Genomic DNA, 41,355 nt, shown 5'->3' with positions numbered 1-41,355 from the left:
TCTTGTGCGGAATGGTCAACCAGTTGAGCCAGTGAGGCTGCAGCGAGGTGAGTCCGCCGAGGTGTGCTGGACAAGTGAGGTGAGACAGGCACAGGACTGAGCACGAAGCTGGGCGGCGGTTTCAGCATCTGCTTAGGTTACTGCACCGCCGCACGACGACCCTGCTCCCGCCGTGCAGCCGTAACAATGATTGCCGGTGGTGATCTTCCGGTGATGGAGACGTGTCGGATCAAAGTCCCGGATATGCGCAGGGGCATTCGGTTGCACCGGAAGTTCCAGCATCTGGTTGAAATCGCAATCGTAGAGTGTGCCGTCCCAGCCGACCGAGAGGGTATAACGACACATCACGCCGTGGACAGCAGCGGGGTTGTAGGCATTCGTCAGTCGCTCCATGTACCCCTGGTAGTTACCGCTATCCAGTAAGAATTCCAGAAACCTGCTTACCGGCATGTTCGTGATCGTATAGAGGCGATTGAATTCCACACCATGTTTTGTGCGCAGCTCTTTCCGGAATTGGGCCTCAATCGACTCCTGTTTGGGAGGGAGGAACGCGCCGACAGGGTTGTGCACGAGATTCAACAGCAACCCGCTTCCCTCGCGTCCGTAGCCGAGTTGGTTCAGCAGGCGAAGCGCCTCCATGGACTTGTCGAAAATGCCCTCACCTCGCTGCGCGTCGGTCTGGGCGGCACGGTAATAGGGAAGAGAGGCCACGACCTCCACCCGGTGCGCCGCGAGAAAGGTGGCCAGGTCTGCCTGGGAAGGCAACAGGAGCACCGAGAGGTTGCATCGGTCCATCACATGTCGGTTCATCGCACGAGCCTGCTCAACCAGCCAGCGGAAATTGGGATTGAGTTCAGGCGCTCCACCGGTGATGTCGACGGTTGGAATGTCAGTCTGTGCTAAGGCGGCGATGCATTGCTCGGCGGTCTCTCTGGTCATGCGTTCGGTGCGGTCAGGCCCCGCGTCCACATGGCAGTGGCGACAGGTTTGGTTGCAGAGCTTGCCCACATTGACTTGGAAGACTGTGATGCCGGTGGCCTGCAGCGGGGAGAGGCCACTCTGTCGGAGCTGTTCATCAAATGGCAGGCACGTCCCGATCTCTGCGAGCACTTTCAATTGTTCGGCAGAGGAGGCAAGCGGTTTGTGTTGGCCCACAAGCGTCAGTGCCATCGCGGACTCTTGCAAGTAGTGTAAGGCGCGCTCATGGCCGGCGTTCTGGCCTCACTGCTTATGCTGCACGGTGAGCAACGTTGAGGTCGGGAATCGCAATTCGCAGCATCCAAAGTCCAGCACCTGTTCGCCGCGACTCTTCAGCGCGCGTTGGACGGTCGGGTCCACTCGATAACAGACCTGTTTGCCATGTCGGTGCCCCTCCACCAAGCCGGCATCCCGAAGAATCCTGAGGTGATGGGAGACATGTGGCTGCGAGCAACGGAGGATGTCCGTGAGGTCGCTCACACATTTTTCGCCCAACAACAATGATTCCAGGATGCGCAGACGCGTTTCATCGCCCATGGCCTTTAAGACTGCGGCACATTGACGCGGGGTCGTGAGGTTGGCGATGGGATGGCGTGGCATCAGCAACAATTCCCTTCAGGCGAACAACTGACCGCCTCGCCCTCGACCTCCCGCGAGCTTCGGTGGTAGATCGTAAAGTGGGGGTGATAGGCGTTCTGCGTCAGCACGTGAAGCGTTTTTGAGCAAATTTCCAACGGCACGCCGCGGTAATACTGATGGTGGTCGTCGTCTTCGGCACCGATGATCGGCCCCGTGAGAATGGCGTAAGCGCCCTGCCAGACGCAGGGCTTCTCTTCGGGTAGGATTGCGCACCAGCGAGGATCGGCCGCATCGAGGGTGATTGGAGCCGGCCCGATGAGAAAGAGTGAACGCAACGGCGCGCTCCGCAGAAGCTGCGCGCATTGCGCATCGACTGGTTGCGGGACCCCGCGTGTATATCGTTGGCCCAGTTCGTCTGTCACGGCGGAGAACGGTCCGCACAGGGTGGCATAGAGCGGAGCCTCTTTCCCCGCCGCGTCCGGCAGCTTGTACCCCGTCAGGGTCACGGAGAGAAAATGCACGCCGTCAATCGATTGCCAGGTGGCGGACTTGATCTGGTGCACGGCGCGAAAGCCGGCATCCACCATTCCGCCGATGTAGTCCTGGACTTGGAGCGCTCCAGAAAGGCAATCGCCCCACTTGGCGGCATCGTGTACCAGGTATTGCGGCACCACTTGATCCGAGACGATGTCCGAGATCGTGAAGCGGCCACCGGGTTTTAAGACACGGTACATCTCGCGGAAGACTTTGCGTTTGTCAGGGGCCAGATTGATCACGCAGTTGGAAATGATCAGGTCCACGCTGGCGTCTTCAACCGGCATGGCATCGGCCATGCCCTTGCGGAATTCGGTGTTCGGCCGGGGGTAGCCGAGATTTGCGGCAACGACGGGGGCGTGGCGGCGGGCAATTTCCAGCATGGTGTCGGTCATATCGATGCCGATGACCCGGCCGGCAGACCCCACGCGGCGCGCCGCTTCGAAGCAATCGATGCCGCCGCCAGATCCGATGTCCAACACCGTTTCACCGGACTGCACCGTGTCCAGTCCTGCTGGTGTGCCGCAACCGTAGGAAATGTTCAGGACAGCATCCGGAATGAACGAGCGCAGATCGTCGAAGTTGTATCCCGTCGGGCAGCACATCTGCTCGCCTGTCGAGGCGGCGCGCGCATAACGCTCGCTGACTTTTTGGGCAATGTCGTCGGTGGCCATGGGTTTCCTCTGAGTGTCGAGCAACTATAGAGATGTCTCTATCTATCAACCATTCGCGTCCGAGGTCAATCAGGTTGGTTACTCGCTGTGGCGGGTGTCTATCTGTAGGAATTGCGGGAGAGCGTATGGCCACGAGATCGCATTGAGATGGGACGCGGCGCGGTGATCCCCCTGGTGCAGGGGCAGCCGAGCGGCCGCCCCTGCGTCTACGCGGGACCTGCAACGGCTACTGCATCGAGGCCATCGGCTTTTCGACGATATCGCCCTTCATCGGCCCCAGCGCGCCCAGCAACTCGTTTTTCTCCTTCTCCGGCACTTTGAACTTGTTCAGTGTGGCGACCAGGTCGCCGACCAGCGCGTCGAAGTCGCTGCTGCTGACGCCCATGCCCGCATGGGTGCTCTTCATGTCGCGGCCGGTGTAGGTGCAGGGGCCGCCGGAGGCCTGACAGATCTGATCGACCAGCATGGATTTCAGCCGCGGAATATTGGCATTGGCAAACTTCCCGTTGATGCGGGTGTCGCCTGCCACGCGTCCGACAAAATCATCGACTACCGCGGTGATGGCGGTTTTGCCGCCCAAGCGGTCGTACAGGGATCTTTCCGCAGCGGTCGTACCGGCGGGCGACGAGCCCATGGTGTTACACGCCGAGACCGTCAGTGCAAGACCGAGAACCATGGCGAGTGATGCAATGCGGTGAGACATGATGTGTCCTCCTGGTTAAGATGCTGTATGGCGGGCCGCCGTGTCGGCCTCTCTGTGTGTGATTACGAAGGCTGAACGTAATTGGATCTACGGCACATGAAAAAGTGCCGTTGCGCCACGCTGATCCCGGTGCTACAGTTTCGCCTGATTCGGGCACAGATCGGACATCCGAGAGAACGGGTGCCCTCGTAGCACTTTACGAGGACACCCATGTGTGACACCCAGACCGTGGCCAACGCACCATCGATTCACGAGCAGGAATGGGCGGGACTCCTCGCCCGTATTGCCGTTGGAGACCAGTCCGCACTGGCGGAGCTGTATGATGTCAGCAGCGCGAAGGTCTTCGGCCTGGCGATGAAGATACTCGGGGATCATGCGGCCGCCGAGGAGACGACCCTGGATGTCTATACACAGGTGTGGCGCCGGATCTCGACCTATAACGCGGTGCGGGGCACGCCGGGGAGTTGGCTCATGACGCTCGCGAAGAATCGGGCCATCGACCGATTTCGGAGCAGCTATCTTGAGCGGGGCCGGCACGTGCCGCTCGAACAAGCGGCCGAGTTGCCCGGACATGAGGACACGCCGGAGCAATATAGTGCGGGGCTCGAACGCCAACGCTTCGTGCAGGAGGCCCTGGCGAGCCTTTCCGTCGAACAACGCCAGGCAATCGCGCTGGCGTACTATTGGGGCTTGAGTCAGAGCGAAATTGCCGATCAGCTCAAGTTGCCGTTGGGGACGGTGAAGACGCGAGTGAGGCTGGGGTTAATCAAATTACGCGAAGTCCTCGCACCGCATGGGGAGGGGTTGTTGTCATGACCGATCCTCGCCGCGATCAGGAATTGGCCGAACTGGCGGCACTGTATGCACTAGAGGCCCTTGGCGACGACGCGCAGCGGGAGTTCACGCGTTCGTTGGAGACCGCCTCCGCTTCGACACGGGAAGACGTGGCGGCGTTTCAAGGCGTGGTGCAGGATCTGGCGTTCAGCGGCCCGGCCATCGCACCACCGGCTTCTCTCAAAGCGCGGCTCATGGCAAGAATCGCGCAGGAACCGCAGGAGGCCGCCGAGGCAACAGGCTTCACCTTCGTCCGCAGCAAGGGGGTGGCTTGGCAGGAATTGGCACCGGGTCTGTCGATGAAAGTGTTATTTCACGATGCGGCGGCGGCGCGTACGACCATGTTGTTGAAATTGGCTCCCGGTGGCACACTGATCGGGCATCGCCACCCGCAGGTGGAAGAGTTCTATGTGCTGGAGGGAAGCTGTGTCTGCGCCGGTGAGTTTCTGCAGGCCGGGGATTACCATCGTGCGGAGGCAGGCACGGTTCATCCCGTTACCTCAAGCGAACAGGGTTGCCTGGCCCTGGTCATGACCTCGTCAAAGAACGAACCGATCAGGTAACCGATCGAATCGCTACGGTTTCCTACCCGGGTGCCTGAAGAACACCAGCCAGTAGAGGGCCACGTTCACGAACAGCACGACCATGCCCAGCAGGAACTGAATCTCGCGGGTCAGTGTCGCGGGATAGAGTAGCGCTGGAAGGTAGCGGCTGATGAAGTCGGCTTCGTCGGCCGATTCACCCGCCAGGGCGCGTAAACGGTTTTCAAGCGGTGTCAGCGGACAGATCCAACCCATGAATTCAACCAGGGCACCCCAGGCTACTGCCGGCAGGTGGATCCACACCATCCCTTGCCATTTCACCAACAGCAGCCCACCACCGATCACGAAGAGGACAAAGCCCAGGTGCAGCAGCAGGACCAGGTCGACGCCGATTCGATACCACATTGCCGGTAGTCTGCAGCAACAACGGGATCAAGGCAATGAGCAGATGGCGGAGCTGGTTCCTATCCGACTCCTAATCAAGTCTGCGCAGATGAGTGGTGGCTCAACGGTGGAACCGGGAAGGGGAGTGACAATTGCGAGGTCGGGAGGGTCACTGCGGCATTGGCCCAAGCCAGGAGATGGTCGGCGTCCTCCAGAATGTCGATCGGGACTTCGTAATAGTGCGTGAGGGTTTGTTTGGCGTTGGGGCGGAACGGCCGCATGCCTCGTGAGAGATAGAGCGGCTGAGTGAAGCCGTTCGTGCGAAAGTAGAGTCGGCCCTTGTGAATGATGCCGAAGAAGCGGTCGCGCTGGTAGAGGCCGTGGCCGCCGAACATGGCTTTGCCGACGAGGTCCGGCAGCTCACCGAGTTGATCCAGCACGAAGTCTTTGAAGCTGTCTTGTCGCATCGATCACAGGGGAAGCGGTTGGCGATGCCTGCCTGCGAGCGGCCGTCATTCGGTACGCAAGGGCACCGCACTGTGCACCGGCAGAGGAGGAATTGCAATGGGTTTGGTTGGGGGCGTCACCCACGGGATTCGTCGACTAGGGGGGTTGCTAGTGTCCTCGTCGCGCCGAGCGCGTTACAAGGGGAGAATGTGCAACTCACCTCATGTGGAGGACCGTATGCGTACGTTCATGACAGCATGTGTCGTCGGGTTCTGCCTGTTCGCTAGCCTGGGATTGTCTGCCGAAGCCGGAGAGACCAAGGCCAAGATGGAAAAGGCCAAGGGCGAAGTAAAGGGCGAGATCGAGGAGATGAAGGGCGAAACCAAGGCCATGCAGGAGGAGTTGAAGGGCAACGAGATGAAGGCGGAACTCGAACGCGCCAAAGGCAAGGTGAAGGGGGCCGGAGAACGCGCGAAGGGAAAATTCAAAGAAATGAAGGAAAAGGCCAAAGAGTGATCGAGTGAGCGAGACGTCGTGCCCGCCGGCCCTGCACGGGCGGCGGGCTGCCGACTGGTACCATTCGTGCTGTCCTACCGGGGTTTCCGCGCGCTGACGATCCGCACCGCGATAGGTAAGGCCACGCCCTGTGCGGCACGATAAGTGTTCACCGTCTTGATGATGCCCCGTTCCGCCTCCGCCTGCTGCGCGGGCGTCAGTTGTGCGAACAGATTTTGTATCGGCGCGGCGATGTCCATCAGGCCGCGAAAGAATTCTTCTGCCGACTCATACGCCACCTCAGCGGTAAATTCCTCATCGTCCAAGGGGGTGAGCCCTGCCTGCTTCAGCATGCCGGCCAGGTCGCCGGGTTTCGCCAGGCGAAAGATCCCTGGTGCTTCCGGGTCGGGCGGGGGCAGCGGCGTGATGGATTTGATCACGTCCATGGGAATACGAATGAACGGGTTGTTGTCCGGCGATGACCAGACGGCGGCCGCCACATACCCGCCAGGTTTCAACACGCGGGCGATTTCCTTCGCGGCTTTGGGAATGTCCGGCAGAAACATCAGGCAAAATCGGCTGATCACCGCATCGATCGATCCGGTCTCGAACGGCAACGAGGTGACGTCTCCCGTACGAAAGCTGACGTGCTGCAGGCCAAGCGTCTTGGCCTTTCGTGCCGCCACGGCCAGCATGGATTCCGCCAAGTCAATGCCGACGACCGTGCCCTCCGTCCCGACCACCTCGCCGGCGAGCAGCGCCGGGTACCCCGTTCCCGATCCAAGGTCCAGCACTCGAAGGCCAGGACGCACCCGTGCATCTGCAACCAGGCGGTGGTTGATGAACGCCATGGTGCGATTGAAAAATTGATCCCATTTATCCCAACCCGGCGCGACGCGGTTCCAATCCTGGCGCTGCGCTTCGATGACGGCTTCCGGTGTTTGTCCTGGCATGTGTCGGCCTCTCTCTTGCACGCGCTGCCGCGATCGTTATTTCATGCGCTCAAAGGAAAAGACCTTCGGGACGTCTTTTCCTGCCTTGCTGAGGGTCCAGGTCTGCGTGAAATGATCGTGATCTTTCAAGTCGATCACGAGCTGGTGCATGTGCACATCGGTGGGGTTGGTGAGATTCGTGGCGTCGACAAACATGAACGTGAAGGTCTTCTCCCCCTCCTTCACGCCGTTGGTGCGCATTCTCGGCTGGTTGTTCAGCGAGCAGTAATGCGTCAGCATCAGCTGGTCCCCGTCGCTGTAGTACATGGTAGTCATCGGGGGACTGTCGGGTGGGGTGAGGGTTTCGGTGAGGCTGGTTCCGCCGGAGCTGAGCGCATAGGCGACTTTATGGGGCTTGCCGTCGGTGTCGATGCCTTTCCACTCTCCCACGAGAACCTTGAGGGACGAGAGGCTGCTGTCAGGAATATCGGCGGCTTGGGCGGAGATCGGTAGAAGAAGCAGGATGAAACCACAAAGCGTGTGACCAATTCCACGCGGCATGAAAACCCTCCATCAAGCAAGAAGATGACGAAGAATGTCAGTCAAACATGTCTCCAAGGTCTAGATCAAGACTTTTCCCGCGACTGTCGCAGGACGACACAGATTTCGTGGTGGAGTGAATCAGAAATGCACGTATTCTTTGCTAGCGCGTATCGCGGAACCACAACGGTCTCACCTCCTCACGTCATCGACAGACAGGACCATCCGGCCAGATTCTAGTACGACAAACACACAAGGCCGCTGTGTGAGCGTTGGCGCCTTGGCAGAATCGAGACGATCATGCCCGATGACTGAGCAGCCCGATCACGTTGTGGCCCGATTCTCCCGGATCCTCCGTCATGCCATCGTGCGCGGGCGGCGGAGGCCAGAAAAACGGAGGCGTTCGAGAAGGAGTTGATTGCAGTCGGTGGAGATCGCAGCCCGGCTCCGGACGAACTGCAACCGACCATCTGTGCCTGCCTCGAACGGCTGCCTCCCGCGTTACGGCTTGCCTATGCCGATCTCTTGCGGCGGATTGATCTCGCGGGGCAATCTCCGGAGCAGGTGGCGCAGGCGCTACAGATCACGCAGAACAATCTCACCGTGCGCGTACACCGGGCGCGGCAGGCGTTACAGACGAGCTTGGAACAGACCTGAGGCCTTTGCACCAAGTGCACCAAGCATGGATGGATGGGTGCACTGCACCTGCGAGCAGAAGGCCGAGCACGGGCGATCGTGACGCTCGGTTGGCCCCATTTCCTGGTTTGCAGCCTAGCCGGTGCGAAAAAAGTATTGGCTTGGGACCCCACTGTACTAATTGAGTCCCGCCTCCGTCTGTAGTGGTGACGGCGTGGGGAACTGCTATTGGGGTGGCGATGGCTTCAGGTATCCTGTCCATGGGCACCATGGAGTTGGTGGATCATGCGATCATGTTGGTCGTGCCGGGCGCGATGGAGGCCGGCTTGTCTGACCCGCTGTTCTGGGCAGTGTGACCCTGTTGCTGATCGCTCGTGGGCGTGGGCACGCATTGGTGCGCGGACATCATTGCCACTGAGACGGTTCGGTTGCATGCGTCGATCCGTTGCTGCGAGATGCTTGGCTGCCGATGAGAGGGCAGGCGGGCGGGGATGTGGATCAAGGTGAGTGAGGACCGATTGAGCATGGCGACTGGGATATATGGGCGAGTGCTGGCGTTCGTGGCCACGGCCGCGGTCGTCTTCACGCTGGCAGGGTGTAGCCAGTTCGAACCGCGCGACAAGCGGTTCTACTATCGGGCGTTCTGGAATTTTGCTCTGCGGGAGGATTTGGCCGAACTCGACAGTGAATTCAACGGCGTCGATTTCGGGCATGCCAATCTGTACGAGAATCTTCTGCTGACCGGCGGCACGAACGTTCCGGCCATCGAGCAGACCGCTCGTCGGCAAACGCTGGCCTTTATTGCGACCAGGCCTCGGTTGAATCCGAACGAAGAGGCGATTGCGCCGACCTACATGAAACTGGCCTGGCGTGCGCAAAACACCTTCGACGAAGCCCATGCCCTGCATCGGGCGACCTACGACATCGTCGTGTCGGACGAACCGGACAAAGACCGCGCCATCCGGGAGGTGCTGGCTTACTATCGGGGCAGTGCCTATGCCATCACCTCGAAGCGGCTGGACCATCGCCGCTTGGATCAGTTTCCCTATTCCAAGGCGTTCCGTCACCGCTTTCCGTTGTTCAACGCCACGATCTGGTCGTATCACTACTTGCAGATTGCTGTATACGATCCGCTACAGGCCGCGACGGACTTGGCAGGCAAGACACAGGCGGTGCGCCCGATCTTGGCAAATTATCGAGGCTACCTCGATCAGCCGCCGGTGCACTGGACCTTCATGCCGCTGACGGCCGAGTACAGCCCGGCTTTTGCCGCGCGGTATCCGGAGGTGGCGAACATCTTCGACAATCTGCATATGCTGCACGACAACATCAGTGACATCCTGACAAGCGCGTTGCTGCCGACGTGGGAAGCCAAGCGGGAGGAAATCTATCGCCTGGTCGATCGCTATTACCTGGCCAGTGCGGATGAGACCAACCCGATGATCATCAAGACCGAACAGGAGCATCACCATTGAAACGTGCGGGTCTGTACAGCGCCGGTGCGCTGTCCCTGGTTCTTTTGCTGTGGTCGCCGGTGCCCTCGTGGGCCTTGGACCATGACAATCTGGATCCCAACCGCCCCATCGGAATGGAAGATGCGTATGCTATTCCCAAAGGAGAGATCGGGCTGGAAGGTGGAGTGCGGTTCAACGACCGGCGTGAGGGCCGCACCAGTGTCACGTTTCAACCGCAAATTATTTATGGCGCCTTCGCCAATACACAGATCGAAATTCAGGGTGACATCTTTACAGACCCGCATTCGTTGGTCGGTGCCAACAAGTCGGGTGATCTCCACTTGGGCCTGCTCTATAACTTCAACACGGAAACATTGACCCTGCCTGCCATGGCTGTGCGCGTGGAAGTCGATCTGCCGACCGGTGTGAATTCAAAGGGGGTGGATACGCAGCTGACCGGAATTCTGACCCGTTCCTTCGGGCGCCTCCGGATGCATCTCAACGCGGGCTATACGGTGCTTGGTTCGCCGCAAGGGCAAGAACGGCCCGGTGCCTATCGCGCCGTGGCGGCCGTGAGTTATCCGCTGGGGTATCCGAACAGCTTCCGCGATACGCTCATCGCCAGCATCTACACCAGGCAGTCGGATGTGCGCGAACAGCGGAACCACACCGGTGTGGAAATTGGCATCCGGCATCAACTGACCTCGCGCCTCGTCGTGGACGGCGGCCTCGGTACCGAATTCCTTGGGCCCTCAGACCGGGCGGTGTTGCTGGGTACGATGGGGCTCTCCGTCGGGTTTTAGCGAAGGGGTACACCGGGCTTGAGGGGTGCCTCACAACCCGGAATTGGAAACCAGCCGATCCCCACGGAAAGCCCTCTTTCATACGACGTCCTTGACGTATTTTGTTCTACGGTCGGATAATGCGCCCGTCTCGAGGAGGCGGGCATGGGACCAGCCGGTCGGCGCGTAGGAAGTTTTGTGGCGCTTTGTTCTGTGCTCTGGGTAGCCGCTTGCGGAGAGCCATCCGTCGACGCCTACTGCGAAGCCAACGGCAAAGGCAATCAGCAAACCCTCCAACTGCTCACCGATGTTCTCGAGCGAAAGCGCAACCAGACCGGCCTCTACCTCGCGCGTGCCCGCTGTCATTATTTTCTCGGGTCCTATGCGCACGCGCTGCAGGACGCGTCGGAAGTGATCCGCCGCGTACCGAACAAGGCCGACGCCTACCTGCTCCGTGCAAAGGCCGGCAAGATGCTAGGCCAGGTTCCGCAGGCGCTGGACGACTACTCGACCTCGATTCGCCTACGCCCGACAGCGGAGGCCTACTATGGACGAGGCTTGACCTATGTGCGGGAGTATCAAGGCAAAGACCGTGAGGCCGCTGAGGACTTCACCGCTGCCATCCGTCTCGATGCCAATCATGTCGGCGCCTATAAGTCTCGCGCGGAGATCTATAGCCGCCATGAACAGTTCCAGGCCGCGCTGGACGATTCAGAGAAGGTTCTGAAGCTCGATCCTGCCACGCCGAACGCCTTCTGCAACGTCGGGTTTGCCCACTATGCGCTGGGCCACGACGCCGAAGGCCGGAAGTTTCTCACCACCTGCTATCAGAAGGATCCTGACCCGCAAACGCGTGGCTACTATGAAACCGAGGTGCGCAAGGTGCTGGCGGCGCGCCAGCCACGCCGCAATTCCGGCGGCGGGTACGCGACGGACGGGCGGGAGAGCACTGCCCATGATCGTGAGATGGAACGGCAGCAACACGTCTATGAGAGCCTGCGCAACTCAGGGTTCACCGACCGGGCGGAAGCCTGCCGGATGGACGGATCGAAGTGTTAGGCGGGGCGTGGTGGCCTGACGGGTCACTCCTTGGAGCGGGTACGAGAAAGTGGATGGAGCATTAGATTTCGCGCGCGCCCTCGGAAGGGCCTCGTTGGACGCGCGCAGTTGGGAACGGAATCACGCCATCCCTTGAGGAGAGTGAGATAAGTGGAAGGAGCAATAGATTTTGACTCGCGGCTTGGGAAAGTCCTCGTTGGACTTCCGTAGTTGGGACGAAGTTAAACCTCCTCTTGGCGTAGAGTAAGGGATTGCAGGGTAGTCGGTTTTCAATTTCGATCATGCACAAATATCACGTTACTGCGGTTGCGAACTCTGCTCTAGGTTAAGGTGAGCGAATTGTAGAGCGGCGCAAAATATGACATGCCATTGGTGATCAACTAAGTGTTTGGTTGATTTCTTTTGCTTGTTCACGTAATTGACACGCCGATATTGCCTGTGCCCATCAAGCGAGGCATTTTTATCGGTCGAGGGCTGATGCGATGAGCAAACGTTCTATTCAAAGAATTTCAGTCATTGTACCAATGAATCCTTTTGCGCCTGCAGATTTACAAGAGACTCGTCACTGCCTTACAGCATTAAATGTTGAGAAGCTAATGCAATGGTGGCCGGGAAAGCCACATACCCCAAGACATGATGCTGATAAGGTTCGTTCAATTCAGCGTTCGCTGGATTGGAAGCGGGTTGCAAAGATAGCTGCTTATTTGCTTCAGAAAGAGATTGTTGATGCTCCGAAGCTCATTGATAAGTATTTTCGAAACATTTACGAGCCTAAAAAACTAGAGCCGGGAAGAGAATGGCCTCCGAAGGTGCAAAGGGTCGTTGGCTTTCAGAATAGTGAGTACCCTACTTTTTCAAACGTTCTGCTGCATGTAAATGGTGCATTGGTTAAGCCGCTCGAGGACAAGCAGGAAGCCGCAACGTTAACATTTGATGAGGAAGACAAAGCGCTTAGTTTTTCTGTAATAGACGGTCAGCATAGAATTAACGGTGCTTTCCTTGCGCTGAGGATCCTTCAAGAAGAAAACAGAAAAGCAGTGTGGGATATTCCAGCTGAAATTTTTCTTGACCTTGACCCGCCAAATGAAGCACCGAGGCGCCAGGCTCAAATTTTTATTGATGTTAATTTCAATCAGAAGAAGGTTGACAAATCCTTGGTCGCCGATCTCTTTCCTACTGCCAGAGGCAGTCGCGCCCCTCTTGACGATAAGGAGCGAGCGCAGGATCTCGGGAGAAGGCTAATGCTTGAAACAGGCCCGCTCGTGGGAATGATTCAGATACCTGGGATCAAGTATGGCGTTCCGGATGTAGTAGCGCTTGCGACTCTCAATTCTGCTATCGAAGAAGTAATTCCAATCATGAGGGAATGCGGTATTGACAATCTAGATCAACAGACAGAATTCTTGGCGCAGTGCTTAGATGCCTGGCTAGAAGCGACGGGACGAAAACAGGAAGTGAGCGAAGGGGAATCGCTTGACCCTGACAACGTGGCATATCAGGGGCGAGTCCTTGTTTCATTTCTTACCTTGCTTCCGGTTTGTATATCAAAGTTGAAGCGTAACGAATTTCAACTGATTTCAGATAGGAGCCATGAGACTCTTATTAGGTTCCTGCACGACCTAATGAGGCGTGGAGGACTTCTGGAGCGGGAGAAGTTCTTGCCCAAACCTAAATTTAAAGAAAAGGGATTTCTTGGTAGCGGTGGCGTTTCAAGATTTCGCGATCTTTTGTGGGCGGCAGCAACTTCTACAGAGAGTGTTGCTAGACTGAAGGCAGAGGCGTTAGCCGATCGGGCAGCGTTTGGACGTGAGAAATTTCGGAGTAAAGTGCAAGATGAGTTTTCATATTAATGCAAATCTCAGAGAGCATATTTGTTACACTTTTGAACCGTTAAAAACCCAAGCAGCAGCTAAGTCGTTTCCGCCTCCCGACAGTCTATCAAAGTCTGTTGAGAAATGGTTTAGGAAAAGATGTGGCGATCCAGTGGATCTCGAGCCGGAAAACTTTAAGTTGTTTGCAACGGCTGCTGTGGATATGTGGCTGCGGGCCGTTCATAGTTTTCTCATTTCTGCGTCCCTTACCAAGGCTAGTCCAATTTGGTCTTCTGTGGGTGCCTACTATGCGAGTCATTACTGCGTGCGCGCGTTTGCTCATTTGCTTGGCCACTTTCAGAGCTTCAGAGTGAAAAAGATAGCCTGTCTTGAGTTTGATGGGAAGAGGGGCAAATGTTCATTTCGGGCGAAGCAGGGTGGCGACCGTGAGCATCAATTTTATTGGAAATTAATTAAGGAAGTTCCAAGCTTTTCTGCGGATCCATTGTTCACGAATAACCTTGAGGAGTCTGATTCTGTTATCTCAGAGATTAAACATCGAGATGCGGCCAATTATTGCGATCATCTATCCTCTTTTATTCCCAAGTTTTCTCCGCTGAGCGAAGCAATCCTCAAGGATAGAATTGCATTTATCTCGAGTATGCATTTTGATTCGCCTCCATCTCCGCAAAAGGGAAAGTTTCCGGACGTAGAGGCGATACAAATACTGGCCTACCACAGAATCGTGAGATTTCGAAACTTTGTCAATGAAGCTCTTGGAGACTCTAATCGTTTTTGGAAAGTTCATCGCAATCCTGCATGGACGGCTGGCTTCACCAATTTTCAGCTGATCGAACAAGGTGGGATTGGCTCGATCTCCTCTCGATCATGAAATATATGGGTTCAAAGCGGTGGATGCTCAATAATGGACTGGGCACCATCTTGGCTAAGAATACTAGAAATGCAAAGCGGTTCGTAGATCTCTTTGCAGGATCCGGGGCGGTCTCATCTCATGTAGCTAAGACGCAGAGAATCCCCGTTTGTGCCTTCGATATCCAGGAATTTAGCTCTGTGCTCACGGGCGCGGTCATTCATCGCAATAGACCGGTCCTAGGCAATTTGATATGGGGGCCCTGGCAGAAGCGTGCAGAAAGTATTTTCAACGGTAAATCCTGGAAATGGCCAGATAAAATAACCTGGCATACGGTGAGAGAATGCAGAGATTGGAGCGATGCTCAAAATGACCTACCAGTGACCAAAGCTTATGGTGGGCACTATTTCAGTCCCCAACAGTCCATTTGGATTGATGCCTTTAGGCAGACTCTGCCATCTACTGAACCAAATAGAACCGTTGCGCTTGCAGCCCTGATCGAGGCGAGTGGGTGGTGTGTCGCCGCACCAGGGCATACTGCGCAGCCTTTCAGGCCGACTAGAACTGCTAAAAAGTTTCTTCAAGAAGCTTGGGCTAAGGACATTGTTGAGCGGATCCGTAGTTGTTTATGGTCGCTCGCCATACGTCATGCAAAAATGCCGGGGCAAGCAAGTGTGGGGGATGCAAACGAAGCTGCAACTCGTCTGAGAGTGGGTGATTTAGTTTTTATTGATCCCCCCTATTCAGGAGTCCAGTATAGCCGTTTTTACCATGTGCTTGAGACAATAGCGCGAGGCGGTTGCGGAGAAGTGTCGGGGGTAGGACGCTATCCTTCTATTGCAGATCGTCCCACATCCAAATACAGTCGAGTAAGCGAATCACGGGAGGCTCTTAAAAGTCTATTGGAAACCGTGGCTTTGAGTGGCGCCGTTGCGATTCTTACTTTTCCGGATCACATTTGTTCGAATGGACTGTCTGGGGAGATTATTCGCGTCATCGCAAAGGAACGTTTCAAAGTAAATGAAAAAATAGTTGAAAGTAAATTCAGCACTCTTGGCGGCACCGATAGGTTCTCAAAAACAGGGATTAAACGAGCACCTCGCCAAAATGCAAATGAGCTTATTTTGCTTCTGAAACCCAAATAGATAATTGCTACCAGCATCCCCAATTGACAGTGCCTCGCAGGGATAGGTACTCTGAAATAAAACGGGAGGATCCGTGATGGCACTTCTTCTCGCATTGTATGTGTTCTTTTCCGTAGTCATTCCCGCATCAGCCGCTGACAGCACCCAGGCTACCGCCACGGTGGTGATCAAGGCCGACGTCCTGTATTGGGAAGAGGGCGAACTGATCGTCAAGGAATTCTCCGGTCACGAAGAACGCCTGAAGGTCACGCCTGAAACCAAAATCGAGGGCGTGGTGGCCGGACGATTAAAGACCGGCGACAAGATCGTGGCGCAGATTACCGATGACCGTAGGGCGATCTCCATCAAGGTGCAGATCCCTGAGTGACGGTCAGGCCTCCCTCTCCAGAAAATCCGTTCAGCAACGCCTCAACGAGGTCCACGGCGCGAAGCACAATGAGCGCCGCGTTTGTGGACGCCGGCGAGACAGTGAGCCTCTGCGTGAAGCGAGAACGCTGCTGGGAGGCGTTAGCAGTAGCCGCTAGTCGAGAATTGAGAAGGCGCCGATAAAATACGGCCCCTTCGCAGCCTGAGCCCCACGTATCCGCACTTCGACCACGTCCTGTACCCAACCGCCGACCAGCCAGGGATTAGGGCCGAGGTTCGACCAGTACCACCAGCTGCCGTTTGATTTCTTGAACCAGAATTGAATCGGTTCCGTACCGGTCACTCGGATGATCGGCATGTCGAAGACGCGCGGCTGGTGCGTCACCCGGTCTTCCATCCAGATTTTGATCCAATGATCGTTGCCATGCGTGCCGAGTGTGCGGGGTTCATGAATCCAATCGGCGGCTACGCAGTGGTCGCCTACCGTTCGTCCAAATCCCGCGCCAGGACCATCGCCCGGATCGACGAAACAAGGCGTGAGCAGGCTCGGACTATCAAACGTCAGGTGGATATGCCCGTAGGTCATGTCTTCGACGTTGATGTAATTGCCGAAGCAGCGATGGCGATAGGTCCAGCAGGCCTGGTGGGTGGCATTACATGGTTGCAACTCGCCTGAATTGTCGATGCCTGTGGGATAGCCGAAGTTGCCTCTTGCCTGCCCATAGATATAGGTCAGGGCAAAGGTATTGTCGAAATCGACGACGCAGTCCCCGAGCCAGTTGTGCGCTTCGGCCGGCTCGGCTGTGAGGAGTGTTCCGCCGATTATGACGGCAAGGCTGAGTGTCAGCATCGCGACGATGTGTAGTGGCCTCATGGCGACGTCCTTTCTCTATGGGATTCAAGACAACCGAATCTCATGAGCGTGTGGCATGTGTAGCGTCACTTGGTCATTGTGCCCGGAGTCTCCAGCGCTCGTAACCGTTGAAAGGCTTGATCCCGCTCGGCTTCCGGCAGAAGCAGCGCCGCATGGTGATACTGATCCACCAAACGCTGCTTCTGCCGGAAGTTTGTGGCTTGGGAAATCTGTGTGAGAAGCCTGTTCAAGTCGACCCGCTCGGGCGGCGTCGATTGGTGCCGCGACGATTCTGCCAGCATGGCACGCACCTCCTCGTCGCTTGCCTGTCGTGGGCCTTGTACGGTTTGTCCCGCTTCCCCAAGCGGACCTCCCGGGACGAACTGATGAGGTGGAGGAGGGATACAGCCGGAGAGGACCATGAAAACGATAACGACCAGCTGCGGGATGAGGACGGCGATGTGTGGTCTATCAGAAACGCGATTCATTGTGACCTCCTGCGCATTGTCTTTCGAATTCCTTGTCACGCGCCGGGCTCAGTCGCCTATTCTCCTGGTGAGGCGACCTGCGTTTCGAGTCACTCTTGTTAAGAAAGGGGGAAGGCAACCTTTGGGCCATGCCGTGTCTGGGTGCGAATCGTGCGCAACTACAATTGCTTGAAGAGGATCAGCTCGACGAGTCATGCGGAGCGAGGCAGGGGCGCGGGTATCGCATACGATACAGAGTCGTATCCCATCCGATACCATTACGTAGCCTGCGTTTGTCTCACGAGCACAGGCCGGCGTTGATTCGTCGTGGATTCGATCATCAGATTGACTGCACGGGCATCAATCTAACGATACGATGGTGGCATGACGACGATGCCACCAGGCTTTGTTGGACGTCGCTTTCTGTCGGGATGGGGGCTGACTGATGTGGCGGAGAGACGTGCTCTGTTGCGCGGAGCGTCTGGCTCCGGTGCATGAAGTGAAACCGGATTGAGCGCGACCGCTGATTTAAGATCGCTTCCGCAATCGGACCGGATGGCGCCGGTGAAACCAGTCGCGAATGAGCGTCCCGATTACCAGAACGGGAACGGCCAGCAGCCAGACATACCAACTTGCCCAGAGCGCGGGGTCGTGCATGATGAGTTCTCCTGCGTGATACCTCCCCTACGTAGCAAGCCTCATACCGTCGTTCAGTGTTCCGCTACGACGGACGGTTTCCTGCTAAACGCCTCTCCAGTCGCAACGATTACCTGTTCTTGAGAAATTTGGCCGCTGAGCGTCACGCGCCCGGCAATTTTTGCCGTCGCAAAAAACTCACAGAGCGTGACGCTGTTCCCACAGCTGAGGTGTGAGCAGGTGATCGGCACTGTTGTGGCGCGGTCGTCTAGAGTGGATTCACCGGTCTGTCAGGTCAGCAGCAGGCTCACCAGCTTCGGCAGCCAGGGCAGCAGCGCGACGCCGCAACAAATGGAGAGTGCGACGATCGAGGTGACCAGATTTTCGTCCAGCCCCGTGTCTGCGGCGAAGATCACCGCGGTGACGGCCGACGGCATCGACGCGATCAGAATGACGATCGCCCGTTCCGTGTCCGTGAGGTGTAACACCGTGGTCGCGCCCACTCCTAAGAGCGAGCCGCCAAGCATCCGCATCGTCACGCCGAGCAGCGCCAGGGGCCAGGTGCGGCGGAGAGCGGTCAAGCTGATCGACAGGCCCAGGACCAGGCTCGCCAGTGGCGTCGTGGTCAAGTGCACAGATGTCAGAATCTCGCGCAGCCAAGACGGAAGATGCCACTCCGCCAGCGAACAGAGGAGACTGACACCCAGTGCCCACAGGGGTGGCGAGGAAATAAATCGCATGAACGCCGATCGAGCGGTCCCGCTCTTGGCCCCGTGCCAGACGGCGATGGCATAGAGGACGGTGAGTGTCAGAGTGGTTTGACCAAGGTCGAACAGGATCGCGTGCGCCAGTCCGCTCTCACCGAACGTGGCGAGCACGACCGGATAGGCAAAGTACACTGAATTAATGCAACCGGTACCCAGGAGGAATCCGCCTTGCGCTGCGCGAGGCAGGTGGAGCAGGCGGGCCAACGGCCATGTGCACAGCAGCATGGCAAGTGTGATCAGGCAGGCGGAGACCGGCAGTTTCCATGCGCTTGGCGTGAAGGCAACATGGTCGAGGGACACGACGATGGTTGCCGGAAGGCTGATCGAAAAGACCAGGGAGGCGAGCCGTTCCGCATGGGGTTTGCCCAGCAGCCCGAAGGAACGGAGGACCGCACCGAGCACAAAGATGGCGATGAAGGCTTGGAGCGTGGCGGGCATCGGCGGCAGGGTAACAGAAAAGCCGTCGCAAGAGGAGGCGCAACCGACGAAGTTAACGCACGTCTTTCTGTATGCGCCGGCGCGGTCGGCCTGGTACGATGGCGCACGTCATGATCCAGGCTCAGCCCTCACCTCAGCCGCGACAGGCGGCGATTGCCTTCATTCTCGTCACGGTCGTCCTCGACATGTTGTCGTTCGGGATCATCATTCCCGTCCTGCCGAAGTTGGTGGAGGAGTTTTTAGGAGGCGACACGCCGATGGCGGCCGAAATTTACGGCCTCATGGGAACGGCGTGGGCGCTGATGCAGTTCGTCTGTTCGCCGATCCAAGGTTCGTTGTCCGATCGATTTGGTCGCCGCCCGGTCGTGCTGCTGTCGAATGTGGGATTGGGCCTCGATTTTATCCTTATGGCGTTGGCGCCCAGTGTGTCGTGGTTGTTTGCCGGGCGGGTGATCTCCGGTATCGCGTCGTCGAGTTTCAGTACAGCGGGTGCGTACATCGCCGATGTGACGCCTCCGGACAAACGGGCTTCGGCGTTCGGCTTGATGGGGGCCTCATTCGGACTCGGTTTTGTCTTGGGACCGGCCGTAGGCGGTATCTTGGGCGCTGTCGATCCACGTTGGCCGTTTTGGGGCGCGGCAGCGACCAGTCTGCTCAATGCTTGCTATGGGTTTTTCGTGTTGCCGGAATCGCTGCCGGTCGAGAAACGGGCTCCCTTTCAGTGGCGACGGGCCAATCCGGTCGGTGCCTTGATCCTCCTGCGTTCCCACCATGAACTCTTTGGGCTGGCCACGGCGAATTTTCTGATGAATCTGGCGCATGCCGTGCTGCCCAGCGTGGCCGTGCTGTATCTGGGCTACCGGTATGGGTGGGGGCCGTCGGCAGTCGGATTCACGCTGGCCGGAGTCGGTGTCTGCGCCATGATCGTCCAGGGGACGTTGGTGCGGCCCATCACAGCGCGTCTCGGAGAACGCCGAACGTTGCTCTTGGGACTGTTGGCCGGAGCGACCGGATTTTCGATTTACGGGCTTGCCTCCACGCCGCTCCTCTATTGCTTCGGTATCCCCGTGATGGCGTTCTGGGGGCTCGCGGCTCCCTCGGCGCAAGTGTTTATGACCCGCCGGGTGGGACCGTCCGAGCAGGGGCAGTTACAGGGCGCCATCGCCAGCCTCACCGGAATCGCCGGGTTGCTCGGGCCGACGTTGTTCACGCAGACGTTTGCGGCCTTCATCGGTCCGCAAGCCGACTGGCATCTGCCTGGTGCACCCTATTTGCTTTCGACGCTGTTGTTGGTGGTCGCGGCCGGCACCGCGTGGCGTGCGACCAGACCCACCTGAGCCGAGCGGAAGGCCGATCTACCGCACCCCGTGGACGAACAGCTCCCGGTTTCGATAGATGGCGAGTGCATGCGCATCGGCTTGCTCCGCCTCGTTCTGCTGCCCCAACTGCCGGTGCAGATCGGCAAGGAGCGACCAGGCGTCGGCTTCGCCGGCGGAATCGTGGATGGATTGCGCAATCACCAAGGCACGTTTCGCCAGCGCGAGGCGATCGTTGAGGGTGCCCGTGCCTTCGTCGAGCCTGGCCAGCCGGAGTTTGAGCATGCCTTCGAACGGCAGGTGATGTTCTGCCTCGGCCAAGGCCAGGGCCTCGAGGTAATGCGTCCGCGCGTCGCTCATGTGGCCCAGGAGCCAATGGGCATCGCCGAGGGCGACTGTGGCCGTGAATTGCTGCTCGGCATGCCGCCGGTTGCGGGCCTCCTCCGCTGCCTGTTGCAGTGCCGAGAGCCCAGCTGTGGTTTCGCCGTCCACGACCTGTAACAATCCCAATTGCACCATCGTGTCGTTCCATCCCCGGGCGTTTCTCACGCGGGTGAACAGCGCCGCCGCCTGGGTGAGGGCATCCCGCGAGGCGTCGCGTTGCCCCAGTTGCGCCGCCACACGTCCCGTGGCCAGCAGCGCTTCGGCATGGGCCGATCGATCGGAGGTTTGGGTGAACAACGGCACGGCCTCCTGCAACGAAGCGTAGGCCTCCTGGAGTTTGCCCTGACGCTCCAGTACCCGTGCGATTTTCATCAAAGCCGTGGCGATGCCCTGAGGTTGTTTTTTCTCCCGGAATTTCGCCAGCGCCAGCTGATAATAGGTCAAGGTCTCGGGAAAGTGTTCCTGTTGGTCGTGAATCTCGCCGATGCGAAGCAACTCATGGCCAGAAAGCTGGTTGGGCGAGGCGGTCGGCGTGCCCTGTGTCGGGGGTGACGCCCATGCCGGGGGAAGGGATGGCAGAAGCAGGATGAGCAGCAACCAGCAACCGATCATTGTGATGTTCCGTATCGAGGAAAAGGTTCCGCGAATGACGCGGACACTGTCGGGGCTAACCTCGCACTCACGTTGTGTCAACGTCAAGTGAGTCGAGGCGGTCCTGGCCGCGCGGCTTGCCTCGACTGGTCTGGAGGGGTAAGATCGTAGATCCCACCATATCGAGAGGAGGTGTTATGTCTACGACACGAGCCACTCTCACCCCCGTTCCCCTGTCCCTGGATCATCGCATCGAGCGCGTACGGGCGCAGTTGGCTGAACTGGCCACCTATCGTGGCAAGGGGAGTCCGACGCGGAGTCTGCAGGAGTTCGATCAGGAAACCGAGGCCCTGATTGCCGAGCAACTCGGCGACGGATCGGAGCTTCTCGAAGCCTATGCGTACGCCGAGTTTGGGGAGGCCGGCGGCTTGGTGAATATGACCGACGAAGCCCATGAAAATGCCGATTTCGACAGCATCCATCACCATCTTGTGCAGCGGGGTCGCGTCTTGGAAAGTTGCATTGCCGAGCTCGAAGCGCAGCGCGGTCTTGAGGCGAGGTCATTCCAGACGAGCGGGGAGGCGCGCATTCGCTGAGTGGCGGCTGACGAGTCCTCGCACGGCCTCGGCGGAAGGCGTGGTGTCCTGCATGAGCTGAGTGCGCCGGCGAGGCTGCCTGTGGCGCCGGGCGCCCGGTTCGTCTTGTCCGAACAGCGGGTCTTCCAGGCCGGAGGAGGTGGCACATGGGTCCAACCAAGGCAGTGGTAAAACAGCAGGCGCTCTATCACGCCGTGAGCGGCAAACTGATCCACAGCGGATTCCCGAGCTATCGAGCGTTGGCAGACTATGTGAAGCAGCACTACATCGTACTGCCGGTGCATGACAACGCCGGGAAGCCCTGGCAGCTCGACGGCCAACCGATCTATTGTCTGCACGGCGTGCAATATGAGACCGTCGACGATCGGCGGGTGCACCTGACTCGTTGTCCGGATTGCGGCGGTATGGGGGTCAGGGCCAAGGAGCTCACCGTCGAGTCCGATTGTATCCGTTGCGCCGCCTGTGGGCATGAGTTTGATGCGCGCCTGGAGATGATGGAAACCTGACCGCGCAAAGACATTCTCAGTAAGAACCGGTTATACTCAGCCGTCTCTCCGGCAGGCCGTAGTTGTGCCGGAGGGACAGTCACGTATGAACCGGAAGGGGATCTGAGATATGGCAACAGCACCAGTGATTCGGCGAAAGACGCGCACTCCCCAAGTGAAGAAGAAGACGCCGGTGCGTCGGGCGAAGGCCGAGCAAGCTCTCGAGCCGTCCGGCGCGGTGATCGTGCTGTCGGGAGCCACGCCGCTTCGTCGACAGAAAGCGGCGGAGGTCTTGGCCGAAGAACTGCAACTCCATCTGGCCAGCGTGGATCTTGCCGCGGTCGTCAGCCAGCATGTTCGTGAAACGGAAAAGAACGTAAATCGCGTGTTTGATATGGCCAACCGCCACGGGTCGATTCTCTTCTTCGACGAGGCGGACGCCTTGTTCGGCAACGGTCGTCGAGTTCAGGGTACGCAGGATCGATTTGCCAATAGTGACGTGTCGTATTTGTTGCAGAGCATCGAACGGCATCAAGGGCTCGTCATCCTCGCAACGAACGGCAAGAGCCGTATCGAGGAAGCGTTCTCGGAAGAGAAACCGGTGATCGTTCTGGGCGGAGCTGCGAAGAAAAACCCGTCGAAGGCGAAGGCCATACCAGCGGCGAAACCCAAGAAGAACAGCGTGCGCAAGAAATAGGGAGTGTGCAGCTCGTGGAGCTCGTCTGATTAGGGACGAGCGGCCAGCAACGCCATCTTTGCCGTTCGATCCAGGGATTTGATCGCGGCCTCACGCTGTAAAGCCGCTCCCTTGCTGTCCAGCGATTCGGTATACCGCACCGTAAACGGCCCCCGGCGTTTCGTGTATTTTGCCCCCTTCCCGCTTGCATGCGTCCGCATGCGCCGCTCCAAATTGTTCGTGATGCCGGTGTAGAGACTGCCGTCGGCACACTCCAAGATATACACGATCCAGTTCATGCGTCGTGAAGGCGAGAGGTTTCGTGTGTTGCGCTCGGTGACACGGGGAGCCCCGAGGCTGACGCGATGATAACCGAATGGGCGACGAGACGCGACTACTTGACGGTGGTGTGGAAGAGATCCAGCCCCAGGCCGGAGAACAGGGCTAGAAGAATGAGGGCGGTGGCGAGCGCCGCAGCGACAGCCGCGAGCATAAACTTTCGGTCATTACGCACCGAGTCGTGGAATCGATAGGTGCTGGATTTGCGGATACGGTGTGTCGTCATGATCGGTTCAACTATCGTTGGCGGTATCCCAGCGGACGACCGGTTCGAGTTGGCTCGAACGAGCGCAGTCACTATGCACTGATCGGCGGGTTGCGCGGAATAGGGGTTTCCCTGAAAAGGGGAGAAATTGTTCCGCGTCTGTTTTGAGGTATGGGACCCGGTCGCCTGGTTGACAGGCTTGCGTTCACAGCCGTAGCGTGGGGCGTATGTCCGATTCTGTACACATTGATCGGGAGCTCTCTGCGGCCAGGCTCGCCTGGGAGCAAGGGCAGGATGGCAAGGCGCGGGTCTGTGCGAGGCGGGCGGTGGCGGCGGCCGATCGAGCGTGGTTGTCTGCAGTCGGTGACCCGTTGTGGCATGGCGATGCGCTGGCGCATCTGCGCCGGATTCAGCAGCAGCAGGCGTTTCCGAATCAAGTCAGACAGGCGGCTGAACGATTGACCACGGCGGTGACCCGCCGTCATGACGCGCCGTTTACCAGCGATCCGGTCAGCGATGCCGCTCTCATCATCGCGCACCTGACCGTCGACCTCCCGGGCGCGCTTCTTCCCTGAGTCCGGCCACGGGCGTCGTCTATTCCCTCACATAGTGCACGCGTACGGTGTGGATCAGTCCTTCGCCGTTCACCGTCATCATTTCAGCGGCCAGCAGCCCCTGTACGCTGCGATAGAAGAGGACCAGGCTACCCACTCCTGTCAGGACGCGGATGAGATCGAAGCGTAGGTCCGGGTAGGCATTGAGCCCTTTTTGAAAATAGGTTCGCAAGGCTTCGTGCCCCCGGATGGTTCCGGACGCATCGGCGGATAGCGTCGATACAAATGGGCTGGTAAACTCGACGTCCTGGGCATAATGACGGAGAATGGCATGCACGTCATGTCGGTTCCAGGCGGTGATCCAGTCGTGAGCCAGACGTTGGGCGAGTTGTTCGTTCATCAGGGCGACCCTTTCATGGGCGATCGGCACGTCATCAACGGTAGCCTAGGGGAAGGGAGGCTCGTTGAGCAAGGATTGTCTCATCAACAACGTTGCATGATTCCGTTCGGTCCAATATTCTCGTTTCTCCAGGACCCGACCGTATGCCCTCATTAATGCAGGCATCGTCTCAGGGCAGCCTGACGCCGATCGCGACCTTCAAGTTGTTGAAGGGGGTGTTGCTCCTCCTCGCGGGAGCCGGGTTTTTGCGATGGGTGGATCCCGAGATCGAAACGGCCCTCTCTCCGTTGCTGGACACCCTGCACTTGAGTCTCCACACCCGTCTGCTGCATGCGGCCACGCTCCACGTGCAGGCGCTGCAACCCCACAGCCTTCTGATGATGGGACTGATCAGTCTGACCTATGCGACCTTACTATTCGTCGAAGGGTTCGGCCTGTGGATCGAGGCGTCGTGGGCTGCCTACCTGACCGTCTTTTCCATGAGTGTCCTGCTGCCAAGTGAACTGCACGCAGTGGCTCACGAGGTGTCTGTGACCGGACTGGTGATCGTGGCGGCAAATGTGGCGATCGTGGGATATCTCCTGTATCGGCTTGGAATGCAGACCTTGCGATAGGCGACTCGACAGGGCGCCGCGCAATTGCATCACCGTTGCCGAGAGTGCGTGAACCTAGCGGCTCGATGCTCGAAGCGTGGCGAGGTAGGCGACAAGGTCTCGAATGTCCTCGTCGCGCAGCAGCGCTTTGGGATACATGGCTGTCCCGGGGTGCCCGCGCTTGATGGAGAGAAACCGGTCTTCATCGTTCTGTGATGTGAGGCTGGCCGGATCCCGGAGATTGGCGGGCGGGGCAGGCAGCGTATCCAGCCGATGGGCGAGATCCTTCGAGATCGGTGGCCGTCGAGTGAGCTGCCCGTCAATGCCGTGGCAAATGGCGCATCCGCCGAGCTCATGGTACAGCTGCCGCCCTCGTTTTGCATCACCTCGCAGGGAGGCGTCAGTCTCAGGTGGTGTGATCGATGGGGGCGCGGTGCCGCGCAGCGAGGCGAGATAGGAAAGGAGTGCCAGGATGTCCTCATCCGAGAGGGTCTCCGGTGAGAGTGGATACATCGCTGTGCGAAGATGCCCGTGTCGAATGATCTCGAATCGTTGTGTGTCGGTGGTTAATGTCAGGGCCTTCGGCTGTCTCAGGTCCGGAGGGGTCGGACTGAGCCGCTCAATATTCTCCCGGGTGTGCGGGCTGAGCTGAGGGGGCAACTGGTGTTTCCGGCCGTCGATCCCATGACAGGTTGAACAAAGGCCCGTGCCGTTAAAGATGATCCGGCCCTGTTCCGCAGCTGTCGGCCGGTCGACCGTTTGAGGCTGGGCTGGAGCGCCTGCCCAGAGGCATGATCCGGCAAGAATGACGGACGCGAGCCACAGACCAGCGGTAACGGCCGCGCCACGGGTCTGTAGGGGATGCGAGGATATGCGGGAGGAAGGCCGCATGGTTGTGCTTCCGGTCTGGGCCTCTTCGATCAGATGTTTCATCATAGACGATTGGGAAGGCACGATGCCATGCTCGTGTCAGACGATGGGCGGTGGGCCGCAATTGGTCGTGGGGGCTGGCACTTCCGGCTGTATGCCCGGTAGAATACCGGCTCACAGAGGGGTATATGATCCATACGGCGATGAACATGGTCGACCATAGCCACTGCCTCGCGCTCTCCGGTTGTTTTCGCGGCAAACTTTGCGAGCAACTGATGAATCGGCCCGGCCAGCGGGTGCCGAAGGGCAGTCGGATCTACGGCCTCGGCGATGCGGCGCAGAGTGTCTTCTTTCTCCGCCAGGGGTTCGTCAAACTCACATCCCTCACCGAGGATGGGCGTGAATTGATTTTGCGTCTGCACCAGGCCGGAGAGGTGTTCGGCGATCTCTGCCATTGCACCGGTGAACGCCGGGAGCAGGCCGTGGCGATGGAAGAGAGCGAGATCGTGGAGCTGAGTTTCGATGAGTTTATCGCCCATTTGCAGAACAATCGTCCGGCATTTCTCCTCTTTCTCTCCAATGTGGCGCAGCAGTTGTCCGCGGCCTACGATCAGATCCAGACCCTCTCCTTCAATAGCGCGATGGAACGGCTGGTGCGGACGTTGAGTCGGCTGGCCGATGAATTCGGCGAACCAGACGGCGAATGGATTCGTCTGACCCATTATTTTCGCCAGGATGATCTGGCGCAGATGATCGGCGCCCGCCGCGAGGTGGTGTCGACCCTCCTGAACCAGTTGCGCGAGCAAGGGCTCATCACCTATGCGCGGAAAGACGGGCTATTGCTTCGTCGCGCAGGCCTCGATCAGTTTCTGGGCTCTGCCGAAAAGTCCTCGGCCACGCTCCATCGATCCAATCTCTGACGGCGAACCGCACCAACCTCAGGTTACAAACTTGTACAACGGGCCTCAACCAGGGCTCTTCTCACCGCATGCCCTGACTGGTCTGGCGACGCCCTCCCACGGTTCTCCTCCCCCACTGTTACCGCGCTAACTTACAGCTTCGCTCCCGTTGCGTATCTTTGCCCATCGTTGCACCTGCCGGCCTTGGCCGAAGCCGGCGGCTCCCTTCATGGTTGCCGAAGGAAGGCAACGCCGGAGTCCGGCTGTGTGCTCAACGGAAGGGCGTGTCTGTCTAATCAAAAGGAGATGTCTTATGCGTCACGTGATTCGTGCCTGCTCTGTGGTTGTGCTGATGATGCTGTCCCCGATGGCCTGTGCGCATAGCGCCGACTCACCGGCAGCAACCGGGGAACAGAAGATGACCGCCAACCCCATCAAAGTGGCGGAGACGAAGGCCGTGCTTCGCGATCTCTGGCTGGGCCACATTCTGTCGATTCGGAACGTGGCGGTGGCGACGATGGATCAGAACGCCGCGGCGCGAAGTGCAGCCGAAGCGGGAGTGGTGGCCAACGCCGAGCAGATCGCCCGGTCGATCGAGCCGTTCTACGGGAAGCCGGCTGCGGATAAACTCTTCAGCCTGCTGGCCGGGCACTACGAAGGCATCCGGGAACATCTGGACGCGACCGTGGCAGGGTCGACGAGCCAGCAGGACGCGGCGGTCAAGGCGCTCACTGCGAACGCGGCTGAGATCTCGTCATTCCTCAGCGGAGCCAATCCCAATCTGCCGAAGGACACGGTGATGGGGTTGTTGATGGCTCATGCCGCCCACCATCTCACGCAGTTTCAGCAATTGAAGGAGGCCGACTATGCGCGGGAAGCAGAGACCTGGAAGGGGATGAAGCAGCACATCTACCTGGTGGCCGATGCCCTCACGCAGGCGCTGGCAGCCCAGTTCCCGGCTCAGTTCTGAGCTATACCGGAGGGGGCGGCCGTCATGCCGCCTCCTCCCTGCACGCGCAAGGCACGCAGTGGCTCATTCTGCGACAGCGCCATGGCCGTGGCTTTTCCGGGATCCGATCATGCACTTGTGCTTGAAAAGCGAATCGGCGCTTTACTACAGTGCGCACTCCGAAAGTTGAACATCACCAGAGGAGGAGTTATGCGCAGGTTTCGTGAATGGGGCACGTGGGTAGGAGCATCGGTAGTGGCGATCGTGTTGAGTGCGATCCCTATCGGATCTCAGGCCGCCGATTGGGTGCATGAGGGTATGGCTGACGAAGGCAAGATGACGTTCGGGTTCCGGGTGGGCCCGAGTTTTGTGACGCAGAGTTCCGGGCTGTCCACGACTGGTCCGGCGCTCAACTTTCAGGGCATGTACGGGATCAATACATGGTTCCGCTTCGGGATGATGCTCGAGTGGGAAAACCATAGCGTTGATTCACCCCGAAACGGATCGCTCAATACGATCACCCTGTTGCCGGTGAATCTCGAATATCGTCCGGGACATTTCGGCTCGCTGATTCCGTATGTCACCAGCGGTATCGGCGTGAACATCAACACCAAAGATCAGGCGGATTCGTTTGCCTGGCGGTTCGGCGCCGGTCTCGACTATCCCATGACCAATCTGTTTCAGGGCGCGCCGAAAGGCCTCATGCTGAACATGGAAGCCGCCTGGAAGCGCAACTCCGCCGACGGTGACGGTTCCACGATGGGCCTCCTCTTCGGGGTGCGCCACACCTTCTAGCCCCGACCTCGCACGGTTCAGTAAGTCCTCGAACGGACAAACGCCATACCCGGGCGGTCAGCGACGGCTCAGCCGTTGCTGGCTGCCTAGGAATCTGTCCGAGTCTGCCATTCTGCTGCGGCACACGTTCTGCCGTCACGACTGCGCTCATGTGAGGGGTGCGTGAAAGGCGCCGGACGAGGATGTCCTGTTTGGCGTGTAGGGGGCAGTGTAGTGAGCCACGGCTGGAGTCTTCTCGCGATCAGCCGCCGGCGGGCTTGTGCCGAAGATATTCGCGAAGGAGATCCCGCCAGGTGATGATCCCTTCGAGAAGCCCTGTCGTTGTGATGACGGGGAGGCAGGACACGCGATGCTCAAGCAGCAGTCGGGCTGCGGCTTCCACGGTCGTGTCGGCTGTGGCCGTGATCAGTTTTCGGCTCATGATTTGGTGGACGCGTTTATTAAGCGTCGCCCGGTCACGATCGGTTTCGGACAATGTCCCGATGTGTGGGCTTACGGCCTTGAGCAGGTCCCGATCTGAAATAATGCCGAGCAATTCCCGACCCTGTACGACCAGCAGGTGATGGAAATGATGTTCATTGAAGAGCTCTCGGGCTCGATCGAGGGAGTCGTCCAGGGCGACGGTGACGGCTCGTGTCGACATGATGGCACGAATCGTCGGTTCCTCGGCGATGTCGGCGAGGATTGCCGGGAGAGGCCTTTGAGGGGATGTGTCGGTGTCTGGGGGGGACATGGACGGACCTCGTGGACGGTCGCGGAACGCGTGTTGCGCTCTGCGTTCTCGCTCTGGTCCCCTTATCGGCGGCCGGGAAACCATTCTTGAGGAACAGTGGAACGGCCTGCGCAGGGGCTGGACGGTCGAATCAAATAGCCGATCATGAATGACCAGTGGGCGGTGCGCCCCACCTCGACTTCTCGCTTCTTGAACCGACTTTTGCCGCCCTCCTGTTTCATTCGGCTGCAATGTGTTATAAGCTGTCTGTTTCTCTAGCCGGATACCCCTGCCCAATTGCGGGTGTGTCATCGAATTAATCCAGACCTTGCCGGATCGTACGATCGTCAGACCGTCAATTCCGAAGGCATGCACAGGAGGGACTGAAGCAGGATGAGCAAGAAGGAAATCGATGCGGCACGGCGACTGATGAGCCTGATGTTCAAAGCGCATCCCTGGCACGGGGTGTCGATGGGGGACCAGTCCCCGGATTTGGTGACGGCCTATATCGAGATCGTGCCCAGTGATACGGTGAAGTATGAGGTGGATAAGGCCACCGGCTTCCTCAAGGTCGACCGTCCTCAGCGGTTCTCGAATTTTTGCCCCGTGTATTACGGGCTCATCCCTCAGACCTATTGCGGTGAGCGGGTGGCGAAGTTGTTCGGTGCGCGCGCCGGTCGGCCGGACATGATCGGCGACGGCGATCCTCTCGATATCTGTGTGCTCACTGAGAAGGCGATCCCGCACAGCGATATTCTGCTCACGGCCCGGCCGATCGGGGGGTTCAGCATGGCGGACGGCGGGGAAGCGGACGACAAGATCATCGCGGTGATGCGGGATGATGCCGTCTATGGTACGTTGACTGATCTCAAAGAATGCCCCATGACGCTGCTCGACCGGTTGCAGCACTATTTCCTGACCTACAAGCAGGCGCCGGGCTCCACTCAGCATAACAAGGTGGAGATTACGAGCATGTATGGCCGCGACGAAGCCATCAACGTCATCCACGCCAGCCACGACGACTACAAAGAGAAGTTCCCCGAGTTGGAATTTATGTGGCCCCCCAGCATGAATAGCTAGGACGACCAAGAAAGGTTTAGCCCCTCCTCATGAAACACACCACCACGACGCCATCGCCGACGGAACCGGCCGCCAAGGGATTCTCACCCGGTTTTGCCGCGCTTGGATTAGAAGCCTCGCTGTTAACCACCCTTGAGGCGCTGGGCTACGAAGAGCCGACCCCGATTCAACGTGAAGCCATTCCTCCGTTGCTGGAGGGGCGAGATCTGTTGGGGCAAGCCGCCACCGGTACTGGCAAAACGGCGGCGTTTGCCTTGCCGCTCCTGCAGCGCATTGCCCATGGGCCGCGGCAACGTCCTACGGCGTTGGTGTTGGTGCCTACGCGGGAGCTGGCCGTACAGGTCAGCGAGGCAGTACAGCGATACGGCAAGGAGTTGCGCATCGGTGTCCTGGCGATCTACGGCGGTCAGGCGATGGGCCCCCAGCTCCAGGCGCTCAGGCGAGGGGTGGAAGTGATCGTGGCGACGCCGGGTCGGGCGTTGGATCATCTTCGCCGCAAGACCTTAAAGTTGGCCGACTTGCAGGTGGTGGTGTTGGATGAGGCCGACGAAATGCTCGACATGGGCTTCGCCGACGACCTCGACGCCATTCTTGAGGAAACCCCGGCGACCAAGCAAACCGCATTATTCTCGGCGACGATGCCGCCGCGCATTGCGTCTATCGCGCGCCGGCACTTGAAGAATCCCATCGACGTCACGATTGCCCGCGAGCCGGTGAAAGCCGGTGCCGCGCCGCGTGTACAGCAGACCGCCTATGTGGTGACCCGCCCGTATAAGGTTGCGGCGCTGGCCCGCGTGCTGGATATCGGCACCCCCAAGTCGACCCTCGTGTTTTGCCGGACCCGTTTGGAGGTCGATGAGGTGACGGCGGCGTTGAACGGTCGCGGGTATCGGGCTGAGGCGATTCACGGCGGGATGAGCCAGGTACAGCGCGATCGCGTCATGCAGGCATTTCGCTCCGGACAAACCGAACTCCTCGTTGCCACCGATGTGGCCGCGCGGGGATTGGATATTCCGTCGGTGTCTCATGTGATCAATTACGATCTGCCTTCGTCGCTGGAAGTGTACGTGCATCGGATCGGCCGGACCGGCCGCGCCGGTCGCGAAGGGACGGCAATCACGATCATCGAGCCGCGCGAGCAGCGGTTGTTGCGTGCGGTTGAGCAACATACCAAGGCGAGAATCACGCTTGCGCCGGTCCCGTCGCTAGGGGATTTGCTGGCGAAACGGTTGGAACGAACCAAGGCGTCGATTGAGGCAACATTGGAGGCGGGCGGACTCGAAGATTTTCGTCGCGTCGTCGATGCCCTGGCTGCCTCGGCTGATCCTGCGGATGTTGCCGCAGCGGCGATCAAGCTGGTGTACGGTTCGCATGGTGGTGATCAAGCCGACGAGGAAATTCCGGCAGTGCCGGTCAGAGCGCCCGAGCCGTACCGGGCCTCACGCCCTTCCTACGGATCATCGGCTCCCCAGTCGGGAGACCGCGGGCGCGCGCCGCGAGGCGGGCCAGGACGAGGCGGACGAGCTGCCGGCACCGTGCGGGTCTACGTCGGGGCCGGGCGGGCGGCAGGAATCCGACCCGGTGATCTTGTCGGGGCGATCGCGAATGAAGCCGGGGTGCCGTCGCGCCTAATCGGGGCTATCGAAGTGGAGGAGCGATTCTCCCTGGTCGATGTGCCGGAGGAAGCCGCCCGCCAAATCATCGAGGCCTTGGGGCGGGCGCGGATCAAGGGACAGAAAGTGCCGGTCAGAGTCTTCAGGGACTGAGACGGGCAGAGGCATCGACGGGTTGCAGCAAGAGGGTTCGGCGTCGGCGTGTGACGAAGGCACTGAATCCGTTGGCGTACCCTTCGGCAAGAGTTGCGCACGAAGGCTCGCGTGCCGCGAGTCGGGGTTCAGCTCTTCGAATCCGCCGAGGCTCATGCTCTCTGCCGGCTGGGTGGAGATGGTAGTCTCCCCTCGGTCAGATCGGTCTTGGCCCTTGTTGCCCGGCAGGTTTTGCGCTACCATTCCGCACAGATATGATGTGTCTCTCCCATGCCGGTGCCGGCTGCCTCCTCACCGTGAGGCTCTGTCGGTAGCGTGTGCGCCACACCTCATCTTCATCGTCATGATAGGTTGATCGTCCCCGTGGAACCCCCCGGTTGCGGACCGCTGTTGATGAGAACTCAACGACGTGCGCAGGGGTTGGAATGGGAGGCGGGACGGAACTGGAACGACGCAACGACTTGCGTCACGCAAGGAGACGGACGAGCCCGGTATTGAGATGGCGGTGACCCTCGCCCCCTGGAACGCAGTACTTCGTGATTGGCAGACTCGGGCCGTGGCCGATGTGTTGGCGAACCCGCGCGAAGACTATCTCGTGACCGCCACACCGGCGGCGGGGAAAACCCGCTTTGCGCTTCGGATTGCCCATCATTATCTGGCCGCCCGTGCCGCCGGTCGTGTCGTGGTGGTGTGCCCGACGAACCACCTGCGGACGCAGTGGGCCTCAGCCGCCGGACAGGTCGGCATTCAACTCGATCCGGCCTTGTCGAACGACCAGGCGTTCGAAGCACGGGACTATCACGGCGCAGTGGTGACCTATCAACAGGTCTGTTTGGCGCCGGAGGTCTTTCGCCGCGCCTGCCGCAGTCGCAAGACTCTGGTCATCCTGGACGAGTTACACCATGCCGGAGACGGGAAGGATTGGGGCAAGGCCCTGCGGGAATCATTCGCGGAGGCCGTCTTTCGCCTCGCCTTGTCCGGCACGCCCTTTCGGTCCGATAACAATCCCATTCCGTATGTGCGCTACGAACAGGGTGAGAGTCAGGCCGACTTCACCTATGGCTATTCCCACTCCATCCGTGACGGGGTATGTCGGCCGATTCTTTTCCCGAGTTACGAAGGGGAATTGACCTGGTTGTCCGACGGACGGGAACATCGGGCCACATTCGAGGACGGGTTGACGTTCGAGCGCCAGCGGGAGCGCCTCAAGACCGCCTTGCTCCAGGAGACCTGGCTGGGGCCGGTGTTGAGCGATGCCCATGCCGAATTGCAGCGTCTGCGGAAGCAGGAGCAGGCGGATGCGGGCGGCCTGATCGTGACCATGAATCAGGACCATGCGCGGCAGGTGGCCGAGCTGGTGTATCGGCTCACGGGCCAGCGCGCGCTGGTCGCCGTCTCCGACGATCCCTCTGCCTCGAAAACGATCGAAACGTTTGCCCATCACAAAACGCAGCAATGGCTGGTGGCCGTGAACATGGTGAGTGAAGGGGTCGATATTCCGCGTTTGCGCGTCGGCGTCTACGCCACCAATGTCTTGACCGAGATGTACTTTCGCCAGGTCGTCGGGCGTTTTGTGCGGATGCAGGAGAAGGTCCCGAAACCTCAGCGGGCCTGGCTCTATCTGCCCAAAGATGCCACGCTGGTCCACTATGCGAAGCGCATCAAGGTTGAGCGCGATCATGTGCTCGAAGACATCATGCCGTCCGTGCAGCGGACGCTCTTCGGGACTGCCGCGACCTCATTGAAAGAATATATTCCGCTCAACGGCGTGGCCCGGCTCGATGCCTTGATCGGGGCTGAGGAGGGAGAGCCGCCCGGTGAGGGCAAGGCGCAATCGGAACCGGCGGTGGCGCTACACGACCAGAAGAACAGCTTGCGGGATAAACATCGGCTGCTCGTCGGTGCCGTGGCTCGAAAGTGCGGGGTGGATCACCGACAGCTCAATGCGGAGCTCATCAAACGGACCGGGGGACGAGTCGATCAGGCCACGATTCCACAGTTGGAGCGGCGCATTGCCCTGCTCGAAAAATGGCGCGATTCCGGGTTCGACAAAAAGCGGTAAGTCCGGTTGAGGTATGGATGCGAAGCGGCCCCCTCGCGGGTGGGCGATGTTCTCGCTGAAGAATGGAACAGAAAGGAAACCATGGTGGATACCAGAGTGAAGCCAACGGTGCGAAAGTCTTCGAAAAAGGGCCCCACGCAGACCGCGAATTCGTCGGCGAGGAAGAAAGCCGCTCCTGCGCGGCGCAGCCGGTCTACCCGCTCGAAACGGCCGGGAGTGGCCGTCGTGGTTCTGTCAGGATCGACGCCGCTCCGTCGGAACAAAGCGGCGGAATTGGTGGCGGAAGAGCTGAAGCTGGATCTGTCAAAGGTAGATCTCTCGTCCGTGGTGAGTCGGCGGGAAGGGGAATCGGAGAAGAATATCAATCGGGTCTTCGACGACGCAGAGCGCAGCGGCTCGATCCTGTTTTTCGACGGGGCGGATGCCTTATTTGGTACGCGCCGAGGAAGTGCGAGTCAGTATGCGGATGCCGGAGCAGCCCACCTGCTCCAGCGCATCGAGGACCATCAGGGGCTCGTTATTCTGACGACCAATGGAAAGAGCCGCATTGATCAAGCCTTGTCGAAGCAGGCACGGGTGTCGGTGATGGTTGGCATTAAGGCCCGCAAGCCGAGGCGGCCCAAGACGACGCGTTGAGCAGCGGGTCAGCCTCGATCTACTCCGTCTCTTCGCTGGCCTCCAGGCATTTCGTGCATTGCTCCAGATCAGGCACGCCATGGGCGCTGCAGAATGGTCGATGGCACAAGGCGCAGACCATATAGGTCATCTTGATTCGATCGTCTGCTTCGCAACAGTAACAATTTTTTGCAGTTCGTGCCTTGGGCATGGTCCTTCTCCTCGAAACCTGTAGCGGCCTCATTGGGTATCGTGTCTGTCTGACGAACCGCTCGCCGATGGCGTCGGTGCGCTGCCGTCCGATCCGCGCCGTTCATCTGGACGGCGGGCGAGGGAACGACTCTCTGTTCACTCTGTGAGCGGGCAAGGCACCCAGGCCGAGTTAGCCTGAGGCGCTAAGGGCAGCAAGAGGTGTGATCGTGCTCGCGGTCATTTCCCCAGAAGCGGCTCGTGGCGCCTCTGGTCCGTTGACTCGTTATACCACATTTGTGGGTGGTCGTGGTGCCGTGCGGTGAGTGACCTCTCCAGGTGTTCAGGTGTCCGGTGAAATTCTTGTTTGAGAGGCCTTCTGCAAGGCGCGGTGGATGGTGTCAGCCGCCACACGGTTCCCCTCAGCTGTCCAATGGGTGTCGTCTGCAAGGTAGGTTGGAATGCCGGCGCGTGATGCGGCTTTCAACGCGGGCGTCAGGTCGACATACTCAATGTGCGGATCCGCTTCCTCCAACAGCCGTTGCAAGTGAGTGGGAAGATCGCTGACGTGCCATTGGCGAACTGCGGTTGCCGCCAAAGAGACGTTGTGGAGATCATGGTAGACGCGGAATTTTTCCGGCACAAATGCCACAAGGAAGCGGATGCCCTGCTCATGGCACAGTTGCGCGGCTTGGATCATCGGCGCGACGGCCTTATGGAGCGCGCGGGGCGAGATCGGACCGACTTCGGTGGACGCGAAAAATACCGTGGTGGTTCTGCGCGCAGCGTCGAGGAATTCGGCCCTGAACTCCGTCAAGGACTGATCCGGTGTGCAGGGTTGTTTCGAGCGGAGGAGGAGGGCCGAGACGTTTCTGGTCAATGAGCGGAACCAGAAATCCTGCCAGAAGTCCTGCCACGGGGCGATGCCGAGCCTCGGCGTCGTGCTGCCGGGTGTCCAGTATTTCTCCGCATCCGAAAAATCATTACCCTCGAAGAATGCCCAGACGACGGTTTTGGGTTTGAGTGGGAGGCCGAATCGCCGCAGGACGGCCAGTTCCTGTTGAGGCCCATATCCTGAATGTCCCAGGTTGGCCACGGACATGCCTTGCAACTTGCTCAGGTGAGTCGTGAGCAAATGCTCGTCGGACATCAAGTAACCCTCAACGTACGAGTCTCCGATGACCACGACCTCAGCCGTTTCAAGGTCTTGGGCATTGCGGAATCCATTGCGATCATAGCGGATGACTACCGTTCGGGACGGATCGGGAGGCATGCAGAGTGCTCGTCCGATGTTCCCCTGGTATGGCGCTTCGAATTGGTAATGGGGATCGTGCCGCCACAACAGTTCACTGTCAAAGCGTCGTCCCGTCAGGCTCAGGGCCGTGCCGGATTCGTATGATCCGAACAGGGCTCGATAATCAATGAGGCGGAAGAGGGTGGCGCCTTCCGCGAGTATCCAGCAAAAGATGAGCGTGCCTGTTGTGAGGAGGAAGCGGAGACCTGTTTCCTGAAGCGGCCCCCGCGCGAACATCCCATACAATGCCCAACCCAGCAGATAGGCCGAGAGCGCGTTGTCGAGGAGGTGCCGGACGCTGGTGACTCCCGTGAGGAACAGCAGTCCAAATCCCGCAAGAAACACGATACGTGTCGAGGAGACGATGGCTCCCTTGCGATCGGCAGGTCTGATGATTACACGGCGTTTCATGGTGTCACCTGATGAGGTGTGCGCCTGGTGATGTCCGGATTCGTGAATGGGCCGGCTAGCTGTCTGTCAAGCAATTCAGTGTGAGTGTCCAGTGATACTGGACACTCACGCTGTTGTCAATAAGAGATCGGCCCGGATTGCCGACGGCCCTGCGGTGGGAGCCGAGACGAATGGCCTTGTCGGCCATCTTGATGAAGTGAGGCTCATCGATGCGCGGGTGTCACGTCTCACGCACGAGACACCGGATACGTGAGCAGCAGTTCTAGGATTGGTCGTGGTCTGACCGGGGGCGCCTCGACGTGTGGTGGGCGACCGGCCATTGATCTGTGGGTGCGGTGGTGCTGCTGTCTTGGGCGAAGTGGGAGTGCCGATGGGGTGTGATTGTCAGCTGTCCAGGCCGGTGACCTCTTCACGAAGCAGAAACTTGATGGAGGGGTTCGATTTGATGCAATAGGCCAGCAGATGTTCGGTGGTAAATAACATGACGCCGCGGCCTTGTTGATCGACCAGCCGAACGGTGTCGGAGGGCCAATAGACCGCGGAGATCGCCCCAGGATCACCGACGATCCAGCGGGCCATGGTATGGGGCATGCGCTCGACGGTGGTTTTGACGCCGTATTCGTGCTCCAGGCGGGACATGACGACGTCGAACTGCAGTTCACCCACCGCGGCCAGCACCGGTTCGCGACGTACATGGTCCGGCGAGTAGAAAATCTGCATGACCCCTTCTTCTTCCAGCTGCTTGAGTCCCTTTTGGAACTGTTTGTGCTTGGAAATGTCCTGTGTTCGCAGGAGGCCGAAACATTCCGGCGGAAAGTGCGGAATGGGATCGAAGGTCACCGTTGGATCGGAGGTCAGTGTATCGCCGATGGTGAACAGGCCGGGATTAACCAAACCCACCACGTCGCCGGGGTACGCTTCATCGATCGTTTCACGGTCACGGCCGAAGAGCCGGTGGGGACGCGTCATCCGGATCTTGCGGCCCAGTCGGGCGTGGTGCACCATCATGTCTTTTTCAAATCGGCCGGAACAGATGCGGAGGAACGCCATACGGTCACGATGTTGCGGGTCCATGTTTGCCTGGATCTTGAACACGAAGCCGGAGAACGCATCGTCGGTCGGTTGAATCTGTCCCTGGGCCGTGTGGCGCGGCCCGGGGGGCGGCGCCAGCGTGGTAAAGGCATCCAGAAATGGCCCGACGCCGAAGTTCGTCAACGCGCTGCCGAAAAATACCGGAGTCAGCTCCCCGGCGAGAAACCGGTCTCGATCAAACGAGGTGCCTGCGCCTGTCAGTAAGCCGATTTCTTCCTGCAACGGCTCGTAGGCGTCGCCGAGAGTTTCCGCCAGTTTCGGATTGGGGAAGGCCTCCACGGTCATGGGGGCGCGTCGCTGGTTGTGGGTGGTGCGCTGGAAGAAGAGCACCTGACGTTGTTGAAAATCGTAGACGCCCTGAAAGCCGGCCCCTTCCCCGATCGGCCAATTAAACGGAACTGCCGTCATGCCCAACGTGCGCTCGATCTCATCGAGCAGATCGAAGGGGTGGCGTCCGGGTTGGTCCATTTTGTTGATGAAGGTCAGGATCGGAATCCCGCGTTTGCGACACACGGCAAACAACTTCTTCGTTTGAGGTTCGATACCCTTGGCGCCGTCCAGCACCATGACGGCGCTATCTACCGCCATGAGGGTCCGATAGGTGTCTTCGCTGAAGTCCTGGTGCCCCGGCGTATCGAGCAAATTGATCCTCGCGCCCTGATAGTCGAACTGCAACATCGTGGACGTAATCGAGATACCGCGCGCCTGCTCCAGTTCCATCCAGTCTGATTTGGCCTGGCGTTGGGTGGAGCGGGCTTGCACGGCTCCGGCCAGGTGTACGGCTCCGGCGTAGAGGAGCAATTTCTCGGTCAACGTCGTCTTTCCGGCGTCGGGGTGGGAAATGATGGCAAACGTGCGCCGCCGCGAGATTTCTCGTCGCAGTTCGTCGGATGCGGACTTTTCAACCGGCAGGGACATAGATGGTCTCTTGGTGAATGAGAGCGGCCAACGGGGCAGGGGCGGTCTGGCCTTCTGACGTGGCCTAATGGCAACTCTTCCTTGTATCAGTCGGAGCGGGGTGTCGGCAAGGAGGGGGAGGGGGGACGGGCAGCCTGGTGTTCCCGGAAGACACTGCCGGCGCACGCAATCGTGATGCTCGTGATTCCTTGCATCGCGTACCTCGCGGCGTAGGAAAGTCTTTGTTAGGTGCGTGCAATTTGGGGCCCACCCAGGGCGCAGCCTGGGTGGGTAGATGGGAGCGCGGAGATCGAAAGGAATGCTTGGGGCGTAGAGAGCAGACCGTTATTTGCCCAGCGGATTGGCCAACGCTCCCTTGGCGCCCTCCTTGATCTCTTTGACGTCTCCCTTGACCTGACCGACGCCCTGCTTGGTCTTGTCGAGGTCCAGCTTCTTGGCGTCTTCTTTCGTTTGGGTCGCATCGGTTTTGAGTTTGCCTGTGGCTTCCGTCAGCGACTTGCCCGTGCCCTTCATCGCCTCTTTGCCTTCGGCTACGAGGCCGTCGGCATAGACTACTGGCGCAAACGTGGGGACCGTGCTTGTGCCCAGTCCGACGATGACCGCAACTGCAATAAGCAACGACGTCTTCATGTCAGCCCTCCTTGGGTTAAGTAGGGAAGCCCTCACTGCGCCACCCTTGCGATGAAACTGCAGCTGTACTATAGCAGCCCTAGGGTTTTGTTGCGTCATGGTTTGTGGGCTAGCGGTGATCCCCGTGACGTCGGCCCGTCACAATGCGATGGAGCAAAAATTAGGTGGGGAACTAGCCTGGTGGCCACCGTTTAGCATCACAGCGTGACCGGCGGTTGGTCGCATGGGCGGGCGTGGCTTCGGATCTCGATGGACTAACAGTCTTGACGGGAAGGGATGCGTATGGGCGGTGGTTGCAGCCCTCCTTCGGTGTTTCTCCCTATCGGCTCCCGCATATGTGGTGTGCCCACACGCAGACAGGCCTTGAGTCGGGTCCGATTCGAGGGGGCACTGAGTCTCACGCTTCGCTGAAATGACTTTCGGGGTGGCGGCGGGGTATGCTCCCGCATGGTCCACGTTCCTCCCATCGCCCATCCCCGCGATCCCTTGCATGGCATCACGCTGGAGACTATCGTGACCACTCTGGTCGAACGCCACGGCTGGGCTGAACTCGGCCGTCGTTTGCCGGTGCGGTGCTTTCTGCATAATCCCAGCGTCAAATCCAGCCTCACGTTTCTTCGCAAGACGCCCTGGGCGCGGGAGCGGGTGGAGGGCATGTATATCGCGGAGTTGCCCTGATTCTGAGCCGTCGGCTTCGACCGCTTACGTGCATCTTCAATCCGATCGCTTCATACGAGGACATCACACCGACATGGCCCCGAACGCGACGATTTTCAAAGCCGTCCTCCATATTGCGGACGTCGACCGCAATTATTACGAAGACCATACGCTCACGCTCGCCCGTCATCCGTCCGAAACCGACGAGCGGATGATGACGCGCGTGTTGGCGTTTGCGTTGCACGCGCATGAAGCCTTGTCGTTCGGCCGCGGGATCGGCACAGAAGACGAACCGGCCCTGTGGCAGAAAGATTTGACCGGGCTGATTGAATGGTGGATCGAGGTGGGGCTGCCGGATGAACGGGTGCTGCGCCAGGCCTGTGGTCGAGCCAAACAGGTGTGCGTCTATACCTATGGCGGCCGCCCCGCGGGCCAGTGGTGGAAAGAGAATGTGGCGGCCCTCGAGCGATTGAACAACCTCACGGTGATGAACCTTTCGCCGGAAGGGAGCCGGGCTTTGGCCGGCCTCTCACAGCGTCAGATGGAGTTGCACTGCACGATCCAAGACGGGCAGGTGTTGATCGGCGATGGGATACAAGCGGCCCAGATCGAATTGGCGACCTGGAAAGCGGCGATTACGGCGCGGTGAATGAGGCAGGGTGATCCGGATTCGGGCCAGGTCCGAGGCGAGGATGTGACGGGATGAAACAGAAGACGCGTATTCCTATCGATGGTGAGCCGGTCGTGTGGAAGAGTCCGTTTGCGGTGTTGAAACAGATGGACCTGCCGCAGGCTGCGCAGGGAGACACGATAGATCGTCCCAAAGAGGCCGCGCGTGAGCAGGTCACACATCGCGGCCGGGTGGATATCATCCGGCAGACGGCGCATCGGGGTGGCAAGACGGTCACACTGATCACGGGATTCGTCGGTGTCAGCCAAGCCGAAAAAGAACAACTGGCCAAGGAAATGCAGAAGGCTTGCGGCGTCGGCGGGACGGTAAAGGAAGGGCGCATTGAGATTCAAGGAGACCGGCGTGATGACGTCGCCCGTATCTTGAGCAAAGCCGGATTCCGGCCGGTGTTTGCCGGTGGGTGACGGCGATGGCTGAACCGCTCAAGAATAGTTTCGGCGCGGATGTGCCGCGCACCATTGCGCGAACGATTGCCGCCGTATCTCCTCGATTCAATGAGAAGGCGTTCGTGCAGTCGGTGCTGGAGGGGTATGACGATCTAGCATTGATGCCGCGCGCCTGGAAGATCGCACATGCGTTACGACGGTACTTGCCGGGTGACTATGAACAGGCTCTTGCGATCCTTCTGGCCTCGCTCGACCGGCAATCGAAGCGAACGG

The 41,355-nt window shown here is 59.2% G+C and carries 50 protein-coding genes; 29 read left to right on the top strand and 21 right to left on the bottom strand.

The features are described 5' to 3' along the window. Positions 1–132: 132 nt before the first annotated feature. From arsS to JNL86_15350, 4 genes are all read right to left on the bottom strand, one after another. Positions 133–1,170: an arsenosugar biosynthesis radical SAM protein ArsS gene (gene arsS, locus JNL86_15365; protein ID MBL8044288.1), complete on the bottom strand. Its 1,038-nt coding sequence runs from the start codon at positions 1,168–1,170 to the stop codon at positions 133–135. 51 nt (positions 1,171–1,221) lie between these two features. Next, the gene (locus JNL86_15360; protein MBL8044287.1) at positions 1,222–1,578 is read right to left on the bottom strand and encodes a winged helix-turn-helix transcriptional regulator; all 357 of its coding nucleotides are present in this window, start codon (positions 1,576–1,578) and stop codon (positions 1,222–1,224) included. Continuing rightward, positions 1,578–2,765, bottom strand: coding sequence for a methyltransferase domain-containing protein (locus JNL86_15355; GenBank protein ID MBL8044286.1), 1,188 nt, complete (start codon positions 2,763–2,765; stop codon positions 1,578–1,580). Before JNL86_15355 ends, JNL86_15360 begins: the two co-directional genes overlap by 1 nt. Before the next feature lie 226 nt (positions 2,766–2,991). After that, positions 2,992–3,468: a group 1 truncated hemoglobin gene (locus JNL86_15350; protein ID MBL8044285.1), complete on the bottom strand. Its 477-nt coding sequence runs from the start codon at positions 3,466–3,468 to the stop codon at positions 2,992–2,994. Between the two features lie 210 nt (positions 3,469–3,678). On the opposite strand from JNL86_15350, the gene JNL86_15345 reads away from it, so the two are divergent. Both JNL86_15345 and JNL86_15340 read left to right on the top strand, forming a co-directional pair. Beyond that, on the top strand, positions 3,679–4,284 hold the full coding sequence (locus tag JNL86_15345; protein MBL8044284.1) for a sigma-70 family RNA polymerase sigma factor: 606 nt from the start codon (positions 3,679–3,681) through the stop codon (positions 4,282–4,284). After that, entirely contained in the window at positions 4,281–4,865 is a 585-nt protein-coding gene (locus tag JNL86_15340; protein MBL8044283.1) for a cupin domain-containing protein, read from the top strand. The genes JNL86_15345 and JNL86_15340 overlap by 4 nt, the downstream gene beginning before the upstream one ends. 12 nt (positions 4,866–4,877) lie before the next feature. On the opposite strand, the gene JNL86_15335 is transcribed toward JNL86_15340, so the two are convergent. Both JNL86_15335 and JNL86_15330 read right to left on the bottom strand, forming a co-directional pair. Next, positions 4,878–5,249, bottom strand: a complete 372-nt coding sequence (locus tag JNL86_15335) for a DUF2784 domain-containing protein (protein ID MBL8044282.1) — start codon at positions 5,247–5,249, stop codon at positions 4,878–4,880. A gap of 74 nt (positions 5,250–5,323) precedes the next feature. Then, a complete protein-coding gene (locus JNL86_15330) occupies positions 5,324–5,695 on the bottom strand; it encodes a TfoX/Sxy family protein (protein MBL8044281.1) in 372 nt (123 codons plus the stop codon). 217 nt (positions 5,696–5,912) lie between these two features. Here JNL86_15330 and JNL86_15325 point away from each other — a divergent pair, with 217 nt between their 5' ends. Continuing rightward, positions 5,913–6,191 (top strand): hypothetical protein, encoded by a 279-nt coding sequence (locus JNL86_15325; GenBank protein MBL8044280.1) that lies wholly within the window; start codon positions 5,913–5,915, stop codon positions 6,189–6,191. A 74-nt stretch (positions 6,192–6,265) separates the two neighbouring features. Here the strand turns inward: JNL86_15325 and JNL86_15320 are convergent, their stop codons facing one another. Both JNL86_15320 and JNL86_15315 read right to left on the bottom strand, forming a co-directional pair. Next, positions 6,266–7,123 carry a methyltransferase domain-containing protein gene (locus tag JNL86_15320; GenBank protein ID MBL8044279.1) on the bottom strand — a complete coding sequence of 286 codons (858 nt, stop codon included), beginning with the start codon at positions 7,121–7,123 and terminating at the stop codon, positions 6,266–6,268. Positions 7,124–7,159: 36 nt separating this feature from the next. Further along, on the bottom strand, positions 7,160–7,663 hold the full coding sequence (locus JNL86_15315; GenBank protein ID MBL8044278.1) for a hypothetical protein: 504 nt from the start codon (positions 7,661–7,663) through the stop codon (positions 7,160–7,162). A gap of 393 nt (positions 7,664–8,056) precedes the next feature. Between JNL86_15315 and JNL86_15310 the strand changes: the two genes are divergently transcribed. From JNL86_15310 to JNL86_15270, 9 genes are all read left to right on the top strand, one after another. Continuing rightward, positions 8,057–8,299: a sigma-70 family RNA polymerase sigma factor gene (locus JNL86_15310; GenBank protein ID MBL8044277.1), complete on the top strand. Its 243-nt coding sequence runs from the start codon at positions 8,057–8,059 to the stop codon at positions 8,297–8,299. Between the two features lie 218 nt (positions 8,300–8,517). Then, a complete protein-coding gene (locus tag JNL86_15305) occupies positions 8,518–8,634 on the top strand; it encodes a hypothetical protein (protein MBL8044276.1) in 117 nt (38 codons plus the stop codon). A gap of 168 nt (positions 8,635–8,802) precedes the next feature. Then, entirely contained in the window at positions 8,803–9,753 is a 951-nt protein-coding gene (locus JNL86_15300; GenBank protein ID MBL8044275.1) for a hypothetical protein, read from the top strand. Beyond that, entirely contained in the window at positions 9,750–10,535 is a 786-nt protein-coding gene (locus JNL86_15295) for a transporter (protein ID MBL8044274.1), read from the top strand. The genes JNL86_15300 and JNL86_15295 overlap by 4 nt, the downstream gene beginning before the upstream one ends. 144 nt (positions 10,536–10,679) lie before the next feature. Then, positions 10,680–11,573 (top strand): tetratricopeptide repeat protein, encoded by an 894-nt coding sequence (locus tag JNL86_15290; GenBank protein ID MBL8044273.1) that lies wholly within the window; start codon positions 10,680–10,682, stop codon positions 11,571–11,573. A gap of 482 nt (positions 11,574–12,055) precedes the next feature. Then, positions 12,056–13,423: a DGQHR domain-containing protein gene (locus JNL86_15285; GenBank protein MBL8044272.1), complete on the top strand. Its 1,368-nt coding sequence runs from the start codon at positions 12,056–12,058 to the stop codon at positions 13,421–13,423. After that, positions 13,407–14,276 (top strand): hypothetical protein, encoded by an 870-nt coding sequence (locus JNL86_15280; GenBank protein ID MBL8044271.1) that lies wholly within the window; start codon positions 13,407–13,409, stop codon positions 14,274–14,276. The genes JNL86_15285 and JNL86_15280 overlap by 17 nt, the downstream gene beginning before the upstream one ends. Continuing rightward, entirely contained in the window at positions 14,273–15,400 is a 1,128-nt protein-coding gene (locus JNL86_15275) for a DNA adenine methylase (GenBank protein ID MBL8044270.1), read from the top strand. The genes JNL86_15280 and JNL86_15275 overlap by 4 nt, the downstream gene beginning before the upstream one ends. A 76-nt stretch (positions 15,401–15,476) precedes the next feature. Then, entirely contained in the window at positions 15,477–15,767 is a 291-nt protein-coding gene (locus JNL86_15270) for a hypothetical protein (protein MBL8044269.1), read from the top strand. A gap of 153 nt (positions 15,768–15,920) precedes the next feature. On the opposite strand, the gene JNL86_15265 is transcribed toward JNL86_15270, so the two are convergent. The 3 genes from JNL86_15265 to JNL86_15255 all read right to left on the bottom strand — a co-directional run bounded on the left by JNL86_15265 (position 15,921) and on the right by JNL86_15255 (position 18,927). Beyond that, the gene (locus JNL86_15265) at positions 15,921–16,640 is read right to left on the bottom strand and encodes a hypothetical protein (GenBank protein MBL8044268.1); all 720 of its coding nucleotides are present in this window, start codon (positions 16,638–16,640) and stop codon (positions 15,921–15,923) included. A gap of 65 nt (positions 16,641–16,705) precedes the next feature. Next, the gene (locus JNL86_15260) at positions 16,706–16,921 is read right to left on the bottom strand and encodes a hypothetical protein (GenBank protein ID MBL8044267.1); all 216 of its coding nucleotides are present in this window, start codon (positions 16,919–16,921) and stop codon (positions 16,706–16,708) included. A 1,091-nt stretch (positions 16,922–18,012) separates the two neighbouring features. Further along, a complete protein-coding gene (locus JNL86_15255) occupies positions 18,013–18,927 on the bottom strand; it encodes an AEC family transporter (protein MBL8044266.1) in 915 nt (304 codons plus the stop codon). Positions 18,928–19,025: 98 nt separating this feature from the next. On the opposite strand from JNL86_15255, the gene JNL86_15250 reads away from it, so the two are divergent. Then, on the top strand, positions 19,026–20,264 hold the full coding sequence (locus tag JNL86_15250) for a TCR/Tet family MFS transporter (protein ID MBL8044265.1): 1,239 nt from the start codon (positions 19,026–19,028) through the stop codon (positions 20,262–20,264). A gap of 18 nt (positions 20,265–20,282) precedes the next feature. Here JNL86_15250 and JNL86_15245 read toward each other — a convergent pair whose 3' ends face one another. Next, a complete protein-coding gene (locus tag JNL86_15245; GenBank protein ID MBL8044264.1) occupies positions 20,283–21,239 on the bottom strand; it encodes a tetratricopeptide repeat protein in 957 nt (318 codons plus the stop codon). Positions 21,240–21,415: 176 nt separating this feature from the next. Here JNL86_15245 and JNL86_15240 point away from each other — a divergent pair, with 176 nt between their 5' ends. The 3 genes from JNL86_15240 to JNL86_15230 all read left to right on the top strand — a co-directional run bounded on the left by JNL86_15240 (position 21,416) and on the right by JNL86_15230 (position 22,996). Beyond that, positions 21,416–21,814: a hypothetical protein gene (locus tag JNL86_15240; protein ID MBL8044263.1), complete on the top strand. Its 399-nt coding sequence runs from the start codon at positions 21,416–21,418 to the stop codon at positions 21,812–21,814. A 146-nt stretch (positions 21,815–21,960) separates the two neighbouring features. Beyond that, the gene (locus JNL86_15235; GenBank protein ID MBL8044262.1) at positions 21,961–22,320 is read left to right on the top strand and encodes a hypothetical protein; all 360 of its coding nucleotides are present in this window, start codon (positions 21,961–21,963) and stop codon (positions 22,318–22,320) included. Positions 22,321–22,429: 109 nt separating this feature from the next. Then, positions 22,430–22,996 (top strand): AAA family ATPase, encoded by a 567-nt coding sequence (locus tag JNL86_15230; protein MBL8044261.1) that lies wholly within the window; start codon positions 22,430–22,432, stop codon positions 22,994–22,996. 29 nt (positions 22,997–23,025) lie between these two features. Here JNL86_15230 and JNL86_15225 read toward each other — a convergent pair whose 3' ends face one another. After that, positions 23,026–23,274 carry a GIY-YIG nuclease family protein gene (locus JNL86_15225; protein MBL8044260.1) on the bottom strand — a complete coding sequence of 83 codons (249 nt, stop codon included), beginning with the start codon at positions 23,272–23,274 and terminating at the stop codon, positions 23,026–23,028. 95 nt (positions 23,275–23,369) lie between these two features. After that, a complete protein-coding gene (locus JNL86_15220) occupies positions 23,370–23,540 on the bottom strand; it encodes a hypothetical protein (protein ID MBL8044259.1) in 171 nt (56 codons plus the stop codon). A 206-nt stretch (positions 23,541–23,746) separates the two neighbouring features. On the opposite strand from JNL86_15220, the gene JNL86_15215 reads away from it, so the two are divergent. Continuing rightward, positions 23,747–24,094: a hypothetical protein gene (locus JNL86_15215; GenBank protein ID MBL8044258.1), complete on the top strand. Its 348-nt coding sequence runs from the start codon at positions 23,747–23,749 to the stop codon at positions 24,092–24,094. Positions 24,095–24,113: 19 nt separating this feature from the next. On the opposite strand, the gene JNL86_15210 is transcribed toward JNL86_15215, so the two are convergent. Beyond that, entirely contained in the window at positions 24,114–24,473 is a 360-nt protein-coding gene (locus JNL86_15210) for a nuclear transport factor 2 family protein (GenBank protein MBL8044257.1), read from the bottom strand. 143 nt (positions 24,474–24,616) lie between these two features. Between JNL86_15210 and JNL86_15205 the strand changes: the two genes are divergently transcribed. Beyond that, positions 24,617–25,087 carry a DUF2127 domain-containing protein gene (locus JNL86_15205; protein MBL8044256.1) on the top strand — a complete coding sequence of 157 codons (471 nt, stop codon included), beginning with the start codon at positions 24,617–24,619 and terminating at the stop codon, positions 25,085–25,087. 54 nt (positions 25,088–25,141) lie between these two features. Here the strand turns inward: JNL86_15205 and JNL86_15200 are convergent, their stop codons facing one another. After that, positions 25,142–26,002 carry a c-type cytochrome gene (locus JNL86_15200; GenBank protein ID MBL8044255.1) on the bottom strand — a complete coding sequence of 287 codons (861 nt, stop codon included), beginning with the start codon at positions 26,000–26,002 and terminating at the stop codon, positions 25,142–25,144. A 122-nt stretch (positions 26,003–26,124) separates the two neighbouring features. Here JNL86_15200 and JNL86_15195 point away from each other — a divergent pair, with 122 nt between their 5' ends. From JNL86_15195 to JNL86_15185, 3 genes are all read left to right on the top strand, one after another. After that, a complete protein-coding gene (locus JNL86_15195; protein ID MBL8044254.1) occupies positions 26,125–26,856 on the top strand; it encodes a Crp/Fnr family transcriptional regulator in 732 nt (243 codons plus the stop codon). A 292-nt stretch (positions 26,857–27,148) separates the two neighbouring features. After that, positions 27,149–27,805: a hypothetical protein gene (locus JNL86_15190; protein ID MBL8044253.1), complete on the top strand. Its 657-nt coding sequence runs from the start codon at positions 27,149–27,151 to the stop codon at positions 27,803–27,805. A gap of 189 nt (positions 27,806–27,994) precedes the next feature. After that, positions 27,995–28,579 carry an outer membrane beta-barrel protein gene (locus tag JNL86_15185; protein ID MBL8044252.1) on the top strand — a complete coding sequence of 195 codons (585 nt, stop codon included), beginning with the start codon at positions 27,995–27,997 and terminating at the stop codon, positions 28,577–28,579. A gap of 241 nt (positions 28,580–28,820) precedes the next feature. On the opposite strand, the gene JNL86_15180 is transcribed toward JNL86_15185, so the two are convergent. Continuing rightward, on the bottom strand, positions 28,821–29,312 hold the full coding sequence (locus JNL86_15180; protein MBL8044251.1) for a CBS domain-containing protein: 492 nt from the start codon (positions 29,310–29,312) through the stop codon (positions 28,821–28,823). 372 nt (positions 29,313–29,684) lie between these two features. Between JNL86_15180 and JNL86_15175 the strand changes: the two genes are divergently transcribed. The 4 genes from JNL86_15175 to JNL86_15160 all read left to right on the top strand — a co-directional run bounded on the left by JNL86_15175 (position 29,685) and on the right by JNL86_15160 (position 34,835). Continuing rightward, the gene (locus tag JNL86_15175) at positions 29,685–30,371 is read left to right on the top strand and encodes an inorganic pyrophosphatase (protein ID MBL8044250.1); all 687 of its coding nucleotides are present in this window, start codon (positions 29,685–29,687) and stop codon (positions 30,369–30,371) included. Between the two features lie 29 nt (positions 30,372–30,400). Further along, positions 30,401–32,137, top strand: a complete 1,737-nt coding sequence (locus JNL86_15170; protein ID MBL8044249.1) for a DEAD/DEAH box helicase — start codon at positions 30,401–30,403, stop codon at positions 32,135–32,137. 499 nt (positions 32,138–32,636) lie between these two features. Beyond that, a complete protein-coding gene (locus JNL86_15165; GenBank protein ID MBL8044248.1) occupies positions 32,637–34,199 on the top strand; it encodes a DEAD/DEAH box helicase family protein in 1,563 nt (520 codons plus the stop codon). A gap of 81 nt (positions 34,200–34,280) precedes the next feature. Next, positions 34,281–34,835: an AAA family ATPase gene (locus tag JNL86_15160; GenBank protein ID MBL8044247.1), complete on the top strand. Its 555-nt coding sequence runs from the start codon at positions 34,281–34,283 to the stop codon at positions 34,833–34,835. A 19-nt stretch (positions 34,836–34,854) separates the two neighbouring features. Here the strand turns inward: JNL86_15160 and JNL86_15155 are convergent, their stop codons facing one another. The 4 genes from JNL86_15155 to JNL86_15140 all read right to left on the bottom strand — a co-directional run bounded on the left by JNL86_15155 (position 34,855) and on the right by JNL86_15140 (position 39,348). Further along, positions 34,855–35,025: a hypothetical protein gene (locus JNL86_15155; protein ID MBL8044246.1), complete on the bottom strand. Its 171-nt coding sequence runs from the start codon at positions 35,023–35,025 to the stop codon at positions 34,855–34,857. Positions 35,026–35,346: 321 nt separating this feature from the next. After that, on the bottom strand, positions 35,347–36,708 hold the full coding sequence (locus JNL86_15150) for a hypothetical protein (protein ID MBL8044245.1): 1,362 nt from the start codon (positions 36,706–36,708) through the stop codon (positions 35,347–35,349). 384 nt (positions 36,709–37,092) lie between these two features. Beyond that, positions 37,093–38,718: a peptide chain release factor 3 gene (locus JNL86_15145; protein MBL8044244.1), complete on the bottom strand. Its 1,626-nt coding sequence runs from the start codon at positions 38,716–38,718 to the stop codon at positions 37,093–37,095. A gap of 324 nt (positions 38,719–39,042) precedes the next feature. Further along, the gene (locus JNL86_15140) at positions 39,043–39,348 is read right to left on the bottom strand and encodes a hypothetical protein (GenBank protein ID MBL8044243.1); all 306 of its coding nucleotides are present in this window, start codon (positions 39,346–39,348) and stop codon (positions 39,043–39,045) included. Between the two features lie 447 nt (positions 39,349–39,795). Here JNL86_15140 and JNL86_15135 point away from each other — a divergent pair, with 447 nt between their 5' ends. From JNL86_15135 to JNL86_15120, 4 genes are all read left to right on the top strand, one after another. Beyond that, positions 39,796–40,026 carry a DUF2132 domain-containing protein gene (locus tag JNL86_15135; GenBank protein ID MBL8044242.1) on the top strand — a complete coding sequence of 77 codons (231 nt, stop codon included), beginning with the start codon at positions 39,796–39,798 and terminating at the stop codon, positions 40,024–40,026. A 73-nt stretch (positions 40,027–40,099) separates the two neighbouring features. Then, positions 40,100–40,654 (top strand): YaeQ family protein, encoded by a 555-nt coding sequence (locus JNL86_15130; GenBank protein ID MBL8044241.1) that lies wholly within the window; start codon positions 40,100–40,102, stop codon positions 40,652–40,654. 53 nt (positions 40,655–40,707) lie between these two features. After that, positions 40,708–41,100: a translation initiation factor gene (locus tag JNL86_15125; GenBank protein MBL8044240.1), complete on the top strand. Its 393-nt coding sequence runs from the start codon at positions 40,708–40,710 to the stop codon at positions 41,098–41,100. 5 nt (positions 41,101–41,105) lie between these two features. Further along, a partial coding sequence (locus JNL86_15120) for a DNA alkylation repair protein (GenBank protein MBL8044239.1) occupies positions 41,106–41,355 on the top strand: 250 nt, incomplete at its 3' end.

The organism is Nitrospira sp. (assembly GCA_016788885.1).
Classification (GTDB): domain Bacteria; phylum Nitrospirota; class Nitrospiria; order Nitrospirales; family Nitrospiraceae; genus Nitrospira_A.
This window is presented reverse-complemented; position numbering and strand designations above follow the sequence as displayed.

Excerpts from the sequence above, each read along its gene's own strand:
- JNL86_15340 (MBL8044283.1), top strand. The coding sequence starts at position 4,281 with ATGACCGATCCTCGCCGCGATCAGGAATTGGCCGAACTGGCGGCACTG.
- JNL86_15195 (MBL8044254.1), top strand. The coding sequence starts at position 26,125 with ATGATCCATACGGCGATGAACATGGTCGACCATAGCCACTGCCTCGCG.
- JNL86_15130 (MBL8044241.1), top strand. The coding sequence starts at position 40,100 with ATGGCCCCGAACGCGACGATTTTCAAAGCCGTCCTCCATATTGCGGAC.
- JNL86_15315 (MBL8044278.1), bottom strand. The coding sequence starts at position 7,663 with ATGCCGCGTGGAATTGGTCACACGCTTTGTGGTTTCATCCTGCTTCTT.
- JNL86_15225 (MBL8044260.1), bottom strand. The coding sequence starts at position 23,274 with ATGAACTGGATCGTGTATATCTTGGAGTGTGCCGACGGCAGTCTCTAC.
- JNL86_15125 (MBL8044240.1), top strand. The coding sequence starts at position 40,708 with ATGAAACAGAAGACGCGTATTCCTATCGATGGTGAGCCGGTCGTGTGG.
- JNL86_15330 (MBL8044281.1), bottom strand. The coding sequence starts at position 5,695 with ATGCGACAAGACAGCTTCAAAGACTTCGTGCTGGATCAACTCGGTGAG.
- JNL86_15240 (MBL8044263.1), top strand. The coding sequence starts at position 21,416 with ATGTCTACGACACGAGCCACTCTCACCCCCGTTCCCCTGTCCCTGGAT.
- JNL86_15265 (MBL8044268.1), bottom strand. The coding sequence starts at position 16,640 with ATGAGGCCACTACACATCGTCGCGATGCTGACACTCAGCCTTGCCGTC.
- JNL86_15235 (MBL8044262.1), top strand. The coding sequence starts at position 21,961 with ATGGGTCCAACCAAGGCAGTGGTAAAACAGCAGGCGCTCTATCACGCC.
- JNL86_15220 (MBL8044259.1), bottom strand. The coding sequence starts at position 23,540 with ATGACGACACACCGTATCCGCAAATCCAGCACCTATCGATTCCACGAC.
- JNL86_15210 (MBL8044257.1), bottom strand. The coding sequence starts at position 24,473 with ATGAACGAACAACTCGCCCAACGTCTGGCTCACGACTGGATCACCGCC.
- JNL86_15275 (MBL8044270.1), top strand. The coding sequence starts at position 14,273 with ATGAAATATATGGGTTCAAAGCGGTGGATGCTCAATAATGGACTGGGC.
- JNL86_15325 (MBL8044280.1), top strand. The coding sequence starts at position 5,913 with ATGCGTACGTTCATGACAGCATGTGTCGTCGGGTTCTGCCTGTTCGCT.
- JNL86_15250 (MBL8044265.1), top strand. The coding sequence starts at position 19,026 with ATGGCGCACGTCATGATCCAGGCTCAGCCCTCACCTCAGCCGCGACAG.
- JNL86_15190 (MBL8044253.1), top strand. The coding sequence starts at position 27,149 with ATGCGTCACGTGATTCGTGCCTGCTCTGTGGTTGTGCTGATGATGCTG.
- JNL86_15205 (MBL8044256.1), top strand. The coding sequence starts at position 24,617 with ATGCCCTCATTAATGCAGGCATCGTCTCAGGGCAGCCTGACGCCGATC.
- JNL86_15320 (MBL8044279.1), bottom strand. The coding sequence starts at position 7,123 with ATGCCAGGACAAACACCGGAAGCCGTCATCGAAGCGCAGCGCCAGGAT.
- JNL86_15360 (MBL8044287.1), bottom strand. The coding sequence starts at position 1,578 with ATGCCACGCCATCCCATCGCCAACCTCACGACCCCGCGTCAATGTGCC.
- JNL86_15230 (MBL8044261.1), top strand. The coding sequence starts at position 22,430 with ATGGCAACAGCACCAGTGATTCGGCGAAAGACGCGCACTCCCCAAGTG.
- JNL86_15200 (MBL8044255.1), bottom strand. The coding sequence starts at position 26,002 with ATGATGAAACATCTGATCGAAGAGGCCCAGACCGGAAGCACAACCATG.
- JNL86_15175 (MBL8044250.1), top strand. The coding sequence starts at position 29,685 with ATGAGCAAGAAGGAAATCGATGCGGCACGGCGACTGATGAGCCTGATG.
- JNL86_15290 (MBL8044273.1), top strand. The coding sequence starts at position 10,680 with ATGGGACCAGCCGGTCGGCGCGTAGGAAGTTTTGTGGCGCTTTGTTCT.
- JNL86_15185 (MBL8044252.1), top strand. The coding sequence starts at position 27,995 with ATGCGCAGGTTTCGTGAATGGGGCACGTGGGTAGGAGCATCGGTAGTG.
- JNL86_15300 (MBL8044275.1), top strand. The coding sequence starts at position 8,803 with ATGGCGACTGGGATATATGGGCGAGTGCTGGCGTTCGTGGCCACGGCC.
- JNL86_15305 (MBL8044276.1), top strand. The coding sequence starts at position 8,518 with ATGGCTTCAGGTATCCTGTCCATGGGCACCATGGAGTTGGTGGATCAT.
- JNL86_15135 (MBL8044242.1), top strand. The coding sequence starts at position 39,796 with ATGGTCCACGTTCCTCCCATCGCCCATCCCCGCGATCCCTTGCATGGC.
- JNL86_15180 (MBL8044251.1), bottom strand. The coding sequence starts at position 29,312 with ATGTCCCCCCCAGACACCGACACATCCCCTCAAAGGCCTCTCCCGGCA.
- JNL86_15285 (MBL8044272.1), top strand. The coding sequence starts at position 12,056 with ATGAGCAAACGTTCTATTCAAAGAATTTCAGTCATTGTACCAATGAAT.
- JNL86_15215 (MBL8044258.1), top strand. The coding sequence starts at position 23,747 with ATGTCCGATTCTGTACACATTGATCGGGAGCTCTCTGCGGCCAGGCTC.
- JNL86_15145 (MBL8044244.1), bottom strand. The coding sequence starts at position 38,718 with ATGTCCCTGCCGGTTGAAAAGTCCGCATCCGACGAACTGCGACGAGAA.
- JNL86_15150 (MBL8044245.1), bottom strand. The coding sequence starts at position 36,708 with ATGAAACGCCGTGTAATCATCAGACCTGCCGATCGCAAGGGAGCCATC.
- JNL86_15335 (MBL8044282.1), bottom strand. The coding sequence starts at position 5,249 with ATGTGGTATCGAATCGGCGTCGACCTGGTCCTGCTGCTGCACCTGGGC.
- JNL86_15345 (MBL8044284.1), top strand. The coding sequence starts at position 3,679 with ATGTGTGACACCCAGACCGTGGCCAACGCACCATCGATTCACGAGCAG.
- JNL86_15140 (MBL8044243.1), bottom strand. The coding sequence starts at position 39,348 with ATGAAGACGTCGTTGCTTATTGCAGTTGCGGTCATCGTCGGACTGGGC.
- JNL86_15260 (MBL8044267.1), bottom strand. The coding sequence starts at position 16,921 with ATGCTGGCAGAATCGTCGCGGCACCAATCGACGCCGCCCGAGCGGGTC.
- JNL86_15160 (MBL8044247.1), top strand. The coding sequence starts at position 34,281 with ATGGTGGATACCAGAGTGAAGCCAACGGTGCGAAAGTCTTCGAAAAAG.
- JNL86_15355 (MBL8044286.1), bottom strand. The coding sequence starts at position 2,765 with ATGGCCACCGACGACATTGCCCAAAAAGTCAGCGAGCGTTATGCGCGC.
- JNL86_15165 (MBL8044248.1), top strand. The coding sequence starts at position 32,637 with ATGGCGGTGACCCTCGCCCCCTGGAACGCAGTACTTCGTGATTGGCAG.
- JNL86_15255 (MBL8044266.1), bottom strand. The coding sequence starts at position 18,927 with ATGCCCGCCACGCTCCAAGCCTTCATCGCCATCTTTGTGCTCGGTGCG.
- JNL86_15270 (MBL8044269.1), top strand. The coding sequence starts at position 15,477 with ATGGCACTTCTTCTCGCATTGTATGTGTTCTTTTCCGTAGTCATTCCC.
- arsS (MBL8044288.1), bottom strand. The coding sequence starts at position 1,170 with ATGGCACTGACGCTTGTGGGCCAACACAAACCGCTTGCCTCCTCTGCC.
- JNL86_15280 (MBL8044271.1), top strand. The coding sequence starts at position 13,407 with ATGAGTTTTCATATTAATGCAAATCTCAGAGAGCATATTTGTTACACT.
- JNL86_15170 (MBL8044249.1), top strand. The coding sequence starts at position 30,401 with ATGAAACACACCACCACGACGCCATCGCCGACGGAACCGGCCGCCAAG.
- JNL86_15245 (MBL8044264.1), bottom strand. The coding sequence starts at position 21,239 with ATGATCGGTTGCTGGTTGCTGCTCATCCTGCTTCTGCCATCCCTTCCC.
- JNL86_15155 (MBL8044246.1), bottom strand. The coding sequence starts at position 35,025 with ATGCCCAAGGCACGAACTGCAAAAAATTGTTACTGTTGCGAAGCAGAC.
- JNL86_15350 (MBL8044285.1), bottom strand. The coding sequence starts at position 3,468 with ATGTCTCACCGCATTGCATCACTCGCCATGGTTCTCGGTCTTGCACTG.